Below are 57,671 nucleotides of genomic sequence, written 5' to 3'. Positions count from 1 at the left end.
AGCAGCCGCTCGTCCGGCGCGGTCCAGTCCTTCACCGCGCCCTGGAAGTAGGACAGATATTTCTGCGCCACCGCCGTCGCCTCTTCCTCGTCCTCCACGAGGATGTCGATCACGCCGTTCGGCGACTGGAACGACACCGGCCCGACCTCGGCCGGATGATAGACGCCGAGCCCGCCGCCCTCGATCATCGCGGGGCCACCCATGCCGATCGAGGCATTCTTCGTCGCGATGATGACGTCGCAGACGCCGAGCATCGCGGCGTTGCCGGCGAAGCAATAGCCCGAGACCACCCCGATGACAGGCACAAGGCCGGAGAGTTTTGCGAACTGCACGAAGGACGGACCGTCGAGGCCGGTCATGCCGAGCCGGTCGGTATCGCCAGGGCGGCCGCCGCCGCCCTCGGCATAGAACACCAGCGGAAGCCGCCACTGCTCGGTCAGCGATAGCATGCGGTCGATCTTCTTGTGGTTCATATGGCCCTGGGTGCCGGCCAGCACGGTGTAGTCATACGAGATCACCATGCAGCGCGCGCCTTCGGGACCGAAGTCTTTCGCGTTGACGGTAGCAACGCCGGAGATCAACCCATCGGCCGGCGTGTTCTTGATGAGGTCCTCGACCTTGCGGCGGCGACGCTGCGCCGCGATCGCGAGCGAGCCGTACTCGACGAACGACCCCTCATCGACCAGCTGCGCGATGTTCTCGCGCGCGGTGCGCTGGTTGGTCTTGCGGCGGCGCTCCACCGAGGTCGGACGGTTCTCGTCGAGCGTGATCGCCTTGCGCGCGATCAGCTCGGCCAGATCAGGGCGGATGTGATCGAGATCGATCGCGGCCTCTTCCGCGGCGTGATGGCCATCGACTTCGGCGGGCTCGAGAAACAGGATCGGCTCGCCATGCATCAAGGTGACGCCGGGGCCGCCTGCGATCTTCGTCACCCGGCCGCCATGGGCTGCTGTGACGAGATGCTCCATCTTCATCGATTCCAGCACCGCGATCTGCTGCCCGGGACGGACCAGATCGCCCTCGGCGACCTCGATCGCCACGATCGTGCCCTGCAGCGGCGCGGGTACCGGAAGCGAGCCCTCGGGTGCCGCCTCAGTGGCGACGGCCTTCGTTGCCGCGGCCTCGCTCACCTCGGCTAGGGGCGCGGCGAGGTCCTTGGCCGTCCCGACCAGCGCCGCCACATGGGTATCGATGAAGTTCGTGCTGATCTTGTTCCGCGCAAAACTCTGATGCGCCAGGATTGCGCCGAGGAACGGGATGTTGGTGGCGACGCCGCCAATGCGGAATTCGCGCAGAGTGCGCGACGCCTTGTGCACCACGTCGGACCATTTTGGGCTTGGCGAATGCACGATGACTTTTGCCAGCAGCGAGTCGAACGCGGCGCTGGTCCGGTAGCCGGAATAGCCGAACGTATCGACGCGGACGCCGGGGCCGGACGGCAGGTCGAACACGGCGAGTGTGCCGCCGGTCGGCTTCGTCACGCCCTTCTCGTCCATCACCTCCATGTTGACGCGGAGCTGCATGGCATAGCCGCGCGGCAGCGGCACCGCGGATTGCGCCAGCCCAAGCGAGGCCAGCGTGGCGCCGGCGGCGACCGCGAGCTGCGAACGCACGAGATCGACACCGAGCACCGCCTCGGTGACGGTATGCTCGACCTGGAGCCGCGGATTGGCCTCGATGAAGGCGAAGGCGCCCTCACCTTCGCCTTTGCTTTCCTCCGCCTCGTCATCGACCAGGAACTCGAAGGTGCCGAGATTGTCGTAGCGCGCGGCTGACGCAAGCTGCTTCGCCGCCTCGATGATGCGGGCGCGCAGGCTCTCACTTAACGATGGGCTCGGCGCCACCTCGATGAGCTTCTGGTTGCGGCGCTGAATCGTGCATTCGCGCTCCCAGAGATGGCTGATCGCGCCGTGGCGATCGCCGATGATCTGCACCTCGATGTGGCGCGCCTTGCGGATCAGCCGCTCGACATAGACCGCATCATTGCCGAATGCCGCCTTGGCTTCCGACTGGCAGCGCGCATAGGCCTCGTCGAGCTTGGCTAAGTCCTCGACCACGCGCATGCCGCGCCCGCCGCCGCCGGCGATCGCCTTGATCATCACGGCGGCGTTGGCGCCGAGCGAGGCGAAGAAGGCTTTTGCCTCGTCGAGCGAGGTCGCGCCCGAGGTGCCGGCGATGACCGGCACGCCGCATTTCTTCGCGAGGTCCCTGGCCTTGGCCTTGTCGCCGAACAGATCGAGCGCTTCCGGGGACGGACCCACGAAAATGATCTTCTCCTCGGCACAGCGCCGCGCAAGCTGCGTGTTCTCGCTGAGGAAGCCATAGCCCGGATGCAGCGCATCGCAGCCCGCAGCCATGGCCACCGCGATCACCGCCTCGATGTCCAGATAGGCGCGCGCGCCGCGGCCGGGGATCTCGCAGGCATCGTCGGCGGCGCGGACATGCAGCGAGGCCGCATCATCGGCGGGATAGATGGCGACCGTGGCAAGGCCGCTCTCGGCCGCGGCACGGGCGATGCGGATCGCGATCTCACCGCGGTTGGCAATCAGCAATTTCTTGAAGGACATGATCGATTCCAGCCTCGCGCCTCTGTTTGAACTTGAAGCCGTGCGCCGAAAGTGATGCAAGTGGAATTTTCTTCCGTTTGACGGAATTCGCGCGGCCGACCGCGCTTGCCGCGCGATGCGAAGCGAATGCTCTCAGCTTAATTGCAGGTGAGTTGTGTCTCGAACCAGTCTTGCAACGATACTGAAAGACGCGGCCATGCGCGCAGCACATGCGCGTATGTAGCGGCGCTCGCGCGGTAGAGGCCGCGCAGCTCCTGCTCGATAGCAGGAAGGTCGACACCCACGCACCGGCCATTGCTGACGATGGTGCGTCCGTCGACGACCACGTCCCGGACCAGCGACGCATTGCCGCGCGCGAATAGCAAATCCAGCGGATCGGCCGGCAAGATCTGATCGCCCTCGAGGCGGTCGAGATCGATGCCGACGAAATCGGCCGGCGCACCGACGGCAAGCTCGCCTGTCCCCGGCGCACCGGTGACGCGGCGGCCGTTGCGGATCGCGAGTGCGAAGAACTCCTGCGCCGTCCAGGTACGCTGAAAGCCGAGACCGCCATGCATCATCTGCACCAGGCGCATCTCGCGCAGCACATCGTCATCCTCATCGAGCGCCAGACCATCGACGCCGACCGCGATCGCGCAACCGCAAGCGTGGGCCGCCGCGATCGGCGCCAGCCCGGAGCGCAGATGCAAATTGGAGGAGAAATTGGTGACAATCCGCGCGCCTGACGCCGCGATCATCTCGATCTCGTCGGGCCGGGCATGGATGCAATGCGCGAGCGTCAGCCGCTCCGAGAGAAAGTCGATGTCACGGAGATAGCGGACGATGCCATCGGGAAAATGCTCATCCGCCCAGGCGCGCTGATAGATCGTCTCGAGCAGATGCATGTGGATGCGGCGGCCGGTCTGCGCGGAATTGTCCGCAACCGCCTCCAGGAGCGGCTTCGAGCACCACTGCACCCCGGCGGGCCCCAGCTGCACGTCAACCATCGGCCCGCCGATCGCCGCCGCGATGGCGTCGGTCAGCTCGATATAGGCCTTCGGCGACATCGGCGCGCGGACGAACAGCTCTTCGATCGTCTTGCGATCGTCGCTGGCAAGAGCCGACAGCACCGGCTCGCCGTCGCCATAGACGATCGGGTTCTGGTCGCGCACCGCGATCGCAAAGGCGATGCGGATGCCGACATCGCCGGCGGCGCGCGCAATCGCTCTGGTCTCGTCGAGCAGCGGCACGGTGCCGCTCGGCCGGGTGTAATGCACCATCATCGCCGCGCAGCCGGCCTGCGCCGCGCGCGCCAGCGCCGAGGCCGCGGTGAGGTAGGGATCGACCGGCGTGCCGACCACCGTGCGCAGGATCCAGCTTTCCAGCGGGATGCCGACCGCGCCGAAGGCGGACGCCCGCGGGCGGGCGTGGTCGTGGGCGTTGACGAAGGCGGGGAGGATGAGGGAGCGCGGGGCGGACTCCGGTGCCGCGGATTCCGAGATGTCGGTGATAATGCCGCCATCGTGCCGGAGCACGACATTGTCGCGGGTGCCGCGGTCAGGACCGGAGAACAGGCGGGTTGTGGTGACGTCCGTTGTCATGGTCATCTTCTCCTCCGCGGACCCGCTTCACCTCTCCCGCTTGCGGGGGAGGTCGGATCGCATCGAAGATGCGATCCGGGTGGGGGCTCTCTCCACGATGTGACTCGTGGAGAGAGCCCCCACCCCGGCCCTCCCCCGCAAGCGGGAGAGGGAGAACACCGCCGACGAGGCGACGACTTGCCCGCGTCCCGAACCTCAATTCGCCGTATAAACCAGCTCCCGCTCCGCGCGCGGCGGCAAAAATTCGCGGGAGAACACTTCCGCCGGTGTCGGCGCGCGGGCGAGCTGGTAGCCTTCGACGATGAAGCCGATGTTGCGGACCATGCGATCATCCTTGATATCACCGACGCCGATGTCCTTCATCTCGGGCGAGACGATCAGCTTCTCGAAGGAATATTGCAGCCGGCGCTTCTCGACGTCGACATTGATCAGATTGTCATAGTTCAGCGCGGCCTTCATGCCGGCGTTCTGGTCCTTGGCCACCGCGATCGCGCCCTTGTTGATGGCGCGCACCAGGCCGGCCACCGCCTTCGGGTTCGATGCGATCAACTTGCGCGACACCATCACGCCGTTGGAATAGAGATCGAGCCCGTAATCGCCGAACGAGAACCATTTGAAGTCCTTGTCGGGATCCTGGCGGTTCAACACGAGATTGAAGTAGCTCGTGATGTTGAAGACCAGCGCGGCGTCGATGTCGCCCTTGATCAGCATCGGCTCCTGCAGGTTCGGCGCCATGTTGGAGATCTTGATCTTCTCGCCGTCGAGCCCGTTCTTGTGCACGAACACCGGCAGCAGCCGCGTGGTCGGCGTGCCCTGCGCGCCGCCGAGCGTGTGGCCCTCGAAATCCTTGATCGACTTGATGCCGCTCGAATTCTTGGCGACGATCGCGAACGGCGGCTGGTTCCACATCATGTAGACCATCACAGGCGCATCCTGCGGCCTGGTCGAGGCGTTCTGGATGATGGCGTTGACGTCGCCGAAGCCGGCGTCATAGGCGCCCGACATGATGCGCGTCACGGTCGCGCCGGAGCCCTCGCCCTGGTCGATCACGACGTTGAGGCCTTCCTCCTTGAAGAAGCCGTTATCCTTGGCATAGAAGAATGCGGCGTCCGATCCTTGCGTCTTCCAGCCCAGCGTGAACTTGATCGTGGTTTCCTCGGCACGCGCGGATCCCGCGACCAGAGCCAATCCCACGAGCACAGCGCCTATTGTCTTCAGCATGACGACCTCCTCAACTCCAGTGAACGGCGATGGACGAAACAATCTTCAGGTGACGATGGCGTTGTCCTTGCGCGTCGCCCAGCCCGTGACCTGGCCCTCGATCAGCGAGAACAGGACGTAAAGCGCGACGCCGAGGCCGGCGAGCACGAACAGCCCGGCGAACACCAGCGGCACGTTGAAATTGGAGGACGCGGTCATCATCACGTTGCCGATGCCGCGGTTCGAGGCGACGGTCTCCGACAGCACCGCACCGACGAAGGCGTAGGAGACCGCGACCTTCAGCGAGGCAAAGAAGAACGGCATCGTCCGCGGCAACCCGACGTTCCAGAGGATGTCGAACTTGCTGGCGCCGAGCGCCTTCAGGACGTCCTCGAGCTCGGGCTCGGTGGTGGCAAGGCCGGTGGCGATGTTGACGACGATCGGGAAGAAGCAGATCGACAGCGAGGTCAGGACTGCCGGCACCGTGCCGGAGCCGAACCACAGCACGAAGATCGGCACCACCGCGACCTTCGGGATCGAGGAGAACCCGACCAGCAGCGGATAGCAGGTGTCGTAGGCGGTTTTTGACACCCCGATCACGGCGCCGAGCGCGACGCCAAGCGCCACGCCGAGCACGAAGCCGATCATGGTGGTGACCAATGTCTGGATGATGTGCGGCCACAGGATCGGGAATTTCTCGAACAGCGTGACGAAGATCTGCGAGGGACGCGGCAGCACCAGATCCGACATTCCCGTCATCAGGCAGAACAGCTCCCAGGCGACGAAGAACAGCACGATCAGGCCTGCGGACCAGGCCTTCTGCCTGATATCGGACACGGACATGGTCAGGCTCCCTCGCGCGCAGCAGTGCGCGCATCGACGATGAAGGCGCGGAGTTTTTGGTTGAGCGCGACGAAATCGGGCTCGAAGGTCATCGCCACGGTGCGCGGGCGGGCGAAGTCGACGCTGGAGTCGTCGAGGATGCGGCCGGGCCGCGCGCTCATTACGCAGATGCGGTTGGCCAGGAAGCCGGCCTCGCGCAGGTCATGGGTGACCAGCAGCACGGTCGGTCTGTGCGTCATCCAGAGCGCTTGCAGGATTCCCCACAGCTCCTCGCGGGTGAACTGGTCGAGCGCGCCGAACGGCTCGTCGAGCAGCAGCATGCGCGGCTCGTGGATCAGCGCGCGGCACAGATTGGCGCGCTGGAGCATGCCGCCGGAGAGCTGCCAGGGATAGCGGCCGCCAAAGCCCTTTAGCCCGACCTGCTCAAGCAGCGCATTGGCCTTGTCGCGGAACGCGGTCTTGCGCAGCCGGCGGAACTGCGAGCGGAACGGCTCGACGATCTTCAGCGGCAGCATGATGTTCTTTTCGATCGTCATCCACGGCAGCATGGTCGGGTTCTGGAACGCCATGCCGACCCGCATCGCCCGCGCCGCGACCTCGCGGCCGCCGACGATGACGACGCCGGTGGTCGGCCGCACCAGGCCCGACACCAGCCGCAGGATGGTGGACTTGCCGCAGCCGGACGGGCCGACCAGCGCGACGAACTCGCCATCGGCGATCCGCAGCGTGGTTGTCGACAGAGCCGGCACGGCGCGGGCGCCGCGGCCGAACGTCACGGAGGCTCCCGACAACTCGATCGCGGTCGGCGCGGATCCGGCGGCAACAGGCTCGCCGGCAAATTCGGAGTTTGGTTGCATGCGCATCACAAGCAAAGTGCATGCAAGCTGGATGCCAGCGGCCGGCCTCTTGAAAATCAAGGAAATCGCGCGATCCGCAAGCAAAATGCGGGATTCCTTTTAGGCAATCGGTGGCCCAAACTGCATGCAATTCAGGCGCCCGATTGTTTCGCCGGTATGATAAAGAGGCGTTCGAAGCACCTTTGAAGAGGGATTCGCGGCAATGGCGGGGCGCGCCGATAGCAGCAAAACGGCTGAATCGTCAGACAAGGTCAGCGTGATCTGCCGCGCGCTGCGGCGCGCGATCATCGAGCAGGCGCTGGAGCCCGGCGCAAAACTGCCCGAGGATTCGCTCGGCGAGCGTTTCGGCGTCAGCCGCACCATCGCACGGCACGCGCTCGGGCAATTGGCCGCGGAAGGCCTGGTCGAGCTGCGCCGCAACCGCATCGCGGTGGTGGCGACGCCGAGCTGGCAGGAGGCGCGCGATGCCTTCGACATCCGCATCGAGCTGGAGCGGCTGGTGGTGCGGCAGCTCGCGGGCAAGCTGACCAAGGCGCAGGTCGCGGAACTCACGGCTCATGTCGATGCCGAGGATCGCGCCCGCGACGGCACCGACGCGGTCTCGATCCGGCTCGCCACCGAATTCCACATCCTGCTCGCCCAGATGACCAACAGCCCGATCCTGGTGCGCTATGTCAGCGAAGTCGCCTATCGCTGCTGCCTGACGCTGTCGCTGTACAGTCGGCCGCATTCAACGGAATGCGCGATCACCGAGCACCGCGCGATCATCGCGGCCCTGGTGAAGGGCGACGTCGCCAAGGTGATGGAGCTGATGCACCACCATCTGGATTCGGTGGCCACCCGCGCGCTGGTCGCGCCGAGCCCGCAGCGCGGCCGGGATCTGCTGGATATCCTGGCGCCCTATGCGGATGAGGCGAGCGGCGATCGGGTGGTGAAGCTGCCGAAGCTGGTGCGGCGTTAGCAGCTGCCGCTACTCTATCCCCGTCATCCTGAGGTGCGAGCCCTTGCGAGCCTCGAAGGATGCACGGCCCCGCCGGTGGCCGTCGATCCTTCGAGGGCCGCTGAAGAAGCGGCCACCTCAGGATGACGGGGAGAAAGTGAGCGCCCCCTACACCTCGATCCTCGCTGTACCAAAGCCCTCGGCGCTGTCGTTCCAGACGTCCATCTTGGCGATCTGCCTGCGGCCGACATAGCGGTTGCCTTCGAGCTGCTACTTTATCACCGTCATCCTGAGGAGGCCGCAACGCGGCCGTCTCGAAGGATCGGCGGCCACCGGCGGGGCCGTTCATCCTTCGAGGCTCGCAAGAGCTCGCACCTCAGGATGACGGTGATGGAGTCCTCACCTTGAGCCGGAGGCTACCCGATCACTCGCGCAGCTTGCGGTCCAGGAAGCCGACATAGGAATTGTCCGGCTGCAGTTTGACGGCCAGGCGAAGCGCTGCACGGGCGGCGGATTTGTCGCCGTCAGCCGTGGCTCTGTGCTCATCCAGAATCGCATCGGCCACCGTGCGCGCGGTGTCGAGGCGAGCCTCCTCGATGGACCTGTCGGCAAGATAGTCTTCCACGGGCTCGCGACGGCGCTTCAATTCGTCCACGCTGATCGAACTCAGCGGATACCAGTTATAATATTCGAGGCGCGGCCGATCGTCCGTGAGGCTCGGCACATCGCCGACAAAGGCCGCGAGTTTTTCATCAGCGGCGATGAATGTCGCCAGGAAATCCTCGGGCGAGCGCAAGCCGTTTGCCGTCAGGTCTTCAGCCACCGCGGGCGCGGACATCCGCATGGCGAGCGCGCGAGAGTCGATGTTCAAGGGTTCATCGGAAGCGATCGCCACGCCTTCCATTCTGGACGGCAGCCACAGCGAGACATGCTTGAACTGGCCCATCATGGCCTTGAGGATCATCTTTGGAAGAATGCCGCGGTTGAAGTCCAGCGGCACCCATTGCGCGAGAACGCCGCCGGGGCGCATCTTCTGCTTCGCCAGCGCATAGAATTCCTCGGTGTAGAGGTTGATCACGCCGGCGTCATGCGGTGGCGGGGGCTCGAGGGTGATGACGTCAAACGTCTCCTTGGTCCCCAGCAGGAAGTGGCGTCCGTCCGCGACGATCTGATGGACTTTGGGATTTTGATAGAACTGCTTGTTGATCGGCACGAAATGCGGCGCGAATTCGAAAACCGTCGGGGCTAGGTCGACCGCGTCGATGGATTTTAGTTCCTTGTGGGTGCTGACCGCACCCACCGTGGTTCCGGTCCCGATGCAGATCACGACAGCCGTTTCAACCGGGCCAGGGTGCAGCAGAATGGGATAGTGCCCCATCGCGGCCATGTAGCGCCTGCCCTCGGGACGGTTGTTGGCATAGCTTTTCGAGTTCACCACCAATTGCTGGTAAGTCCCCGCCGCCTTCTCGCGATACTCGACCACCGCAAATGTGGCCTGCCGGGTTTCTCGTAGCTCGAGGACATCAGCGCCTTCGATCGCGGTCAGGACCCGTTCCAGATAGTGTGGCGTGAGGAGCAGCAGCGCTACGGCGATGACGCTTGCGGCGATTGCCCCTTGCCGCCACAGGCTGCCTTCTCGCAGAAGACCCGGTTGCGATAGGGTCGTCGCGGCAAACAGCAGGACGTTCAGAACAATCAGTGCGGTGAGCGCCCCCTGGCTGCCCAGATAGGGAATCAGAAGGAATCCCGCAGCCAGCGAGCCGAGGACGCCGCCGATCGTGTTCAAGGCGTAGAGCGAGCCAATTCTGCGGCCCAGCGCGCTCATCTGCATCACAGTCAGTTCGCTGGCCAGCGGAAAACTGATGCCGATCAGCGTGGTCGGCAGCAGCAAGGCAACAGCGCAGATCAGGAAAAATGAAACATCGCCTCCCAGAAGCTCCTGCACCGGGACTGGCAGCAGGCTCGATACGATGGGAGACAGCACCGCTCCCACGACACGCGCCTTGCCGAGGATTGCGACGGTCAGCGTGGCCGCAACCGCGATCAGCAGCTGCGTCACGGCGAAGTATCGCAACAATTGATCCTTGCGGGGTGCGAGCGGCCTGGCGCAGATCAGCGCGCCGATCACCAGGCCCAGCAGGTAAACGCCGAGCATGCCCGAGAAGGCGTAAACACTCGACGTGCTGACATTGGTCAGGAAGCGGAACCAGACGACCTCATAGGCGATCGACACAAAGCCGGAGCACGCGAAGATCGCGATCAGGATGGACGTCCGGCCCTGCTCCGGTGCGGCGGTTTGCACTGGTGCTGTTGCCGTGACTGGCGATAGCGGGCTTGCGCTGCGCGCAACCAGCAGGGCCACGCCGCCGACGCAGATATACAGGGCCGCCGCAACCAGGCTCGATCCTGTGATCCCCCAGAGGCCCATCAAGACAAAGCCGACAACCAGCGTGCCGATGGCGGCGCCGAGGGTGTTGAACCCGTAGAGCAGGCCGATGCGATTGGCGAGGTCGGTTTGCGTGCGGGTCAGGAATTTTACGAGGAACGGCAGCGTCGCGCCCATCAGCATCGTCGGCAGCGACAGGATGGCGAGCGACAGCGTGACCATCAGCGGCAACCGGAATGGCGACTCCAGGTCCAGCATCGGCGACAGCCAGCCCACCCATGTCGACCAGTGCGACAGGAACGCGGTGACCGCCAAGGAAACGACTGCGAGGGCGAGTTCGAGAAACCCGTAGATCTTCAGGGGGCGGCTGACGGTGTCGGCGATCCGGCCGCCGAGCGCGCTGCCCAGCGAGAGGCCGAAAAAGAAGCTCGCCACCGTGACGCTGACCGAGACGGTCGCGCTTCCCAGCACGAATTGCAGTTGCTTGAACCAGAGAACCTGAAGGATCAGGGATGCCGCGCCCGATGCCAGAAAGATCGCGGTGACCAGCACCCGGTTCTTCAGGCCTATGGTGTCTAAAACACCATCACGATTGCGCACTGGACGGCTCTCCCGCTGAACGGGAGAACAGGTAAGGCAGATGCGGTTAATATTGCCCTTATGGGGCGGTGGACGAGGCGGGTGCAGAGCGGGCGGTGAAGCTGCCGAAGGCGGGGCGATGCTGACGACAGCCGCGCTCTATCACCGTCATCCTGAGGAGGCCGCAACGCGGCCGTCTCGAAGGATCGACGGCCACCAGCCGGGCCGTGCATCCTTCGAGACGCCGCTTCGCGGCTCCTCAGGATGACGGGAAAAGTGCGCTGCCGCCTAAGCCTCGATCCCCCGCTGCACCAGGATCCGCTCAGCGCTATCGTTCCAGACGTCCATCTTGACGATCTGGCCACCCCTGACCACGAAGCGGTCGATATAGCGGTTGCCTTCGAACGGTGTGCCGTCGATCCATTCGCCGTAGAGCGTGCCGACGCTGTAGACCACGGTCTCGCCCGCGCCGGGGCAGACGTCGAAGCGGTCCATCCGCTTCTTCACCCAGCGATAGCGCTTGGCATTGAAGCCGGTCGGCCCGCGCGGATGGTCGAATTCGCGCCCGCCGGTGAAGGTGATCACCGTATCAGGCTTCATGTAGGCCGCCGCCGCATCGGGATCGGGGATCATCGACGCGGTCAGATAGGCCTCGACGATCTCGGCATCGGACAGCGGGCGGGCATCGGCTTTGGCGGTGACGGACATGGCGGGTCTCCAAGGATTATCGAAACTCTACAATCCGACCGGCAAAGTGTATGCACATTTTTTGGACAATCTGACAAGCAAACTGCACACAATCTGGTGCTGCCGCTTCCCTGCCCTTCCGCTAGGCTCCGACCAACCTGAAATCCTGCTCTCAATGATTGCGAAACCTGCCTTCGACCTGGTCTTCCGTCATGCCGTGACGCGCACCTCCGCGTCGACGGTCGATATCGGCGTCGCCGACGGCTGGATCGCCGCGATCGCGCCGCACCTCTCCTGCGAGGCCGCCGAGATCGACCTCGAGGGGCGGCTGGCGCTGCCCGGCTTCGTCGACACCCATATCCATCTCGACAAGGCCTGCCTGCTCGGCCGCTGCGGCCACGACCATGCAAGCGTCGCTGACGCCATTCGCGCGGTGGCAGCGATGAAGCGCGACTTCACGGTCGAGGACGTTTATGCGCGTGGCGCAAAAGTGATCGAGCGCGCGATCACCGCAGGCACCACGCGGATGCGGACCCATGTCGAGATCGACCCGCGGATCGGGCTGCGTGGCTTCGAAGCGGTGAAGGCGCTGAAGCGCGACTATGCCTGGGCGCTCGATCTTTCTCTTTGTGTTTTCCCGCAGGAAGGCCTGACCAACGATCCCGGCACTGATGAGCTGCTGGTCGCGGCGCTCAACGACGGCGCCGAGGCGATCGGCGGCTGTCCCTATGTCGACACCGATCCGAACGCGCAGATCGCGCGCATCTTCGATCTGGCGCAACAGTTCGACATCGATGTTGACCTGCATCTCGATTTCGACCTCGATCCGTCCTGGTGGCACATGGAGGAGGTCTGCCGGCAGACCGAGCGGCGCAACTATCAGGGACGCGTCGCGATCGGGCACGCGACAAAACTCTCCGCGTTGTCGCCCGAGCGGCTGAAGGCTGCAAGCGCGCGCCTCGCCGCAGCCGGCGTCGCGGTCACCGTGCTGCCCGCGACCGACCTCTATCTGATGGGGCGCGATGCCACTCACAACGCCCCGCGCGGCCTCACCGCGGCGCATCGGCTCGTTGCCGATGGCGTGCTGTGCTCCGTTGCCACCAACAATGTGCAGAATCCGTTCACGCCGTTCGGCGATGCATCGCTGCTGCGGATGGCCAACCTCTATGCCAATGCTGCCCATGCCGGGATCGGCGAGTTCGACACCTGCCTCGACCTCGTCACCGAGCTGCCGGCGCGGCTGATGAATCTCAGGGATTACGGCATCGCAGTCGGCAATCCCGCCGACATCATCGTGCTCGACACCGACAGCGCAACCAACGCGATCGCCGAACTGCCCGACGTGCTCTTGGGCTTCAGGCGCGGCCGCAAGACGTTCGAGCGGCAAAAGCCGACGCTGTTCCGACCTGGCACCAGTCTCTCCCCGTCATCCTGAGGAGCCGCGAAGCGGCGTCTCGAAGGATGCACGGCCCCGCCCTTTCCGTGCTGCGAAAGCCGGGCCGTCGCCCCTTCGAGACGCGCGCAAGAGCGCGCTCCTCAGGGTGACGGAACAGCAAAGCGAGCTAACACCAACGTCCGTATGTCGCAGCACCAACCTGTACGCATTGTCGCCCTGCCCTGGCGCGAATTGACCCGTCCGCCGATCCGTTGTTGGTATCCGCCCAACACCAACAACAAGCCGGGCAGGAAATCATGGCCAAGTCCACCACGATCAAAAGCATCGAAACGCTCGCCTGCGATGCCGGCTGGCGAAATTATCACTTCGTCAAGGTGACGACGTCAGACGGGCTGGTCGGTTGGAGCGAATATGACGAGGGCTTTGGCGCGCCCGGCGTGACGGCCGCGATCGAGCGGTTGTCGGCGCGGGTGATCGGCAAGAACGCCTTCGAGCATGAACGGATCTATGTCGAGCTGTTTGCCGCGACCCGCCCCGCCGCCGGCGGCGTGGTGGCGCTGGCGTTAGGTGCCATCGAGAACGCGCTGCTCGACGTCAAGGCCAAGGCGCTCGGCGTGCCCTGCTACGATCTGCTCGGCGGCAAGATCCGCGACCGCGTGCGGGTGTACTGGTCGCACTGCGCGACCTGGCGCATCAATCATCCCGACTGGTACAAGCCGGCCATCACTGACCTCGACGGCGTCAAGGCGATCGGGGCCGAGGTGCGCGAGAAGAAATTCTCGGCGATGAAGACCAACATCTTCGTCTACACGGATGGCAAACCTGTGGGCTGGCGTCCCGGCTTCGGTGCGCCGTTCCAGCCCGAGATCAATGTCGACCGCACCGTGCTGCGCAATCTCTGCATGCACTTGGAGGCGATCCGCGACGGCGCGGGGCCGGATGTCGATCTGCTGCTCGACCTCAACTTCAACGCCAAGACCGAAGGCTATCTGAAGATCCTGCGCGCCATCGAGAAGATGGACATGTTCTGGGTCGAGATCGACACCTTCAACCCGCAGGCGCTCGGCTACATCCGCCGCCAGAGCCCGCACCCGATCTCGTCATGCGAGACGCTGCTCGGCTTGCGCGAATTCCTGCCCTACTTCAACGAGCAGGCGATGGACGTCGCGATCGTCGACACGCCGTGGAACGGGGTGTGGCAGTCGATGAAGATCGCCGCGGCCGCCGAGCATTTCGAGGTCAACGTCGCGCCGCATAATTTCTACGGCCACCTCTGCACTATGATGAACGCGCATTTCTGCGCGGCGGTGCCGAACCTGCGCATTATGGAGACCGATATCGATCGCCTGGCCTGGGACCACGAACTGTTCACCCACGTGCCGGAGTTTATCGACGGCCATCTCGTGATCCCCGATCGCCCGGGCTGGGGCACCGAGCCGAACGAGGAAGGCCTCCGCGCGCATCCACCGAAGAACAAGGGCGGGCTGTTGAATTATGGATTGAAGAAATAGGCGTTCACACTGCCAAACCCGTCATCCTGAGGAGCGCGTAGCGCGTCTCGAAGGATGCACGGCCGCCAGCCGGGCCGTCGACCCTTCGAGACGGCCGCTGCGCGGCCTCCTCAGGGTGACGGTGATGGACGCGCTCCGCGTACAGCGAAGCAAAAAGCGCGCCTCAATTATCATCCCGCACCGACGTGAACGCGCTATCGACCACGTCGCCGATCGGCTGCCAGGCGTTGCCGTCGAACTGCACCAGCCGCATCTGCTTGATCGGGCGGAAATCCTTCGGCCCGGTGTTGATCACGATCCCGGGCAGCGCGATCGGGCTTTGATAATCCTTCAGCGAGGCCGCCTGCCGCATGATGTTCTCGCGCGACAAATCGTCGCCGCACTGGCGCAGCACCTGCATCAGCGTGTCGGCGGCGGCGTAGCCGAACACGGCGTAGATGTCGTCCTTGTCGCCGTCGGGATAATACTTGTCCATGAAGGCGTCCCACGCCTTGATCTGCGGATCATCCTTCCAGGAGGCATCCCCGGCGTCCTTCAGGAACGAGGTCGAGATCACGCCGAGCGAGTTCTGCAGGCCGGCCGGCCGCAAGGCGCTGGCGATCGAGGCCGACGCATTGTCGAGGATGAACACCGGATGCCAGTCGAGGTCGGCCGCGACGCGGATCGCGCGCGCCGCGATCGCCGGCGCGCCGTCGAACACCAGGATATCGGCGCCGGAGCCTTTCAGGATTCCGATCTGGTTCTGGATCGAGGTCTCCGACGCGTCGAAGGCGAGATCGGCGACGATCATGCCGGCGGTGTCGCCGAGGCCCTCCTGCAATCCCCTGAACAGATCGCGGCCGAACTGGTCGTTCTGCCACAGCACCGCGATCTTGCGCGACGGATAGGCGGCCTGGATGTAATTGGCGTAGATCCGCCCCTCGGCGCGGAAGGTCGGCTGCCAGCCCATGGTCCAGGGAAACGTCATCGGATGCGCCCACTCCTCGTCGCCGGAGGCGACGAACAGCTGCGGGACCTTCTTCTCGTTGAGGTATTTTCGCGCGGCGAGGTTGCTCGGCGTGCCGAACGAGCCGAACATCAGGAGCACGTCCTGCTTCTCAACGAGATCGCGGGTCTGCTCGATCGCGGTCTTCGGATTGGAGCTGTCATCGACCGAGATGAACTTGACCTTGCGGCCGTTGATGCCGCCATGCTCGTTAACCATGTCGAAATAGGCCGCTTCCGCCCGCCCGATGGTCGCGAACGCAGCGAGCGGCCCGGTATAGGGCATGACGTTGCCGACGCGGATCTCGCCGCCGGCCGCTTGCGGCGCCTGCTGCGCGGCGAGCGGCGCCGCCGCGAGCATCGCGGCGAGGACAAGCAATATCGAACGCGCGGTTTGTCTTTTTGTTTGCATCAACATCGCCACAAACGCCGGCCACGGCCGGCGCTCCTCCCGGGGACGCGACCTTATCGCCCAAGGCGATGCCGGGAAAATGAAATGTTGATGGCGAAGGCCGGCCTCAGCGCAATGTTATGTCGAGCCAGCCGAGCGGATTCACCGCGACGCGGTCGCCATCGCCGACCAGAACCGTGGTGGTTTCGGCCTCAGTGATCGCCGGACCGGCCAGCGAATGGCCCGGCTTGAGATCGTCGAGCGCATAGACCGGCACCTCGCGCCAGGCACTGAGCCAGGCCTGCCGCTTGCCGCGCGGCGCACAGGGCACAGCTGACGCGGCCTGGCCGACATCGCCGCCGCCGCGCGCAACCTTGCCGACCGCGGCGACACGGGCATTGACGAACACCACCTCCTGCCCGCGCGAGGCATAGGTGTAGAGCTCCTCGTGGCGGCGATGGAAGCGCTCCTCGATCTGCGCGACAAGGTCGGCGGCGCCGAGATCGAGGTCGCCGAGCGGCACGTCGATCTCGAACACCTGCTCGCCGTAGCGCATCTCGGCCGAGCGCTCGATTGCGATATCGCCCTTGAACCAGTCGCGCAGCCGGCCGGCCGCCTGCTCTTCCAGCCCGGCGAACAGCGCCCGCACCTCATCGGCGGAAATCCGACCCGCGCCGTAATGGGTGCGGCTGACCTCGTAACGCAAATCGCTGGTCAGCATGCCCCAGGCCGACAGCACGGAAGCGACCGTCGGCACGATGATGCGCTTGATCTCGAGCTCGCGCGCGACCTCGGCGGCATGCATCCCGGCGGCGCCGCCGAAGCTCAGCAGCGCGAAGCGCCTCGGATCGACGCCACGGCGCAGCGTCATCAGGCGGATGCCGTCGGCCATCTTCAGATTGATCATCTTGTAGATGCCGGCGGCAGCCTCGATCCGCGACAGCTCCAGCGCTTCGGCGATCCGATCGACGGCTGCTTCCGACGCCGCACGATCGAGCGGCCGCGCGCCGCCCATGAAGGCGGCGGCATCGAGATAGCCGAGCACGACATTGGCGTCGGTGACGGTGGCAGCTAGGCCGCCATTGCCATAGCAGGCCGGGCCCGGCACCGAGCCCGCGCTCTCCGGGCCTACGCGTAGCGTGCGGCTGCCGTCGACACCGGCGATCGAGCCGCCGCCGGCCGCGATGCTGGCGATATCCAGGCTGCGCAGCGCGATGCGCTGGCCCGCCAGCATGCCGTCGGCGGAGAGCGAGGCCTCGCCGTCGGCGATCAACGAAATGTCGGTCGAGGTGCCGCCCATGTCGAACGGCACGAGGTCGGGAATCCCAAGCATCTCCGCGCAGCGGCGGCTGCCGGAGATGCCGCCGGCCGGGCCCGACAGCACGGTGCCCGCGGCGAGCCGCGAGGCTTCCTCCACCGGCGCCATGCCGCCATGCGACAGCACCACGAACAGCGAGCCGGCAAAACCGGCTTCATGCAGGCTGCGCTCGAGATTGGTGAGATAGCGCCGCACCGTCGGCTCGACATAGGCGTTCACGATCGTGGTCGAGACGCGCTCATATTCCTTGATCTGCGGCAGCACGTCGCTGGAGCGCGACACGCTGACATCGGGCAGCTCCCTGGCGAGCCGCTCGACCGCGGCGAGTTCATGCGCCGGGTTGAGATAGGCGTGCAGGAAGCAGACCGCGACCGAGTTCGCAGCCGATCGTTTCACCTCGGCGATGACCTCGCCGAGCGCGGCGGCATCCAGCGCAACCGCGGCGCTGCCGTCGGCCTTCAGCCGCTCGCGCACGCCAAAGCGGCGCTCGCGCGGCACCAGCGGCTCGGGCGGCGGTGTACGCAGATCGTAACGATCCGGCTTCAGCCCTTCGCGCATCTCGACGACGTCGCGATGGCCCTCGGTGGTCAGCAGCGCAACCCTGGCGCCCTTGCGTTCCAAGAGCGCGTTGGTCGCAACCGTCGTGCCATGGACCAGGCGATCGGTCGCGGCAAGCATCGCCGCGCGCGTCACGCCGAGCCGACGCGCCAATTCTTCCAGTCCCGCCATGACGCCGATCGACTGATCGGCCGGCGTGGACGGCGATTTCGCGAAAACCGTGCGCCCGGTTTTGTCAGTTACAACCAGGTCGGTGTAGGTGCCGCCGACGTCAACTCCAATCGTGTACATCACTTGCCTATACCGCCTTCGAAACCAGACCTTGGGCTGCGTCGCGCTTCCGCGCCTCCGCCGATCGCTTCTCCGGCGGCCCCCAGCCGCCGCCACCGGAGGAGCGTATCTCGAGGCAGTCGCCGGGACGCAGCTCGATGCCGACCTCCTTCGTCTTCAATACGCGCGGCTCGCGGCCTTCCGACAAGAGACGATAGAGATGCGGCTCGCCGTCCTTGCCGCCGAGCATGCCGCAGGGGCCGTGACGCGCGCCGTCGCCGGCGGTGTTGCCCTTGGCGGGCTTCTGCGTCTCCAGCACCATGTCGAGCGCGACGCCGAGGCCGCCGCGATGCTGGCCGTCGCCGCCGGAATCCGGCCGGAATTCGTGCTGACGGAAATGCAGCGGGAAGCGCACCTCGGCAACCTCGATGCTGCCGAACTTCAGGCCACCGACCGAGTGCCACTCGCCGATCGAGGAATAGCCGTCGCCGCCGGGCGATGCGCCGCCGCCGGGCCGCGCCTGGAACATGTGCCAGATGAAATTGCGACCGTTGCGCGGATCCTCGCCCTGGATCGCGATGCGGAATCTCCGGCCCCAGCCGCCCATCACGCGGTCCGGACAGGACGCCGACATCGCCTTGATGATCGCTTCGACGATCTCGTTGGATGGATGGCTGGTGCACAAGGTCACGGGACGGCCGGGATCGGCCCACACGATGGTGCCCTGCTTTGCCACTACCTTCAGCGGCCGCAGCGCGCCGGTGTTCTTGGGGATGTCGGCATCGATCAGATAGGCAAAGGCCATCGCGACCGCAGCCTGCATGTTGGCGTGCGAGGAATTGACAAAACTGGTCGACTGCGGATCGGAGCCGGTGAGATCGACCTCGATGTCGCTGCCCTTCTTGGTCACCTTGGCCGCGATCTTGATGTCGGTGCGGCCGTGGCCGTCATCGTCGAGCAGCGCCTCGCCGTAAAACACGCCGTCCTTCCAGGAGGACACCACGGCGCGGGTCTGCTGCTCGGTGGCATCGAGAATGGCCTCGATCGCAGCTTCGACCGTCTCGGCGCCGAACTCGTTGAACAGCTTTGACACGCGGCGCTCGCCGAGATGCGCGGCGCCCAGCATCGCGGCGAGGTCGCCGCGGAATTCCCTGGGGTTGCGGATGTTCAGCGCCAGAAGGTCGAGCAGATCCTCGCGTGGCTTGCCGGCCTCGTAGAGCTTGATCGGCGGAATGCGGATGCCTTCCTGGTAGATCTCGGTGGCGGCCGGATTGTAGGCGCCGTGGGTGGCACCGCCGATGTCGCTCTGATGCGCGCGCACGATGGTCCAGAGCAGCCGCTTGCCGCCATCGAACACCGGCACGAAGGCGGTGAGGTCAGGCAGATGGCTGCCGCCCTGATAGGGATCGTTGAGCAGGATGACATCGCCCGGTGCGACATCCTTGAACCGTTCCTCGACCGCGAGCGTCGCCCACGGCAAGGCGCCGACATGCACCGGGATGTGATCGGCCTGTGCGATCAGCCGCCCGCCCGTGTCGCAGATCGCCAGCGAAAAATCGCGGCTGGAATTGAGGATCTGCGAATAGGAGGTGCGAAGCATGGCTTCGCCCATCTCCTTCACGATCGACGACAGGCGATGCTGGACGACGGAGCGGGTGATTGGATCGATCTTGGCGGACATCTTGGCCCTTGTTGGCGTCCGGATGGCGCGGAGAGGATCGGGGAACCGGCCCACCGGAACCGGAATTCCTTCTTATAGCCAGCGGCTTGTCGAGCGCAAACCGGCCGGCTCGGCCGCAGCGGGTCATTCCGTCGATCAGCAAGTCGTGATCGAGAAGAAACCACCGGGCGACGGAATAGAACTCACGCTGCTGCGTCCCACCCATGCAAGCCGGCCCCGAGGCCGGACCGCTCGGGCTTCCCCGACAACCCCAGGGTAAACGTAGATGCTTCCTCGATCCTTCAGATCCGCTCTCGTGCCGCTCGGCCCGTCCGTTCTGCTCGCCTTTGTCGCCGCCGCGGCGTTCGCGCAGGACGCCCATCATCCGGCCCAGACCGCGCAGTCGACTGAGGAGAGCGCCTTCCTCGCGGAAAACGATGCCGCGATGACCAAGATGATGAACGACATGGCCGCCAAGCCAAGCGGCGATATCGACCGCGACTTCGTCGCGATGATGACGCCGCATCATCAGGGCGCGATCGACATGGCCGTGATCGAGCTCCGCTACGGCAAGAACGAGCAACTGCGCCGGATCGCGCAGGAGATCATCGTCGAGCAGCAGCAGGAGATCGACGCCATGAAGCTCGCGATCGGTGATCCGGTGACGGCATCCGCGCCCGCGCCGACGCAGCCGAGCCCGGCGCCCGCCGCCGCCCACGATCACATGAACATGTCCCACGGAATGAAGAACTAGGAGTTTTCGAACGATGAACCGTCAAGTCCTGAAGTGCCTGCTGGCCACGACCGTGCTGGCGATATCGAGCTCCGCCTTCGCCGGACAGGCGCCGGGCGCGGCATCCTCGCCCGACATTGCGATCAGCCATCACGACCGCGTCTATGCCGCCGAGCAGTTCTCGAACACGGTGTCCGTCACCGACCCGGTCGACAACAAGCTGCTCGGCGTGATCCGGCTCGGCGATCCGCAGCCGGGCAATTTCAGCCCGCTCTACAAGGGACAGGTGCTGGTTCACGGCATGGGCTACTCACCCGATCATCAAACCCTTGCGGTGGTGTCGATCGGCTCCAACTCGGTGACCTTCATCGACACGGCGACAAACTCGGTCAAGCACACCACTTACGTCGGGCGCTCGCCGCACGAGGCCTTCTTCACGCCCGACGGCAAGGAAGTCTGGGTCACCGTTCGCGGCGAGAACTACATCTCGGTGATCGACGCAAAGACGTTCAAGGAAACGATGCGGATCGAGGTGCCGGCCGGACCGGGCATGCAGATATTCTCGCCGGACGGCAAGTACGGCTACATCTGCTCGTCGTTCAATCCGGAGACCGACGTGGTCTCGGTGGCCGACCATCAGATCGTGGCGAAGGTGAAGCAGGAAAGCCCGTTCTGCCCGAACATCGCGGCGACGCCCGATGGCGAGCAGGTGTGGTTCACGCTGAAGGATACCGGCAAGACGCAGGTGTTCAACGCAAAACCGCCGATCAAGACCATCGACACCGGCCCGATCACCAATCACGTCAATTTCGCCAAGACCTCCAAAGGGACCTTCGCCTATGTGACCATCGGCGGCACCAACCAGGTCAAGGTGTTTCGAACCGACGACTTCTCGGAGGTCGCGACCATTCCCGTCGGCAATCTCCCGCATGGCGTCTGGCCATCCGGCGACGGCACGCGGATCTATGTTGGTCTCGAGAATGCCGATGCGCTGGCCGCGATCGACACCGCGACCAACAAGGTGATCGCCAACATCCCGATCGGCCAGGCGCCGCAGGCGATCGCCTATGTGCCGAACGCTGCGACGAATCCGGATGATCGCCAGAACCTGCAGGCGCTTGGCGTCGCCGGCCAGGCCGCCCACCTCGCGCTCGCGCCGAAGAGCACCAAGGGTGACAAGCCGCCGACCAGCGTCTCGCTGTTCGACCAGGGGCTGATCCAGGTGCTGCAGGCATCGGTCACCGGGCTCGAACCCAAGCAGCACTACGTGCTAGGATTGGCCGAACGTGCCGATGGCACGGGATCGGTGGAGCCTCTGGCAGCCTTCATGACCAATCCCGCCGGCTCCGCCATCGTCAACGTCACTGGACCGATCCGCCAGATCGTGCAGAACTCGGCGAAGGCCGAACGGCGCTATCTCGTGATCGCTCTCGGCGACGCGGCCAAGCTCGGTCCGGTCATCCAGGTGCAAACGCCATGAACGACATGCTGCGCCTGGTCGAGCCGCTGATACCCGCCTTGCGGCGGTATGCGCGGGCCCTGGTCCGCGACCACGCGGCGGCCGACGACCTGGTGCAGGACTGCCTCGAGCGCGCCGTGATTCACTGGGAGCAGCGGCGGTCGGACAATCCGCGGCCGTGGCTGTTCGCCATCCTGCATAATCTCGCCATCAACCAGTTTCGCCGCGCAACCGGGCGCGGCGTCCATGTCGCGATCGACGAAACCAACGAGGATACATTCGGTCAGGAGGCGGAACAGGAGCATAAGGTGATGTATCGCGATGTCATGGCGAAGCTCGCGAGGCTTCCACATGACCAGCGTGCGGTGCTGCTGCTGATCGGCGTCGAGGATCTGTCCTATGCCGATGCCGCGAAGGTGCTCGGTGTGCCGATCGGCACGGTGATGTCGCGCCTGGCGCGCGCCCGCGAGCGGCTACATCACGAGCTGGAGGGGACCTCAGGCCAGCCGGATCATAATATCGTGCAATTGCGGAACAGGACATGAGCAATCGACCCATTACCGAAGACGATCTGCACGCCTATGTGGATCGCGCGCTCGAGCCGGAGCGCGAGGCGGAAGTCGGTGCCTATCTGGAGAAGCATCCTGATGTGGCCAGGCGCATAGAAGCCTACTCCGGTGAGCGTAACCTTTTGCGATCGGCACTGCTGCCGATTGCCGAGGAGCCGCTGCCGCCGCAGCTCAACCTCGCCAGGATGATCGAGAGCCCGCGCCGCCGTCCCGCGTCATGGCGCTGGGCCATCGCGGCCATGCTGATGCTCTCGATCGGCGGCCTCGGCGGCTGGGTGATCCGTGGCGCGACACTGGCGCCGGCCGGCGGGATTGCAGCGCTCGCTGAGGAAGCGAGCGATTCCTACAAGGTGTACGCCTCCGATCGCACGCGGCCGGTCGAGCTGCGCGACAGCGCCGAGCTTGTGCAATGGGTCTCCAACCGGTTGCGTCAGCCGGTCAAGCTGCCGGACCTGACGAAGTCGGGCTATCGCTTCATGGGCGGACGCGTGGTGCCGACCGCGCACGGCCCTGCGGCGATGTTCATGTACGACGACGATCGCGGCGACCGGCTTGTGGTCCTGACCCGTCCGATGACGTCAGACAAGAACGCAGCGATGGCCCCGCATTCGGGCGGTGACGTCGCCGGCCTGTCCTGGGCCGACGATGGCACCGGCTACAGCCTCGTGGGGTCACGCGGGCTCGATGCCTTGAAACCGCTTGCCGACGAAATCCGCAAGCAGGCGCAGACGATCTAAAGCGTTTTCGAGCGAAGTGGACGCCGGTTCGCGTGAAGAAAACGCGTCAAACAAAAACTGGAGCATCGGTTCTGATCCAATCAGGACCGATGCTCTAAGGTCTGGTGTAAACCAGGAACAACACGATCCCGATCACCAGCGCGCCCGCAATGAACAGCAGCACCGCCGGCAGTCCGAACAGCGCCGCGACGCCGGCGGTGCTCGATTGCAGCAACGCCGCGCCCAGGAAGAAGGCGAGATTGACCGACGACAGCGCCTTGCCGGTGTTCTGGGCGTCGACCAACTGCCGCGTCATGCCGTAGATCAGCGGCTGCGCCGAGGTCGCGAGCCCGATCAGGATCAGCAGCACCAGATCATATTGCGACGGCATCACGGCGACGCCGAGCAGGTTGGAGACCGGAAAATGCGGTGCGCCGGCCGCCATCAGCACGAGCAACAGCGCGGCGACGGCATGCGTTGATGCCACCATGGCGCGGCGGTGCCCGAACTTGCGATCGAAGGCGCCGATGCAGGCCGGGCCAACGATCATCGCCAGCGTGAACAGGCCGAGCACATTGCCGGCCTCGATGCGGCTCAACCCCTTCACATCCATCAGCCACGGCCCGCCCCACAGGCCGCGCAGCACCAGCGAGGCGCCGAGCGACACCAGCGACAGGGCGATCAAACCGCGCAGGCCGCGCGACAGGCCGAGCCGCAGCACCTCGGCCATCTGCTGCAGCGGCGAGGAATCGTCCGCATGCGCTGCCGGCTGCCGCGGCACCAGCGCGAACACCGCGATCAGCACCGCAATGCCGAAACCGGCCGAAACCCAGAAGCCGGCGCGCCAGCCGAACTGGTCGACCACGAAGGCCAGCGGGCTCGCCGACAACAGCATTCCGATATTGCCGATCGAGAGGATCAGGCCGGACCACAGGCCGAACTTCGCCGCCGACATCTGCTTGGCCGCAAGCGTCATCGGGCACATCAGCATGCCCGAGGTGGCGACGCCGAGCATGAGTTGCCCGAGCACGAAGCTGGCAGGACCCGTCGCAATCGCCGAGACCAGCGTTCCGACCACGGTACCGGCGAGCAGGCTCAGCGACACCGGCCGCACACCAAAACGGTCCATCGCGGCACCGACCGGGATTTGCGAGGCGGCAAACGAGAAATGATAGATCGAGGTGAGGCTCGCCAGCGCCTGCGGCGAGGTGCCGAAATCCTGCGCCATCAGATCGAGGCTGATCGCCGGGATCGTGCGCAGCAGCGTCGACAGCATGTGGCCAGAAGCCAACGCCAGAAGCGCAAGAACCAAAGCGCGGAAACCGATCCCCGCCTCTTCCTTCGTCACCACGCCATCCACGAATCGCCTCTTCCCCGAGCGCTTTCAGGAGGGCGTAACATTATTGGGCTGATGGTGCCAATCAGTTAGCCCTCTCCCCGTTCTTCACGGGGAGAGGGTTGGGTGAGTGGCTGTTTCCGCGAGTTCCGAGCGCGGTGAGACCTGTACCCCCCTCACCCGCCGCTTCGCGGCGACCTAAGAGCGAGCTTCGCTCGTCTCGATCCCCGCAAGCGGGGCGAGGTGACTTCACTGCTTATGGAACACCAGCGTACGCAGCTCGATGCTCTCGCGCGGCGCAGCGTCCGCCGGCGTGGTCGGATCGACAAACGCCGTATGCGGCCCAAATCGCGTGCGGCCGTCGGTCGCCGAGTCGTAGCATTTGAGCAGGATCGCCTCGTCAGGCGTCATCGCGGGAATGTAGAACCAGCGATGGTTCGGATTGTACTTCACCGAATAGGTCTCGCCGCTGCGGTTCGGATAGATCAGGTCGGAGGCGATCAGATCCTCCGGCGCCACCGTGGCGCCGTCGGCCATCGCGAGCGGTGAATCGCGAAGCGGACCGCGGATCGGACGCCACAGATTGATCACCTGGACGCGGCCCTTGACGAGTTCATTGGCTTCATTGGGCAGGTGCTCGAAGACGCGGTTGTGGCCGGAGATTGCGGTCTGGTCGACATGGACGCGGGTCGCGGGCTGGCGTGGGCCGCCGCCGCGGATATCCGCCGCCCCCTCGACGCGCTTGCGCACGGTATGGTCGAAGATGAGGACGCGGTCCGCCTTCAGCGTCGCCTTCAGGAAGGCTTCGACGGCGGGGTAGTAGACGTTGCGGACTTCGTTATCGTCGTAATAGTCCTTCACGCTGGTCGGATGCTTGACCAGCGCAAAGCCCTCGCGATCGAGCGAAAAACTGTCGGCGATCAGGCGCCCGTCAAAGATCGGAACATTGTGGGCTTCGGGCAGCGCGGTGGATTTGGGTTCGCCGGGCGGCGGATCGAAAGCGTAGGTCCGGGGCTTGCCCGGCGTCGGCGCGAGATAGTTCAGTTCAGCGGTCACAAACGGCAGCGACTCGATGCGAGTTTGTTGAAGGCCCATGGTGATCTCCCGGACTCGATTGTTGGTCCCTTTGATCTTGGCAGCGCCGGTGGATGCGGCAAGGCCGCAGCGAAAATAGCAATGTTGCGGTCTTGGAAGGCGCCGTACGGGGAAGATCCTTATCGGGCAGATGCCGCCCGACGAATGGATATTTTGGGATCACGGTTTCGTTAGCGGCGTTCGCTGCGTTTTGTGGTGAGCCAGCCCTAGCAGCGTGTCATGCCCGGGCTTGTCCCGGGCATCCACGTCTTAGATTTTGCGGCTCGAAAGACGTGGATGGCCGGGACAAGCCCGGCCATGACAGATGAGTGCTAGGCCCGGGAGCGATCCTGGTCGCGCCCGCCCTACAGCCCCGCGCCCTTCTCAACCGCCGCGGCGAAGGAGCGGTCGACGATGTCGGCGGCGTTGATCTTCTGCCGGATCAGGCCCCAGCGGTCGTAGAGATCGATGGTCTTCTGCTCGTCCGCCACCACGCCGTCGTCGATCGGCGCGATGCGGATCTTGGCCCGCGTCAGCCAGTTCAGCGGCACTGCGGGCGGAATGTTCATCAGCCTGCCCCAGGTCGCCGCGTACCCCTCGACATTGCTTTGCGACCAGGCGCGCGCGGCCGCCAGCCGGCGCACGAAATCCTCGAGCTCGGCGCGTTTGTCCTTGATCGCGTCGGGCGTGGCGACCTGGAAGCCGAGGCCGGGCGTGATGCCGTCGGCGGTGATGACGCGGCGCGACTTGAACAGCACCTCCTCCTGGCTGACATAGGGCTCCCAGGTCGACCAGGCGTCGACCGAGCCCTGCGTGTAGGCGACCTTGGCATCCGACGGCGCAAGAAACACGATCTGCACGTCGCTCGCCTGCCAGCCCTTGGATTCCAGCGCCGCCAGGATCAGCTGATGACCGATCGAGCCGCGGCCGGTTGCGATCTTCTTGCCGCGCAGATCGTCAAAACTCTTGATGGCAGAATTCTCCGGCACCACGATCGCGAGCCCATCGCGCGACTGCCTGACAGCAGCGATCGCCTTGACCGGAATTTTGGCGGCGGCGGCAAAGGTGAACGGCGCGTCGCCGACCAGGCCGGTGTCGATCGCACCCGCCCCTAGCGCCTCCAGCAGCGGCGCCGCCGCGGCGAACTCCTTCCATTCGATCCTGTAGGGAACATCCTTCAGCACGCCGGCTGCTTCCATCACGGCCTGCGAATTGCCCTTCTGGTCGCCGACGCGCAGCGTGGTCTGCGCCGCGGCGACATCGATGCCGGCGAGCGCAAGCGCCGCCGCGACAATGAGACGGATCATTCGGCGGCGATCCCCCGTTGCTGGTCACGTGCTTCGATCAGCCTGCGGGTCAGCGGGATCAGCTCACGGCCATAGTCGATGGCATCGACCAGCGGATCGAAGCCGCGGATCAGGAAGTGGCTGACGCCGAGGTCGTAATAGTCGCCAAATACCTCGGCGACCTGCTCGGGCGTGCCGACCAGCGCGGTGGTGTTGCTGTTGGCGCCGGTGAGCTTTGCGATCTCGGTCCACAGCCGCTTGTCGATGCGCGTGCCATGATCGGCGAGCGCCAGCAGCCGCTTGGCGCCATCGGTCGCGTGGTTGGGGCGGCGATAACCGGTCTGGTCCTGCAGCGCGGAGGCGCGCTCGAGGATATGCTCCGCCTTCTTCCACGCCTTCTCCTCGGTGTCGGCCAGGATCGGCCGCACCGACAGGCTGAAGCGCGGCGTCGGCCGGCCGTGCTTCGCCGCAGCCGCGCGCACCCGCGCGGTGACGTCGCGCACCTGCGCGTAGGATTCACCCCACAGCGCAAAGGTATCGGCGTGCTTGCCCGCGACCTCGACCGCGGCGTCCGAGCCGCCGCCGACAAAGGTGTAGATGCCGCCCTTCTGCAGCGGCTTCACCTGCGAGAAGCCGTTCTCGACGTTGTAGTACTTGCCGCTGTAGTTGAACGGCTTCTCGCTGGTCCATTCCAGCCGTACCACGTCGAGGAATTCGCTGGTGCGGGCGTAACGCTCGTCCTTGTCGTCGAGCGTGTTGCCGTCCTGGCGCAGCTCGATGGCATTGCCGCCGGTGATGACGTGCAGCGAGACGCGGCCGCCGTAGAACTGATCCAGCGTCGCGAGCTGGCGCGCCAAGAGCGTCGGCGCGGTAAAGCCCGGGCGCTGCGCGATCATCACCTTCAACTGCTTGGTGATGGTCAGCACATGCTGCGCGACCTGCAATGCGTCCGGGGTCGTCGAGTGGAATGCCAGCAGCGCGCGATCGAAGCCGGCGAGCTCATGGGCCTTGGCGACGGTCTCGATATAGGGCGGATCGAGCACCGGGCCGGAGCGGACGATGGTCTCGGAGGCATTGTTGTTGGTGATGAAGCCGATGAACTCGACCGGCATGACTGACAACTCCGTTCTTGTTTTGGCTATTGTTTTCAGACGCCCAGCGCGGAGCGTCCGGCGGAGACACGGGTGGCATCGTCTTGCGGGGTGTGGACGCGACCGCACAGCACGTCACGGTAATGCCGCTCCAGCGGATTGGTTCGCGACAGGCCGTGATTGCTGGTCAGCGACAAGGCATCCTCCACCACTGCTGCGGCGTTATTGGTCACCGTCAGCTTGATGATGTTAGACTCGATCGCCGAAAGCGGGAAGCCGTTATCGAAATCGGCGGCAAAGCTGTCGATCAGGCGGGCATTGACCGCAAGCCGCGCTTCAATCCCGCCGACGACCTCCTGGATGCGCGGCAATGTCGCCAGCGGCGCGCCGAGATTGGCGGGCACCCGCTCCTTCAGGAACTTGACCAGCCAGTCGCGGGCCGCCCGGGCGATGCCGTCATAGATCGCGGCCACGAAGATCGCGTGCACGGTCGCCTGAGTGACGTCAGGCACCTTCCAGTCGTCGGGCTTGCGGACGTCGATCTCGTAATCCAGCGGAAACACCACGTCGTCGAAGATCACGGTGTGGCTGCCGCTGGCGCGCAGGCCGAGATGGTCCCAGGTTTCCTCGATGCGCGTCCCGGGCAACCCGGCTGGAACCAGAAACAGTCCGACACGGGTCTCCGCCTCGTCGGTCTTCGCCCAGACCGAGTACCATTTCAGGATCGGCGCGCCGGTCGAATAGATCTTGCGGCCGGTCAGCCGCCGGCCGGTCTCGGTGCGACGCGCCGTGGTCGCCGGCAGGCCGCCGCGCGCGGGCGAGCCGAGCTCGGGCTCGACACGCAACGCGTTGATCAGCGCCACGCCTTCGACCGTCTCTTTGGCGAGCTTGCGCGACAGCCGGGTCGGCCAGCGCGTGCTGCGCGCCATCACCAGATGCTGGATGTAATGCATCGACAGCACCAGCGCGGTCGACGGATCGGCCTTGCCGATGATGCCGAGCACGCGGATGGAGTCGCGGGCACCCGCCCCGCCTCCGCCGAGCGCCGCGGGCACGGTCAGCGCCAGCAGGCCCTCGCGCGAAAGATCAACGAAATTCTCGAACGGAAAGCTGGCGTCGCGGTCGTGCGCCGGGGCACGCACGGCAAACACCTCGGCGAGCTGCAACGCGCGCGCGATATGCTCCGGCTCGTTCGCCGGCGGCAGCTCCCTCGCCGCTGTCGTCACCATGTCGCCTCCAGCCCGAGCAGGCCGAGGATCTGCTTGCGCAGCTCGGCCAGATAAGGATCGCCGCGATGCCGCGGGTACGGCCGGGCGACAGCGATATCGGCCTTGATCCGCGCTGGCCGGTCGGACAGCACGATGACGCGGTTGGCGAGCACCAGCGCCTCCTCGACATCATGGGTGACCAGCAGCGTGGTAAAGCCCTTGCGCTGCCACAGCGCCACAAGCTCGGACTGCATCGCGATCCGGGTCAGCGAGTCGAGCTTGCCGAGCGGCTCGTCGAGCACCAGAATCTTCGGATCATTGACCAGCGCGCGGGCCAGCGCCACACGTTGCGCCATGCCGCCGGAAAGCTGGTGCGGATAGGCATTGCGGAACGACGACAGGCCGACCAGCTCGATCACGGCATCGACCCGATGCCGCTGCGCCTTCAGGATGCCCTGCGCCTCCAGTCCGAGCGCCACGTTGTCCCAGACCGAGCGCCACGGAAACAGCGTCGGATCCTGGAACACGACGACGCGCGACGGATGCGGGCCGGTGATTCGAGCTTCATCCTCGCGCAACGTACCGCTGCGCGGCTTCTCCAGCCCCGCCACCAGCCGCAGCAAGGTCGACTTGCCGCAGCCCGACGGGCCGAGCAGCGCGACGAACTCGCCCGGCGCGATCGAAAGATTGACATTGTCGAGCACCGGCAGAGCAGCTCCGTCGATGTCGAAGGCATGGCTGACGCCTTCGATGTCGAGCTCGGCGCCGACCGCGGGATAGGTGATCGCCTCGGCGGCGGATTGCACTACCATTTGACGACGCCCTTCTGCCAGACCAGCAGGCGGTCGCGGGTGCGGAACAGCAGCGTGATCGCGCCGGAGCAGAGCAGCGACATCACGATCAGCGCCGCATACATGTTGGCATAGGCCGCCCAGCCTTGCGCCCATTGCAGGTACCAGCCGAGCCCGGCCTTGACGCCGATCATCTCGGCGACCACGAGCACGGCAAACGACGAGCCGAGCCCCATGAACAGGCCGACGAACACATGCGGCAACGCGGCCGGGATCGCAACCTTCAGCACCAGGAACGACGGCTTGGCGCCGAGCGTGCGCGCGACGTCGTAGTACGCGCTGCTGACGCTGGCGACACCCGACCAGGTCAAAACCGTCACCGGGAAGCCGGTGGCAAGCGCGATCAGGAAGGTCGAGGCGCTCCAGCTCGAGGGGAAGGTGAAGAAGGCGATTGGCAGCCAGGCGGTCGCCGGCAGCGGACCGATGAAGCGCAGCACCGGGTGCACCCAGTAGCCGATCCTCTCGGACCAGCCGATCGAGACGCCGGTGATGAAGCCGACGGTCGCGCCGATGATGTAGCCGCCGAGCTGCAGTTTGATCGAGGCGAACACGCTGTCGAGCAGTTTCGGCAGATCGTCGGTATAGACTTCCAGGATCGACTGCGGCGGCGGGAAGAACGGCAGCGGCAGCCAGGCGAATTTCGCGGTGGCGACTTCCCACAGCGTCACGAACGCACCGAAGGCCACCAGCCATGGCGCCCGCTTGCGCAGCGCCTGCCCGGCACCGCCGAGATAATCCGCGGCGAATGTACCGAGCAGGATGAAGGCCGCGATCACGATCGCGCCGATGCCGAGCGACGAGGTCCGCGACCAGTCGCCGACATCAGGCCAATACAGGCACGACAGGCCGAAGGCGAGCCAGACGAGACTCGCCGCGAGCCCGACGCCATAGCTGCCGGAGAGGTTCGAGAAGGTGACCGCGGCGCGCGGCGCGGCCGCGGCTGTCGTATCAGACACTGAATACGTCAACATAGATCCGCTCCGCGAATTTGGCCGTGTCGGTGCTCTGCTTGAACACCTGCACCGACTTCAGATCATCGGCGTAGCCCTTGAGCTCGCGCTTCAGCACCGCGCCGGTCGGATGATGGTGATGGGTGTGGTAGCGCGCCATCGCTTCGAGATCGGCGAGGCTCGCCGCCTTCGGCGCATAGGGCTGGAACGACTTTGCCGCCTTGTCCGGGTTCTGCGAGGTGAACATAGCGGCATCGAGCAGCGCCTGGGTGATGGCGCGCGCGACGTACGGTTCTTCCCGTACCAAACTGCCGCGCAGGCCGACGATGCAGCAGCTCTTGTCGCGGTATTCGCCGTCGAGATTGGAGGCGACCTCCTTGTATTGCGCGTCCTTCAGCCAGAGATAGGCCAGCGGATCGGACGACAGGAAGGCCTGCACCTCGCCCTTCTCGACCGCGACATGGAGCAAATTGCCGGGATAGGCGCGCCAGTCGACATCCTTCACTGGGTCGATGCCGAGCTTGGAAAGCTGGATCGAGAAGAAGTTCTTGTCGGGCCCGGCAAGATCGCCGACCGCGACGATCTTGCCCTTGAGATCGGCGAGCTTGTCGACGCCGGAGCTGGTGCGGGTCAGGACGCGCATGCAGCCGCCATGGGTGCCGGCGGCGATCTTGACGTCAAAGCCCTGCTCCAGCGGCTTCAGCCAGCGCAGCGCCATGCCGAGGCCGGCGTCGCTCTTGCCGGTGGCGATCGCCTCCAGCAGCTGGTCGGTCGAGCCGGAATAGTTGACGAGCTCGACGTCGAGGTTCTGCTTCTGGAAGAAGCCGTGGTCGATCGCGACCGGTAGCGGCGCGAGGCAGACCGCGCCGGCGTTCCAGGACAGTTTTAGCTTGCGCGGCGCGCCTGATAGCGGCGGCGCATCGGATGCGGTCTTGCAGATCGGGAATTCCGAGAAGTCGATCGCCGGCGTGATCGCCCGCGGTGCAAAGGCCTGCGCGCTATAGGCCCCGATCGGCGCCGCTAGCGCCGCGGCAGCACCTGCACGCAGCAATGTGCGGCGATCCATCACCGTCTTCTTGTTGTCGACAGACATGTTCACTCCTGCATTTCGGCAAGGCTCCGCCCCGCGCGCAAAACGTGGCCGTCTGCGCGCCCCGTCGTTCGAAGCTCATGGTTCTAGAAAAAGCGGATTTCTCCGGCGCTATTGCACTCAAGGCAACGCGCAAATGATGCGGCGCGATAAGTTCATCGTCAATGAAATGGAATTTCGAATGTTGTCGGCGCGGCAGCTGATATCTCCACGATCGCATCGCGCAACGATGAAAGGATTTTGCTGTTGTCGCGACGCGCGACGTGCGACGGCGCCACCGCGACTGCATCAAATTTGAGCGGTTTGCGGCCGCATGCGCGATGTCTTCTATGCGCAGCACGTTTGACGAGATCATCCTTGTCGCGCGGGGCGCGAATTCAGATTTCCGTTTCGTTGACGACGAACGGCTTGCTCATAGACTCGATCGAACGCTGCCGCGCGTTCCGCCGCGCAGCGAAATGAATCGGAAAGCAAAGACCTATGCGCAAACTGACCCGCTCGGGCCCTCCTTCTACCTTCACCCGCCGCGCCGCGGCCGCGCTGATCACAGCAGCGATCACGCTGTCGACATCGGCAGCGGCGTTCGCGACCGACGCGATCGTGCTGCGGGTCGGCGACCAGAAGGGCGGCAACCGCTCGCTGCTCGAGATCTCCGGCCTCGCCAAGGATCTGCCCTACAAGATCGAGTGGTCGGAATTTCCGGCCGCAGCGCCGATCCTGGAGGCGATCAATGCCGGCGCGCTCGACGTCGGCTACACCGGCGACCTGTCCTTCCTCACGGTCTATGCCTCGGGCGCGCCGATCAAGGCGATCGGCGGCACGCGGTCCGATGCGCGGACGCAGGCCATCCTGGTGCGCGGGGATTCGCCGATCAAGTCGGCGGCCGATCTCAGGGGCAAGCGGCTCGCCGGCACGCGCGGCGGCTGGGGCCAGTTCCTGATCAATGCGACGCTGGAAAAGGCCGGCAGCAAGATCGAGGACGCGACCTTCGCGCCGCTCGGCCCGGTCGATGCCAAGATCGCGCTGCTCGCCGGCTCGATCGATGCATGGGCGGTGTGGGAGCCGTACATCTCCTACGCCACGCTGAAGGACAACGCGCGGGTCGTCGCCGACGGCGAGGGACTGACGCCGACCATCACCTTCATCGTCGCCTCCGACACCGCGATCGCGACCAAGCGCGCGGCGGTGCAGGATCTGGTGCAGCGGCTCAACAAGGCCCGGCTGTGGTCGCTCGACCATGTCGCCGAATACGCCAGGAGCACGGCCGAGCTGACCAAACTGCCGGAGGACGTGCTGCTCGCCGCCTACACCGCGCAGAAAACATCGCCGATTGCGATCGACGAGGCCGTGGTGAAGGAAGTGCAGGCGGCATCCGATCGCGCCACGCGCTACGGCATCCTCGGCAAGACGCTCGATGTCAGCAAGGCCGTCGACCGCAGCTTCACGGCGGGCGCCAATTCAAACTAGTGCCTTCTTCACCTCCCCTTGAAAAGGGGAGGTCGGTTTGCGCAGCGAACCGGGTGGGGATCCTGCCTCCGCGAACACCAGTGCTCGCGGCGAGCAACCCCCACCCCGCCCTCCCCCTTTCACGGGGAGGGAGTCTAGGCGGCGGTGGTCACCTCACGGAGTGCCCCACCGCGCCCCACAACGGAGACCTCCGATGTCCGGCCCGCTCCATCTCGCACTAATCGTCACGGCACACCTGCTCTGCATGACCTTGTTGGTCGCATTGTCGGTTTGATAGCGTTGTCCCCGGGATCATGCCCAGGGAGAACAACAATGAACCTATCAATGAAAGACCGCGTCGCCGTGGTCACCGGCGGCAGCAAGGGCATCGGTATTGCAGTGGCGCGGCGGTTTGCGGAATCCGGCGCCAGGGTGGCGATCCTCGCCCGCGGCGCCGCCGACCTCGCCGCGGCGCGCGAGGCGCTTGCCAAGGATGGCCTCGTGGTACGCGATTACGTCTGCGACGTCGCGAAGGCCGCCGACATCACCAGGGCGCATGACCAGATCGTCGGTGATCTCGGCAAGATCGACGTGCTGGTCAACAACGCCGGCACGGCGCGCACGCAGGCCTTCGAGAGCATCAGCGACGAAGCCTGGCAGGACGACCTCGACCTGAAGCTGTTCGCCGCGATCCGCTTCAGCCGGCTGGTGTGGCCGGGCATGAAGCAGCGCAAATGGGGCCGCATCATCAACGTGCTCAACACCTTCGCCAAGGCGCCGGCCGGCAATTCCGCGCCGACCTCGGTGTCGCGCGCCGCCGGCATGGCGCTGACCAAGGTGATGGCCAACGAAGGCGGTGAGCACAACATCCTGGTCAATGCGCTGCTGGTCGGCCTGATCATGAGCGATCAATGGGTCAAGCGGCATGCTGCCCAGGCGCCGGACACGGATTTCGGGGAATTCGCCAAAGGCCTTGCCAAGGGCACGCCGCTCGGCCGCATCGGCACGGCGGAGGAGTTCGCCAACCTCGCCTGCTTCCTGGCCTCGGAGCAAGGCTCCTACATCACCGGTACCGCCATCAATGTCGATGGTGGCCGATCGCCGGTGGTCTAGAGCCTTTTTCCGTTCCGATGGAATCGGAACGAGGCTCTAGATTTTTTTTGACGCGTTTTCTTTACGCGAACCGAAATCCACTTCGCTCGAAAACGCTCTGGAGCTCCGGTTCAGGTTCAACCAGAACCGAAGCTCCAGATTTTGCTTTGGCGCGTTTTCTTCACGCGAACCGGTGTCCACTTCGCTCGAAAACGCAGCTGGCAACCTACGGCAGGAAGCGACGGCTCAAAAGCAAAAGGCCTCCGTCACCGGAGGCCTTTCATCTTAAACCGCGTCCTTGGCGGCCTTGACCGGCCGTGCGCGGACGATCTTCCGGGCCGGCTTGGCCTTGAACATCATCTCTTCGCCCGTGAAGGGGTTGGTGCCCTTGCGCGCCTTGGTCGCAGGCTTCTTGACGACAACGAACTTCGCGAAGCCGGGGACGAGGAATACCCCGGCCTTCTTCAGCTCCTTGTGGCCGACATCGACAAGCGAGTCCAAGACGTTCTTGACGTCGCGCTTGGAGAGTTCGGTGGTGGTCGCGATCTTCTCGATCACTTGCGACTTCGACAATTGGGTAGCCATGGTTGCTCCATTGATTCTGGAATGGGCACGATATGGCGGAAAACGCCGAGAAAAACAGTGTTTTCTGCACTCCCCACAGCAATATCGCTGTGGACAGCCCCCGAATCGGGGATTTTTCCAGTGTTTTTTCAAGTCAAGGCGCTTCCGACCCCTAAAATTACAGGGTTTGCGCGGCTTCGGGGCTCCCGAAACAGGCCCCCGAGAGAATCACCGCACACATCTTGAAGCGTCCGGGAGCGACAATGCGGCGCGGAATTCGGGTTGCGACGCGCTGCGACACTCCACTTCAGGTTTCGGAAACGATCCTCCAAAAGGGCGAGGCATTAGAAAATGACTCGGGTTCCCATTCCATCGTAACATTGTCAAAGGCCGCCACGACCGACCAGCTGGCCAGCCGATACAAGCCTTTATGTAAGTTCTGGAGACCCGCGTATGGATTTGACCCGCCTTGAGATCAACCGCCGCACGGCCCTGCTGACCTCGGCCGCGATTGCGGCCAATGTCATCAATCCGATGCGGGCATTCGCGCAGGAAACCCCGCGCAAGGGCGGCGTGTTCAACGTCCATTACGGCGCAGAGCAGCGCCAGCTCAACCCGAGCATCCAGGCCTCGACCGGCGTCTACATCATCGGCGGCAAGATTCAGGAGAATCTGGTCGACCTCGACGCCCAGGGACAGCCGGTCGGCGTGCTCGCCGAGAGCTGGGAGGCGGCGCCTGACGGCAAGACCGTCACCTTCAAGCTGCGCAAGGGCGTCACCTGGCACGACGGCAAGCCGTTCACCTCGGAGGACGTCGCCTTCACCGCGATGAACATGTGGAAGAAGATCCTCAACTACGGATCGACGCTGCAGCTTTTCCTCACCGCGGTCGACACGCCCGATCCGCAGACCGCGATCTTCCGCTACGAGCGGCCGATGCCGCTGAACCTCCTGCTTCGCGCCCTGCCCGACCTCGGCTATGTCTCGGCCAAGCATCTTTATGAGAGTGGCGACATCAGGCAGAACCCGACCAATCTGGCGCCGGTTGGCACCGGCCCGTTCAAATTCGTCAAATATGAGCGCGGGCAGTACATCATCGCTGACCGCAACCCGGACTATTGGCGGCCGAACGCGCCCTATCTCGACCGCATCGTCTGGAAGGTGATCACCGACCGCGCCGCCGCGGCCGCGCAGATGGAGGCCGGCGAGTTGCACTACAGCCCGTTCTCGGGGCTGACCATCTCGGACATGGCGCGGCTCGGCAAGGACAAGCGCTTCATCGTCGCGACCAAGGGCAATGAGGGCAACGCCCGCACCAACACCATCGAGTTCAACTTCCGCCGCAAGGAGCTGTCCGACATCCGCGTCCGCCGCGCCATCGCACACGCGATCAACGTGCCGTTCTTCATCGACAATTTCCTTGGCGATTTCGCCAAGCTCGGCACCGGGCCGATTCCCTCGACCTCGACCGACTTCTATCCCGGGCCGAACACGCCGCAATACGCTTACGACAAGGCCAAGGCGATCGCGCTGCTCGACGAGGCCGGCTTCAAGGCCTCCGGCGGCAACCGTTTCTCGCTCAAACTGCTGCCGGCGCCGTGGGGCGAGGACATCTCGCTGTGGTCGACCTTCATCCAGCAGTCGCTGGGAGAAGTCGGCATCCAGGTCGACATCGTGCGCAACGACGGCGGCGGCTTCCTCAAGCAGGTCTATGACGAGCACGCCTTCGATCTCGCGACCGGCTGGCACCAATACCGCAACGACCCCGCGGTCTCGACCACGGTGTGGTACCGCTCCGGCCAGCCCAAGGGCGCGCCGTGGACCAACCAGTGGGGCTGGGAGGACAAGACCGTCGACAAGACCATCGACGATGCCGCGACCGAAGTCGATCCGACCAAGCGCAAGGCGCTCTATGCCGACTTCGTCAAGGAGGTGAACACCGAGCTGCCGGTCTGGATGCCGATCGAGCAGATCTTCGTCACCGTGATCACGGCAAAGGCGCGCAACCACTCCAACACCCCGCGCTGGGGCTCGGCGAGCTGGCACGATCTTTGGCTTTCGGCCTGAGGCCGCTTCTCCCTCGCCCGGCTCTTGCGGGGAGAGGGTCGGGGTGAGGGGCTCCATCCGCGAGATTAGTCTATCGATAGACCTGTACCCCCTCACCCGGATCGCATCTATCGATGCGATCCGACCTCTCCCCGCAAGCGGGGCGAGGTGACTTTGAGGCCAACGCCAGCTCCCTGACGCGCACCAGTGTCGCCATCGTTCGAAAGCGCTATAGATAGCCGATGCGTATCCTGAGCCTTGCGGGGCGGCGGCTTGCCGCCTCGATCCCGACCCTATTCCTGATCCTGATCGGTGTGTTCCTGCTGTTGCAGCTCGCGCCGGGCGACACCGTCGATGCGCTGATGGCGCAGATGGGCGGCGGCGATGCCGCGACCGCAAAGGAATTGCGCAAGTTCTACGGGCTCGACCTCTCGGTGCCGGCGCAGCTCGCCAATTATCTGTGGCGGCTGGTGCGGCTCGATCTCGGCTTCTCCTCGATCTACGGCAAGCCGGTGGCGACCGTGATCCTGGAACGGTTGCCGCCGACCATCCTGCTGATGACCGCGTCGCTGTCCTTCGCGTTCTTCTTCGGCCTGCTGTTCGGCGTGATCGCCGCGCGCGGCGTCAACCGCTGGCCGGACACGATGATCTCCACCCTCGGCCTGATCTTCTACGCCACTCCCTCGTTCTGGTTCGGGCTGATGGCGATCGTCGTGTTCTCGGTCTATCTGCAATGGCTGCCATCCGGCGGCTTCCAGGATATCGGGACGGTGCAGACCGGAATCCGGGGCGTGCTCGATATCGCCGCCCATCTGGTGCTCCCGACCCTGACGCTCGGGCTGATCTTCCTTGCGATCTATCTGCGCATCATGCGCGCCTCGATGCTCGAGGTCTTGAATCTCGATTTCGTCCGCACCGCCCGCGCCAAGGGGCTCGATGAAACCCATGTCATCACCCGCCATGTGTTGCGCAACGCGCTGCTGCCGATGGTGACACTGATCGGATTGCAGGCCGGCACCATGCTCGGCGGCTCGGTCGTGGTCGAGAGCGTGTTCTCCCTGCCCGGCCTCGGCCGGCTTGCCTATGAGTCGGTGGTGCAGCGCGACCTCAACACCCTCCTCGGCATCGTCTTCGTGTCCGCACTGCTCGTCATCGTCGTGAATTTCGTCGTCGACCTGCTCTACGCGCGCCTCGATCCGCGCATCGCGGCGGAGGGCTGACGATGGACGCGGTGAAACGCTACTTCCGCAGCCCGGCCGCGGTGATCGGCCTGATCCTCCTGCTGCTGGTGATCGCGATGGCGATCAGCGCCGGCTTGCTCTATCCGCGCGATCCCCTCGCTTTGGCGGGCCGGCCGCTGATTTGGCCGTTCTCCAACCCGCGCTTCCTGCTCGGCACCGACAATTCCGGCCGCGACATCGCCGCGCAGATCTTTTACGGCGCGCGCATCTCGCTCCTGATCGGCGGCGTCGCCACCATGATCGCGATCCTGATCGGCATCCTGGTCGGCGCCTTCGCCGGCTATTATGGCGGCTGGGTCGACAATGTCTTGATGCGGATCACCGAAGCGTTCCAGACCCTGCCGAACTTCGTGCTGCTGCTGGTGCTGGTCGCAGTGTTCGGCTCGACCCTGACCACGGTGACCATTGCGGTCGGCGTGGTGTCGTGGCCGGCGCCGGCGCGGCTGACCCGCGCCGAGTTCCTGTCGCTGCGCAACCGCGAATTCGTGCAGGCGGGCAAGACGCTCGGCATGAAGGACGTCCAGCTGATCCTCGGCGAGATCCTGCCCAACGCACTGCCGCCCGTGATCGTCTATGCCAGCGTGGTGATGGCGGTCGCGATCCTCTTGGAAAGCGCGCTGGCGTTCCTGCGGCTGTCCGATCCCAACGTCGCCTCCTGGGGCAATCTGATCGGGCTCGGCCGCGACGTGCTCCGCGTGCAATGGTACGTCTCGGCAATCCCCGGCATCGCGATCCTGGTCACCGTGCTCGCGGTGTCGCTGGTCGGCCAGGGCCTCAACGATGCGCTCAATCCGAGGCTGAAGAGCCGATGAGCGAGACGGTCCTTTCGCTCAACGGACTGACGGTGCGCCTGCCCAAAGGCGCCGACCGGCCGCACGCGCTTTCCGACGTCTCGCTGTCAGTTGCCTCCAACGAGATCCTCTGCGTGGTCGGCGAATCCGGCTCCGGCAAATCGATGATGGCGAACGCCATCATGCGGCTGCTGCCGAATGAGGTGACCATCGAACAGGGCCGGATGATGTTCGACGGCCGCGACCTCTGTGCCGCCGATAGCGCCGAAATGCGCGAGGTGCGCGGCGCCGGGATCGCGATGATCTTCCAGGAGCCGATGACGGCGCTCAATCCGCTGCGCACCATCGGCGACCAGATCGGCGAGATGTTCTCGATTCACACCGGCCTGTCGAAGGCCGAGATCGCTGCGCGGGTGCAAGCGCTGCTCGAGGACGTGCGCATCCCCGACCCCAAGGCTGCCGCCAAGGCCTATCCGCACGAGCTCTCCGGCGGCCAGCGCCAGCGCGCCATGATCGCGATGGCGCTGGCGCTCGACCCCAAGCTTTTGATCGCGGACGAGCCGACCACTGCGCTCGACGTCACGACGCAGGCGCAGATCCTGAAGCTGATCCGCGATCTGCAGCAGCGCAAGAAGACGGCGGTGCTGTTCATCACCCATGATTTCGGCGTGGTCGCCGAGATCGCCGACCGCGTCGTGGTGATGCAGCATGGCGCGATCGTCGAGCAAGGCGCGGCCGAGACGGTGCTGAATGACCCGCAGCATGCCTACACCAGGCAGCTGATGTCAGCTGTTCCGCCGCTCACGGCGCCGCCGCCGCGCATTCTCTCCGGCAAGGACATCCTGACCATCGACGGCGTCTCCAAAACCTACCGCACCGGCGGCTTCCTCGGCCGCGGTGCGCGGGTCACGGAGGCAGTCAAGAACGTCTCGCTGCACCTGCCGCGCGGCGCGACGCTCGGCATCGTCGGCGAATCCGGTTCGGGCAAATCGACGCTCGCCCGCTGCATCGTGCGGCTGATCGATCCGGACGCCGGATCGATCGTGCTCGACGGCAAGGACTGGGCGAAGCTGACGCGCGAGGAGGTGCGCCGCGAGACCCGCCACATCCAGATGGTGTTCCAGGATCCCTTCGCCTCGCTCAACCCGCGCCGCAAGGCGGCCGAGCTAGTCGCGCAGGGACCGATCGTGCATGGCACCGACCGCACCACGGCGATCGCGGAGGCGCGAAAGCTGTTCGAACTGGTCGGCCTTGACCCCTCCGCCGGCGACCGCTTCCCGCACGAATTCTCCGGCGGGCAGCGGCAACGCATCGGGCTCGCGCGGGCGCTGGCGCTGAAGCCGGACGTGCTGGTCGCCGACGAGCCGGTCTCGGCGCTCGACGTCTCGGTGCAGGCGCAAGTGCTGAAGCTGCTGGCCGGGCTGCGCCAGCAGCTTGGCCTCTCCATCATCTTCATCACCCACGATCTGCGGGTCGCCGCGCAGATCTGCGATCTGGTCGCTGTCATGAAGGACGGCGCGGTGGTCGAGCAAGGGCTGACCGCCGACGTGTTCGGCAAGCCGCAGCATCCCTATACGCAGGCGCTGCTCGCGGCGATCCCCGGCGGCGCGTTCGCGCGCGAGCACGACACCGCAACCGTGTAGCCGGGCACGCGCGGCCCTACTCCGCCGCTTGTGGCTCGGACTCCTCGCGCAGCCGGAAGCGCTTCAGCAATCCGGATACCGTGTCGCGGAAGCCGCCATATTCCAGCTCAGAATAGGGTAGCATCGCGGCACCGGACCAGCCCTGGCTGCGCATCTCGATCGCCTTGCGCTGGGCGCGCTGGCGGACCTCGTCCCACGCAAGGTTGTCAAAGAAATCGGCATAGGACTCCGAAAACTTCCCGTCCCGGTCGATCGAGAAGCCGACACAGGAAACGATCGGCAGGCAGTACATCCCCGTCACCGGGGTGTTGAGCGGCACCGGCATGAGCGGCATCACATGCGAGCCGCGCGCATCGCCACCCACGAAGTGCGCCTTGACGAATGGCGAGATGATTTCTTCGGGCGCCGCGAAAATGCCCTGGTTCCTGACGATCGCGACCGGATCATCCTTGCCGGTGTACTTGCCTGCGATAGAGTGAAGGCGCTGCGCCGAAACGGCGACGGCGACCTCGTCATAGGTTTTCGAGACGATGCGATCAATGCCGAAGCGCTCGTTGTCGCGAAGCAGCGCCGCAATATGGTAGCCGTCCGCCGGCGCATCGAGTTCGATCACGCTGTCGCCGGCCGTGTTGTCCATATCGATGATATGGAAACGGAAGCCCTTGATCATCGGGGGCAGCATCAGCCCGGCGCAATACATCGGATCGGCAAAGGCCAGATAGAGCGGCAGGTTGTAGGCGCCGGGGCCGCATTTGTCGGCGGCGAACACCATGAAGGATTCCGCCGGTCTCGCGCCCGAGAGGCTGTGGTCGAAGCTGAGTTCGGCGACGCCCGGACCCGCGCCGCGAACGTTTCCGGAAGGGGCGTCGACGAGAAGATCCTGGCCGGCGCCGTAGAGCCCGGAGGTCTTCGCAACCGCAGTGGCCGCGAGAAACGTCTTCCAGGCGAATTGATGGACTTCGGAGCTCCCTTCGCCCCGCGTGTGCGTCATGATGATCGCAATATCGTCGCCGGTATGGCGGACGAAACCGTCGATCAGGAGACCGTTGTCGATCGCTTTCGCGACCTCCCCTTCGACAGCCGCCATCATGCGCGCAGATGGTTTCGTATGGCCCCCAACGGAGCCAATGTCAGCCTTGATGACCGAAATTGTGAGTTTCATAGCATCCCTCCGACCGCAGCTCAGCGCCTTCGCCTCGGCGCTCGCTGCGCCGAGGGCGACGGCGCGCTGATTCACAAAAAGAACGTTGTGTGGTGCGACGGGTTCCCTGTGCAGGATCCACACGGAATTATGGCCCCGCTGCCGGCTTGTGTCGATACGCGCCAACGACACATTCGGAATGGCCAGCCATGCTCGATGGGGTTACCACCTCCCGCGCTAGAAAGCGCGGTTGAGAAAGATCGGCAAGCCCCGCTTGTTGGAATAGAGAGGACGGTAGCGCTCGGTGTTGTACGCGCTCGCGACGTCCAATTTGCGCGGTCCGAGCTTGGCGTCGGGGATTGGCACGAGGTCGTAGCGGCCCTCGACCAGCGCCGACATGAGGCCGGTCTTGCCTTCCAGGATTGCATCGTAGGCCAAGTTGCCGAACGTCAGCGCCACAAGCTTGTCGATGAAGTCCGGATCGCCTGACCGCAGGTCGTAGGTGAGGTCAGAGACGATGGTCTCCTCGCCGGTGCGCCGCTTAATCTCGTCCGCGAACGCTTCGGCCACGCTCGCCTTCCTGCGGTGACCGTAGGCGTCAGGCTCGCCGAATTCCTGCACCTTGTAGCCCTCCCACTCGGCACCCTCGCTGAGCACGATCAGCGCGTAGTTGCTTGGGTTGCCGTGCTTATCATCGAGGAGAAGCTGGGTCAGCTTGTCGAGATTGACCTTGTACTCCGGTATGGCGCATCGGATCGAGGTTGCGTATGCGGTATACAGCGCCGTAAAGCCGGCATCGCGACCAAAGACGCGGAAAATGCCAATTCGCTCGTGCGAGCCGACGGTGGTGCGCTGGCGCTGGATGGCATCGCTGGCACGGGTGATCGCTGTCGAGAAGCCGATGCAGTATTCGGTGTTGCGAACGTCGTTGTCCATCGTCTTCGGGATGGCAATGATCTTGACGCCTTGCCTGTTGAGCTTGTCCGCGTAGCTGAGAGTATCGTCGCCGCCGATGGCGATCAGATGTTCGATACCGAGCCCCGCGAGGTTCGCCAGCACCTCGCTGGTGAGGTCCCACGTCGTGGTTGCGATGCCGCCTTTGGTGCTCTGGGAAACCGGAAAGTCGTGGCCCGCGAGATGATCGGGCAACTTCTTCATTTTGGAGGGATTGGTGCGGCTCGAGTGCAGCACGGTGCCGCCGCGCCGGTCGATGACGCGCGTGTTTTCGCGGTTCAGCGGGATGATGTAGTGGGACTTGCTGGCCGGGTCGTCGAGGTTCAGGTGTGTGAGGGCCTCCCAGCCGCGGCGGAGACCGACAACCTCGATGTCGTCCTCGCTGCCGCGATAGGTCACACTCTTGATCACCGCGTTAAGGCCGGGGACGTCACCGCCGCCCGTGAGAATACCAATGCGCTTCCTCGCCATACCCACCTCCCAGGAATCGGTATCTGGCAATAATGCCTGCGTCGCGTCGGGGTTTCCACAATATCTCGCGCGCGTGGCGCGACGTCGGTCCGCATTTACGGTGAGCGGCGCGAGGCGAGCAAATACTCCGCCCAGCGCAACAGCTCGAAGCGATCGCCCTTGACCAGCTCCTGTGCATCGCGACGCCGGTAGAGCACCAGCATCCAGGGCGCGAGCTTGCGCAACAATCCGTGCGCCATGTACTGCACCGGCTCGGTGAACGGCAGCGCCAGCTCGCTTTCCGGCACGCCCTGGACCGCTCTGGCCAATTCGCGGCCGAGCGGAATCGTCAGCGCGACGGCGCGGCCGTTGCAGCCGGTCCAGCCATAGGCGTTCGGTCCCAGCCGGTGCATGCGCGGCAGGAAATCCGCCGTCATCCCGACATAGCCGTTCCAGACATAGTCGAAGGAGACGTCGCCGATCTGCGGCCATATCAGCTGCAACCGCTCGGTTACCCGCGCCTTCAGCCGCCCGGTCTTGTCGCCCGGGCCGAGCACGGCGCCGCCGGTGACCAGACGATTGCGAGCATCGTAGCGCGCGAAATACAGCTCACCATGGGTGTCCGACATCGCCTGCCGGCCGGGGATGATGGTCTTGCGGACATTGTCCGACAGCGGCTGCGTCGCCATCTGCCAGGACAGCACCGGCATCACCTCGGTTGCGATCTCCGGCACCAGCGATTTTGTGAACTCGCCGCTATAGGCATTGGTCGCGACCACCAGCGCGCGGCCGGAGATTTCGCCCTGCTCGGTCTTCACCACCCAGCGGTCGCCGCGGCGCTCGAAACTCGTCGCGGGCGAACGGGCATAGATCCGCGCACCGAGGCCGAGCACGGTGCGCGCAAGGCCCCGCGCCAGCGCCAGCGGATTGACGTGCCCGCCGGTCCTGTTCCAGAAGCCGCCATACCACGAATCCGAGCCGAGCATGTCTCGGGTCTGATCGCGCGACAGCAGTTCGACCGGCGCGCCGAATTTCGACCATTGCTGCACCCGCCGCTCCGCGATCTTGATGCGGCCCGGCGAATGCACCGGCTGCACCCAACCGGCCTGCTCCTGCTCGGCCTCAATGCTGTAGCGCTTGACGACGTCGAACAGCATGGACGCGCTGTCGCGCAGCATCGCGACGAAGCGCTCGCCGGCCGCACCGTGCCGCGCAATGATGTCCTCGGGATCAGGCCGCGACAGCGTCGGGATTACCTGGCCGTTGTTGCGGCCCGAGGCGCCCCAGCCCGGCTCGGCGGCCTCGACGATCGCGACGTCGACATTGGCCTCGCGCAGATGCAGCGCGGTCGATAGACCAGTGAAACCGCCGCCGATGATGACGACATCGGCCTGCTGCGCACCGGTCAGTTCGGGGCAATCGGGGCCCGGCGGCGTCACTGCTGCCCAGAGCGAATTGGGCCAGCGCACGGCATTACTGTTCATCATGATCCTTTCTTGCGGGCGCCTGGTCATTCTGGTTAGCTTTACTCTACTCTCTTATTCCAGCCGGGAAGACAACAAGTGGCACTCAAGAACGTCATCGGAATCGATCACGCCGTGGTCATGGTGAAAGACCTCGACAAGGCCGCCGAGAATTACAAGCGGCTCGGCTTCACCGTGTCACCGCGCGGTACCCACAGCGCGCATATGGGATCGGGCAACTACACCATCATGTTCGATCCCGATTACATGGAATTGCTTGGCGTGCTGACGCCGACAGAACATAATGCGCCGGCGCGCGCCTTCCTCGAGAAGCGCGGTGAAGGCATCGAACGGATCGCATTCACCGCGGTGGATTCGGCAGCCGGTGCCGAGGAGATTCGCGCGCGCGGCTACACGCCGATCGGGCCGACCGATTTCGAACGCCCGGTGACGCTGCCGAACGGCACGGTCTCCGCGGCGAAATTCCGCACCTTCCAGTGGCCGACCGCCGAAGCACCCGGCGGCGTCCGCATCTTCGCCTGCCAGCACAAGACACGCGAGACGGTGTGGATTCCCGAATTGATGACGCACGCCAATGGGGCAAAACGCCTCAAGCAGGTGTTGATCGTCTCGCCGGATCCTGCGACCGATGCCGCGCATCTCTCCAGGATGATCGATATCGCCGTCAGGAACGACGCCGACGGTGCGATTGCGGCGCCGTCCGGCGGCGATCGTGCCGACTTCGTGTTCCTGACGAAAGACCAGCTCGGCAAGCGCTATCCCGGCGTGTCGCTGGATGGCCTGTCTGATCGCGGCGGCGCCGGTCTCGTGATCGCGGCCGACCTTGCCGCAACCGAGAAGGCGCTTGGCACAACCGGCGTGAAGAGCGGCAGCAGCATCTGCGTCCCGCCGGCTGCCGGCAACGGCACCCTGCTCGCCTTCGTCAAGGCATAGCTGCCATTACACGCGCGGCGCTGCGTTATGCAGCGGCGCCGCGCATGTGGGACTAGGCAGATCGAGTTGAGACGCTAGTATCCCTCCCAAACAAGAACGGTCCTGGGAGAGAAACATGTCGCATCACCTGATCTCGCGCCGGCAGATGCTGGCCGGCACGGCCGCCGCCGGCGCGGTTGGATTGACCGGACTTCCGGCCCGCGCCGAGGTGAACTGGAAGAAATATTCCGGCACCACGCTCGAGGTCATCCTCGCCAAGGGGCCGCGCGGCGACAATCTGCAGAAGTACATCAAGGAATTCACCGAGCTCACCGGCATCAAGGTCGAGTCGGAGCAGATTCCCGAGCAGCAGCAGCGCCAGAAATGCGTGATCGAGCTGTCCTCGGGCAAGCCGAGCTTCGACGTCGTTCACCTGAGCTATCACGTGCAGAAGCGGCAGTTCGAGAAGGGCGGCTGGCTCGCCGACATGAGCGGCTATCTCAAGGACCCGAGCCTCACGCCGCCTGATCTCGTCGAAAGCGATTTCTCCGCGGCCGGCCTGCAATACGCGCGCAACGACAAGGGCCAGATGTTCTCGCTGCCATGGTCGGTCGACTATTTCATCCTCTATTACAACAAGGAGTTGTTCCAGAAGAAGGGCGTCGAGGTCCCGAAGACGCTGGAGGAGATGGCGGTCGCCGCCGAAAAGCTGACCGATCCGAAGGAAGGCATCTACGGCTTCGTCGGCCGCGGCCTGCGCAATGCCAACATGGCGATGTGGACCAACTTCTACCTGAACTTTGGCGGCGAATTTCTCGATGCCAAGGGCAACATTTTGACCGATGGCCCCGAGGCGGTCGAGGCCACAAAACTCTATCAGCGGCTGCTGACGAAAAGCGCGCCGCCCGGCGTCGCCGGCTTCAACTGGATGGAGTCGATGGCCTCCTTCACGCAGGGCCGCTCGGCGATGTGGATCGACGCCGACGGCTGGGCGCCGCCGCTGGAGGATCCCGCCGCCTCGCGCGTCGTCGGCAAGGTCGGCTACACGCTGGTGCCCGCCGGACCCAAGGGCAAGTTCTCCTCAACCTATGGCGACGGCATCGGCATCGCCGCAGCGAGCAAGAACAAGGAAGCGGCCTATCTGCTCTGCCAATGGGTGGTCTCGCGGGGACAGGGCGCCCGCCTGCTGCAGGCCGGCGGCGGCGTGCCGTTCCGCAACTCCATCGTCGACGATGCCGAGGTCGCCAAGGGCGTGAAGACCAAGGAATGGCTGCAGTCGGTGATCGACTCCGCCAAGATCTCGAAGCTCGGCCTGCCCGCCATCATCCCGGTCGCCGAATTCCGCGACATCGTCGGTGCGGCGCTGACCGCGACGCTGTCGGGCGCCGATCCCGCCACCGAGCTGAAGAAGGCGCACGAGCAATTCCGGCCGATCCTGGAGCGTAGCGAAAAAGCGTGAGCGTGGTGACACAGGCTGAGTCGGCGGCGGACGGCAAAGCGTTTTCAAGCGAAGTGGGTACCGGTTCGCGTGAAGAAAACGCGTCAAAGCAAGACTCCAGAGCCGGAGGCTCTGGGGACGCCGCGACGGCGCGTGAATGGCGTCCGCCGTCCTATTGGCCGTTCGTGATCCCGGCGCTCGTCGTGGTGCTGGCGGTGATCATCTTTCCTTGGGTGTTCACGATCTGGATGAGCCTGCAGGAATGGAAGGTCGGCTCGCCCACCACCTTCGTCGGGCTGGCCAATTACCTGCGGCTGCCGACCGATCCGCGCTTCGTCGAGGCGGTCGGCCACACGCTGTCCTACACCGCGCTCTCGGTGCTGCTGCCGCTGGTGTTTGGCACGCTGGCGGCGGTGGTGTTTCACCAGAAATTCGCCGCGCGCGGCTTCTGGCGCGGCATCTTCATCATGCCGATGATGGCCACTCCCGTGGCGATCGCGCTGGTGTGGACCATGATGTTCCACCCGCAGCTCGGCGTGCTGAACTACCTGCTGTCGCTGGTCGGCCTGCCGCCGCAGCTCTGGGTGTTCAACCCGGCAACGGTGATCCCGTCGCTGGTGCTGGTCGAGACCTGGCAATGGACGCCGCTGGTGATGCTGATCGTGCTCGGCGGCCTCGCCGCGATCCCGACCGAACCCTATGAGAGCGCGCAGATCGACGGCGCCAATTTCTGGCAGGTGTTCCGCTTCATCACGCTGCCTTTGATCATGCCGTTCCTGTTCATCGCGGGCATGATCCGCATGATCGACGCGGTGAAAAGCTTCGACATCATCTTCGCGATCACGCAAGGAGGGCCGGGCTCGGCGTCGGAAACCATCAACGTCTATCTCTACAGCGTCGCCTTCGTCTATTACGACCTCGGCTACGGCTCGGCGATCGCGGTGGTGTTCTTCCTGCTGATCGTGGCGCTGGCAGCGCTGCTGCTTTACTTGCGCAAGCGCATGCTGTGGACATCAGAGCTCGGAGACGGCGCATGAACCCGCGTCAGGTTCTCGGCCGGATCGGGCTGTGGCTGTCGGTGTTCGTCATCGTCTCGCCGGCGATCCTGTTCTTCCTCTGGATGGCCTCGCTGTCGCTGAAGTTCGAGATCGACAACGCCTCCTATCCGCCGGTGTTCATCCCGGAGCATTTCGCGTGGAAGAACTATGCCGACGTGTTCGCCTCCAACCGCTTCCTGACCTATTTCACCAACAGCCTGATCGTGACCGGCTGCGCCACGGGCCTCGCGATGCTGGTCGGCGTGCCCGCCGGCTACGGCATTGCGCGGATGGCGGCGCATAAGTCGGCGATCGTGATCCTGATCGCGCGCATCACGCCGGGCCTGTCGTACCTGATCCCGCTGTTCCTGCTGTTCCAGTGGCTCGGCCTGCTCGGCACGCTGGTGCCGCAGATCATCATCCATCTCGTGGTCACGGTGCCGATCGTGATCTGGATCATGATCGGCTATTTCGAAACCACGCCGCTGGAGCTGGAGGAAGCCGCATTGATCGACGGCGCCACCCGCTGGCAGGTGTTCCGCCATGTCGCGCTGCCGATCGCCAGGCCCGGGCTCGCGGTCGCCTTCATCCTCGCGGTGATCTTCTCCTGGAACAATTTCGTGTTCGGCATCGTGCTGGCCGGGCGCGAGACGCGCACGCTGCCGGTCGCGGTCTACAACATGATCTCGTTCGACCAGCTGAGCTGGGGCCCGCTCGCCGCCGCCGCGCTGATCGTGACCGCGCCGGTGCTGCTGCTCACCGTGCTGGCGCAACGGCAGATCGTCGCCGGGCTCACCGCGGGCGCTGTGAAAGGCGGTTAGAGCGATACGAAGTCATGCGGCCGTCACAGGGGGCGCTGCCAAAATATCGAAAACAACCCCATGCAAAGTAGCCGGCGGCGTCCGGCGTTCGACCAAGCAACTTGACAGGTCGGGCAACTCAGGGGCATTCTTCTAATATTCCGAAATTGCGCAAACGTCCCGTCGCCCCAAGGCTATCGCATATGGCATTTGGGGGCTTCTGCAACTGACGCTTCCACGCCGCAGGCGGGAGAGGGAACGCGCCTTATTTGCGGCCGCAGCCCAGGTCGTGTACCCATAAAATGGGAAGCCGAGAAAGGCGCAGTGTGATGTCCGCTCATCCTCCAACAGCTGCCCAAAGGCGCACATCGCGGAAGGTCCGAGCCGGGCCAAAACCCGAAGTGGCCATTGCGAGCTGGCTTTCGGACATCAACTTCTGAGCCGGATCGGGGCTCTTTCAGTTCGTAGCCGCTTCGAGATTATCTGACGACTCGACATCAGTTGCGCCCAGGGCGTATGAGCGAGCCTACGCGGCTCAACAATGGCATTCGGAGTATTTCCGATCGTGGGCACCAACGGTTTGATGTCGGTCGATCTAGGGTTACGGGGCGCCGTCGTCGCACTGTGTCTGCTGATCGCAGCCCTGGCGCTGCGCGATCGCCGTGACAGCACTGCCGCGTTGCTGGGAGCCGCGCTCGCGATCGGCGCCGCGGCTTCGATGATCTGCTCGACGCCGACATTCCCGCGGCCGTTTGCGTGGTGGGGCCTATTGCTACTGGCGTTGTCTAGCGCGAACTGTGTTGTGTTCTGGCTATGGGCGCGTGCTGCCTTCGACGATGATTTCGTCCCGCGGTTCTGGCATGGCGTCTTGTGGGCAGCCGTCGTCGTCGCGCAATGGCTGGACGCCAGCGGCATCACACGATCGGCCGCGCTCGAGCTTGCGATCGAACGCACGCTGTCGTTCACCTCTCTCGGCCTAACGTTGTTGGCGGTAGCGCAGGCGCTTGTCACCTGGCCGGCGGACCTGATGCAGGGCCGGCGTGGGCTCCGGCTGGTCGTATTGATAGGGGCGTCGGCCCAAATCGTTCTCAACTCTTACTTGAGCTTCTTGCAGCAGCCCTCGAATCCCACTTTTTCCATGACTAGCGTCGCCAACGTTCTCGCTCTGTTCGTGTTGGTCGGCTTGAGCGCATGGAATCTGCTAGAAGCGGGGACGCGAGGAGGTTCAATCCTGCTGCCCGCGACAAATGTCCGCTTCGGCGCGCCAGCCAAGGCGTCTGACGATCAGAGCAAGCCTGCCACGATTGAACCGGCTCTCTTGCGCCGGTTGGAACAGCTGATGACCGTCGAGCGTATCTACCGGCGTGAGCGATTGACGATTGGATTGCTATCCGCCGAGTTGGGCGTGCCGGACTACCGGTTGCGGCAGCTCATCAATGAGGGCCTCGGCTACCGCAATTTCAATGCGTTTCTCAATCATTACCGGATCGGGGAAGCTAAGGCGGCGCTGGTCGACCCCGAACAAGTAGAAGTCCCGGTGCTGACAATTGCCATGGACACAGGTTTCCAGTCGATCGGGCCGTTCAACCGCGCCTTCAAGGCCGCGACAAATTTAACCCCAACTGAATTTCGCCGCCTCGCCATGGCGTGAAATGCGGCCCCGGTAAACGATCGATTGAAGATCGGCCAGTCGAGTTGAGGAATCGGCCAGCCGGTTTGCGGGATTCGGCGAGAAGGAATCGAAAACATTCGACAGACTGATGGCGATCCTTCCTCGCAGTAGTTGCGCCAACGGGGCTCCCCATGCGAAATCAGCGGTTTGTCGTTCTATTGGCCGCGCTGGCGGCGCTTACACTCTGTCCGGCAGGGGCGGCGCTTGCCGACGATTTGCAGACTGTCGGCGACCCGGGCGCGCTCGGCTTTTCGGCGCGGCGATTGGCGCGCATGACCTCCTGGTTCGAAGCGCAGAGCGAAAAAGGCGATCCTTCCGGTTTTGTCGTGGGGATCGCTCGGGGCGGCAAGCTCGCCTATTTGCAAGCCACCGGCTTCGAGGACCACGACAAGAAAATGCCGATGCGGCCGGATTCGATCTTTCGCATCGGATCGATGTCCAAGCAAATCACCAGCGTCGCCACCATGATACTGGTCGATGAAGGCAAGCTCGACCTTGATGCTCCCGTGGCCCAGTATCTGCCGGAGCTCAGGGATATGCAGGTCGTCAAAAAGGATCCGGTCACCGGGGATCCGATCCTCTCGGATGTTGCGCGGAATATTTTTGAACCGGCGAAGCGTGCGATGACGATCCGGGACCTGCTGCGCAATACGTCCGGCCTCGTTTATGCTTCGCCGGACTACGCCGATCCCGGATTTGAGAATGCCGCGATTCACGTACTGTACGGCGCCAGGGCGCCGTTCCGGCGCGACAAGCCTATCGCGGACTTCGTCGCGAGCCTCGGCGCCCTGCCGCTTCTGCACCAGCCGGGCGAAGTCTGGGAATATGCCATCGGCTACGACGTGCTCGGCCGCGTCATTGAAGTCGTGTCGGGACAGCCCTTCGATCAGTTTCTGCAAAGCCGCCTCTTCGCGCCGCTGCATATGGTCGATAGCAGCTTCTCGGTACCGCAGGACAAGCTTGCCCGTCTCGTCGCCGTGCCGGGGCCGCAGCCCCAACCCCCTTTCGCGAATAGCGACGTCGGCAAGCCGCAGACGTTCTTCTCGGGCGGCGGAGGCATCGTCTCCACGGTTCCTGATTTTCTGCGCTTCTGCCAGATGCTGCTCAACGGCGGCGAGCTTGACGGCGTGCGTATCTTGAAGCCCGAAACGGTCAGGCTGATGACGACAAACTCGCTGCCGCCCGAAATGCACATCGCTGGGCATGAAGTCGGCCCGGCTTTCGGCACGGGCTGGGGGCTCGGTTTCGCAGTCCGCACCAGCCCCGATTTCAGCTACATTCCGGGCGCAGTCGGAAGCTTCAACTGGCAGGGAAGCTGGGGCACGTTCTTCTCGATCGATCCGGCACAGAAGCTGATCCTGATCATGATGATGCAGCGGAGCGAGCACAGTGAGAACGGCTTCTATTTCGACGCCATCCGTCGCCTACCCTATGCGGCGCTGAATGTACCTGAAGCGCCGGCGCCGGTTGCCTCCGGGCAAGGAAATGCCGGCGCGCTCGCCGAATATGTCGGACGTTACGTTTTCGGCGGGTCTGCAAGTTCGCTGGACAGGCAGACCTCGGTCGCCGACGGCAATGGTTGGACCGGTCTTGAGTCCGTTATCGCGGGCACCGATGGCCTCAGGGTGATCAAATTGGCCGACACCGGCCCTGCCGCGAAAGCAGGCGTCATGGCGGGAGATCTCATCACAGCGATCGACGACAAGTCGATCAAGGGCCTGACCTTGGAAGCGGCCTTTCGTCGGATTTCAGGTCCGGTCAACGCCGCTATCAAGCTCAAGATCATCCGCGCAACGCAGAGCGATCCGCTCGTCGTCGCCTTTGCTCGGGAGGCGGTTCCTGCGCACAGTGTCACGCTTCAAGTCCGTGTCGCGGACGGCAAGCCTGTCGTTGAAGCCACGGGCGGTTGGTCGATCCTTGATTTCGACAAGGGCAAGCCGATGCCCGTGTCGTTCCTTTCGAAGGATGAATTCTATGTCGAGAGCGGCGATCATACGCGGATCGCCTTCGTCAGAGACGCCGTCGGCAAGGTCAACGGCGCGGTTCTCAATCCGGGACCATGGGAGCAACGCGGCGTACTCGCACAATAAGGCACACTGACAGCTGATGAAATTGGCGGGAGCTTGCGTTGCTCGAACATCAGGTGTCCGGCGGCCCGAGATGATGGCGGTCCCGACTTCCGCTCAGGGTCAAAAGCCGCCGATAGCGACCGAACCTAGGGACTTCCGGTTCTCTTCGGAGAGCCGACGTTCTCAGGGGTCATCCAGACCGTCATCTATGGGGCCATGAGCGTACATCTTGGCCAAGGTCATTCGGCAACTTCTGCTTCCTGAACGTCCCCTTGCCTTCCTCCGCCGTCAGATCGTCGAGCCGCTCGGTACCGGCCAGGCGATAGGCCGTGATGCCGGTGGAACAGCTTCGAAAACGCCGCCGCTGTCTCGTAACCGACCCGGCTCGCAATTCGTGCGATCGGCTCGTCGCTGGTTTCGAGCAGGAACGCCGCTTCTGCCATCCGGCGTTCGATGACATAACGATGCATGGACTGGCCGACGAGCCTGGTGAAACGGGCCGAAAATGCCGAACGGCCGAGCCCCACGCGGTGGCCGAGGTCGCTCAGGGCCCAGGGCCGCTCCGGGTTTTCGTGGATCAGCTTGAGTGCGGGCCCGATGTGCGGGTCCGATATCGCCCCGAGCCACCCGCCTTCACCGGGACCGAGAGACTTGATCCAGTTTCGCAATACCTCGACAAAGAGCACTTCCGTCAGTCGTGAGAGCGCGACGCGTTGGCCGGGACGCTCGAGCGCGGACTCGCTGACCATGCGACGCAGGATCGCTTCAAGCCACTCACCGTCCGCCGTTGGCTTCAGCAGGAGCACGGGCGGAAGTAGCTCCAGCACGCTACCGAACAGCGGCCGCGAGACGGTGAAATTGCCGCAGATCATGGTCGAGAGCGGCTTTGCACGACTGCCGTGACGAACGACGCCAAGACGCGGCGACGATCGATCGATATCAATAATCTGCAAAGGCCTGGCCCGGCGATCCGAATAGAACACATGGGGCTCGCCGCGCGTGATGACGACAAAATCGCCCTCCGTCATCTGGATTTCTTGTCCCTGTCCGAGCGCAAGCGTCGCCGAGCCCCGGCTGAGATAGTGAAACAGGGCGTAGGGGCGCGCCGGCAACTCCAGCTTCCAGGGATGGCCGAGCTCGAAGTGAAAGAGCAGCGTCCCGCCGAGACGAACGCGATCGAGCACTTGGGCGAGTATATCCATGCCGCCGAGATTAGACTGGCGGACGATCGGACACAACATACGGACGATTGATCCCTATCGTCCGAAAGGCCGGCGGAATAGGTCACGTCGCGGCGGGCCGACGTCACGTGCGGCAACCATTTCGCCAACGGCAGATGGAAAAACCGCGACCTTGCTGGAAACGCCTGTCCATTCCCCCGGACTGTGTTCGTCCGACATGCCAACAGGAACAATCAATGCGAAATATCTTCCTCTCAGCCGCCACCGTACTCCTGGCCGGAACGACATTGGTCGGCTCCGTTCACTCCGCCGAACTGCCCAAGGGAGCAGCCCACAACATCGTGCTCGTGCACGGCGCTTTCGTGGACCAGACGAGCTGGCAGCCCGTTGCCGATATTCTCACGAAGAAAGGCTACAACGTCACGCTCGTCGAAAATCCGCTCACCTCCCTTGCCGCCGACGTCGATGCCACCAAACAGGCGCTTGCGAAGCAGAACGGCAGGACCATCCTCGTCGGCCATTCCTGGGGTGGCGTGGTCATCACGCAAGCCGGTAACGATCCCAAGGTTTCGGCGCTGGTCTATGTTTCCGCCTTCGCGCCGGAGGTAGGCGAATCCCTGGCGTCGCTGGCAAAGGCCGGCCCGCCCACCGAAGGCGGCAACGCGATTCATCCCGACGCGAAGGGCAATTTGTACATCGACCCCAAGGTGTTTCCGTCAGCCGTCGCGGCTGACCTTCCTCCGGAAATCGCTGAGCACCTCGCCAACTCGCAGCTTCCGCTGAATCACGTTGCGTTTGAAGCTCCAGTCACCGTTGCGGCCTGGCATGACAAGCCGACGTTCTATGTCATCAGCACAAAGGACAAAGTCCTCGCGCCCGAGGCCCAGAAGTCATTTGCAGCCCGGATCAAGGCTCAGACGACGGAAGTCGCCGGCAGCCATGCGTCGCTCGTGGTCCATGCGAAGCAAGTCGCTGAGGTCATCGAAAAGGCAACACTCGCGAAGTGACGGTACCGCTCCCGGCGCTTTCGCGCCGGGAGCGCCCACGCTCGCTCAGAGAATGCAGAACGCATCGGAACCGCGATGGCGCAAACCAGCCAAAGCCGCGGAACGTTGCCCGAAATCTCGATGCGGAAATCACAGCCTTGCTACGCGAATGTGCAAGCTAAAACGTCCTGATGAAGTCTTCCGCCGATGGAAGTCGTAACTCATACCAATCGCGGAACGCAACGGGTGTTGTCATGACGCGAGCCAGACGTTCGAAGGGAAATTCCTGCATGTACAAGACACTTCTTGTCACTCTCGCCGCCTCGACTCTTGCCACCGGGGCTGTCGCATCTACTCCCGCCACCGGGAAAGAGCCGCTGGATGCTGCTACCCTCAGCGCGATAAAATCGAAGTTCGGCAAGCTGATGGAATTGGCCAACAACCACGATTTCAAGGCGCTGCATGGGATGTTCTGGCAATCGCCCTCGACCCTGTTGGTGGCCAAGAGCGCGATCCAGTCCGAGGGGAACTGGGCCGGCTTTTGGGGCAACGAGGCGGTTGATCAAAAGCTGCATGATATCGGTAGCTCCGGTCCGGTCGTGCTCGAGCCGGATTATTCGAAGCTCAAGGTTGTCGGCCTGACGCGCGACGTCGCCGAGTCCTACGTCCCGATGAACATCACGGTCTCTTATGCAGGGCAGGATGGAACAGCCAGGCCGTTTCTAATGATCATCAATTGGCTTCGCGTCGGGAAGGACTGGAAGGTCGCTTCCGAAATCATTCTGCCGGTGCCGCCCGTACCCGCCGCGAAGGGCTAGGTACGAGGCCTCAACTGTTCGGCACGACGCGTCGCATTCTTCCGCACTGAACGCAACGACCGCGCGGCGTGACGGCCAACTACCTCGCCTTCATCCAGCTTGCATCGATCTGGCAATGGCAGCGCGTTAATGAGTCCGCGTCCCAATCTCATCTTGCTCTAGGCAGCGAGCGCCTCCAGCACCGCGGCGGAATCGGTGACCCAACCAAAAATGCCGCCCTGGGCCTTGATCATCTTCAGGCCCATCTCGTGGAATTCCGGGAAGTAGGACGCGCAGCCGTCGGAGATCACGACGCAGCGGTAGCCGCGATCGTTGGCCTCGCGCACCGTGGTGTTGACGCAGACTTCGGTGGTGACGCCGCACACCAGCAGATTCTCGACGCCGTATTTCTGCAGGATGTTGCCGAATTCGGTGGCGTAGAACGCGCCCTTGCCGGGCTTGTCGATCACGATCTCGCTGTCGAGCGGATAGAGCTCCGGGATGATGTCGTGGCCGGCTTCGCCGCGGATCAGGATTCTCCCCATTGGTCCGGGATCGCCTATCCGGAGCGACGGCGCGCCGCGCTCGAGCTTTGCGGGCGGCGCGTCCGAGAGATCGGGCAGATGTCCCTCGCGGGTATGGACCACGAGCAGCCCGGCGTCGCGCACCGCGGCGAGGACGGCGGCGATCGGCTTCACGGCGCGGGCGAGTTGGCCGACATCGTTGCCGAGCGTCTCGCCGAAGCCGCCGGGCTCCATGAAATCGCGCTGCATGTCGATGATGACGAGCGCGGTCTTGCTCCAGTCGAGCGTGATCGGCTCCGGCTCCGCCGCGATTGTCCCGCTTGAATTCGCCATGACGCATGCCTCGAATGCGAAAAGACCCGCACCTGATTAAGCAAACCGCATGCCATCATGCAACAATGATGCTGGCATGATCGTTGCTAGCTGAGAGCCGGATCGAACGACGTCGATCGTTCGCGCAAGGACCCAAGCGTCTCAAACAAGCGGGAGGACAGGCATGAATGGACTTGGCGGTCTCAACAAATCACCCAACGGCGTGGTGATCGGACTGGTGCAGCTGCAACTGCCCGTGGTGGCGACCAAGGCCGATCTGGCGCGGCAGACCGAACGCATCGTCTGGATGGTCGGCAAGGCGCGGCGCAATCTCGGCACCATGGACCTTGTCGTGTTCCCCGAATACGCGCTGCACGGCCTGTCGATGGATACCAATCCGGAGATCATGTGCCGGCTCGACGGGCCTGAAGTCGCGGCCTTCAAGAAGGCCTGCATCGACAACAAGATCTGGGGCTGCTTCTCCATCATGGAGTTCAACCCGCACGGCAATCCCTACAATTCAGGGCTGATCATCGACGATCACGGCGAGATCAAGCTCTATTACCGAAAATTCCATCCCTGGATTCCGGTCGAGCCGTGGGAGCCGGGCGACATCGGCATTCCCGTGATCGACGGGCCGAAAGGCGTCAAGATCGCGCTGATCATCTGTCACGACGGCATGTTCCCGGAAATGGCGCGCGAATGCGCCTACAAGGGCGCGGAGATCATGATCCGCACCGCGGGCTACACTGCGCCGATCCGCGACAGCTGGCGCTTCACCAACCAGGCCAACGCGTTCCAGAACCTGATGGTGACGGCCAATGTCTGCATGTGCGGCTCGGACGGGTCGTTCGACTCGATGGGCGAAGGCATGATCGTCAATTTCGACGGCAGCATCATCGCGCACGGCACCACGGGACGGGCCGACGAGATCATCACCGCCGAGGTGCGGCCCGACCTCGTGCGCGAGGCGCGGATCAACTGGGGCGTCGAGAACAACA

General features: G+C 64.4%; 46 protein-coding genes (2 of these 46 cut by a window edge). 22 read left to right on the top strand and 24 right to left on the bottom strand.

What is annotated here, in order from left to right; genetic code table 11:
- The 5 genes from HAP48_RS29520 to HAP48_RS29500 all read right to left on the bottom strand — a co-directional run.
- A protein-coding gene (locus HAP48_RS29520; RefSeq protein WP_166203274.1) for a carboxyl transferase domain-containing protein crosses the window boundary here: on the bottom strand, positions 1–2,567 show its 5' portion. The gene continues 748 nt to the left of window position 1, outside the view; only the first 2,567 of its 3,315 coding nucleotides appear in the window; its start codon is at positions 2,565–2,567; its stop codon lies beyond the left edge, outside the window.
- Between the two features lie 137 nt (positions 2,568–2,704).
- The gene (locus HAP48_RS29515) at positions 2,705–4,153 is read right to left on the bottom strand and encodes an amidohydrolase family protein (RefSeq protein ID WP_224496668.1); all 1,449 of its coding nucleotides are present in this window, start codon (positions 4,151–4,153) and stop codon (positions 2,705–2,707) included.
- 189 nt (positions 4,154–4,342) lie between these two features.
- On the bottom strand, positions 4,343–5,368 hold the full coding sequence (locus tag HAP48_RS29510; RefSeq protein ID WP_166203272.1) for an ABC transporter substrate-binding protein: 1,026 nt from the start codon (positions 5,366–5,368) through the stop codon (positions 4,343–4,345).
- A gap of 45 nt (positions 5,369–5,413) precedes the next feature.
- Entirely contained in the window at positions 5,414–6,190 is a 777-nt protein-coding gene (locus tag HAP48_RS29505; RefSeq protein WP_166203270.1) for an ABC transporter permease, read from the bottom strand.
- 2 nt (positions 6,191–6,192) lie between these two features.
- The gene (locus HAP48_RS29500; RefSeq protein WP_224496667.1) at positions 6,193–7,047 is read right to left on the bottom strand and encodes an ABC transporter ATP-binding protein; all 855 of its coding nucleotides are present in this window, start codon (positions 7,045–7,047) and stop codon (positions 6,193–6,195) included.
- A gap of 202 nt (positions 7,048–7,249) precedes the next feature.
- Here HAP48_RS29500 and HAP48_RS29495 point away from each other — a divergent pair, with 202 nt between their 5' ends.
- Positions 7,250–8,008 (top strand): GntR family transcriptional regulator, encoded by a 759-nt coding sequence (locus HAP48_RS29495; RefSeq protein WP_166203265.1) that lies wholly within the window; start codon positions 7,250–7,252, stop codon positions 8,006–8,008.
- A gap of 403 nt (positions 8,009–8,411) precedes the next feature.
- On the opposite strand, the gene HAP48_RS29490 is transcribed toward HAP48_RS29495, so the two are convergent.
- Entirely contained in the window at positions 8,412–10,973 is a 2,562-nt protein-coding gene (locus HAP48_RS29490) for a fused MFS/spermidine synthase (RefSeq protein WP_166203263.1), read from the bottom strand.
- A gap of 267 nt (positions 10,974–11,240) precedes the next feature.
- On the bottom strand, positions 11,241–11,660 hold the full coding sequence (locus tag HAP48_RS29485) for a nuclear transport factor 2 family protein (protein ID WP_166203261.1): 420 nt from the start codon (positions 11,658–11,660) through the stop codon (positions 11,241–11,243).
- Between the two features lie 154 nt (positions 11,661–11,814).
- Here HAP48_RS29485 and HAP48_RS29480 point away from each other — a divergent pair, with 154 nt between their 5' ends.
- On the top strand, positions 11,815–13,074 hold the full coding sequence (locus HAP48_RS29480; RefSeq protein ID WP_166203259.1) for an amidohydrolase family protein: 1,260 nt from the start codon (positions 11,815–11,817) through the stop codon (positions 13,072–13,074).
- A gap of 257 nt (positions 13,075–13,331) precedes the next feature.
- Positions 13,332–14,546, top strand: a complete 1,215-nt coding sequence (locus HAP48_RS29475; protein ID WP_166203257.1) for a mandelate racemase/muconate lactonizing enzyme family protein — start codon at positions 13,332–13,334, stop codon at positions 14,544–14,546.
- Positions 14,547–14,709: 163 nt separating this feature from the next.
- Here HAP48_RS29475 and HAP48_RS29470 read toward each other — a convergent pair whose 3' ends face one another.
- The 3 genes from HAP48_RS29470 to HAP48_RS29460 form a co-directional block, all read right to left on the bottom strand.
- Entirely contained in the window at positions 14,710–15,942 is a 1,233-nt protein-coding gene (locus HAP48_RS29470) for an ABC transporter substrate-binding protein (protein WP_166203255.1), read from the bottom strand.
- Positions 15,943–16,048: 106 nt separating this feature from the next.
- Complete coding sequence (locus HAP48_RS29465) at positions 16,049–18,088, bottom strand: hydantoinase/oxoprolinase family protein (protein ID WP_166203253.1); 2,040 nt, start codon at positions 18,086–18,088, stop codon at positions 16,049–16,051.
- Positions 18,089–18,095: 7 nt separating this feature from the next.
- Positions 18,096–19,748, bottom strand: a complete 1,653-nt coding sequence (locus HAP48_RS29460; RefSeq protein WP_166203251.1) for a hydantoinase B/oxoprolinase family protein — start codon at positions 19,746–19,748, stop codon at positions 18,096–18,098.
- Between the two features lie 265 nt (positions 19,749–20,013).
- Between HAP48_RS29460 and HAP48_RS29455 the strand changes: the two genes are divergently transcribed.
- The 4 genes from HAP48_RS29455 to HAP48_RS29440 are packed head-to-tail and all read left to right on the top strand — an operon-like array spanning position 20,014 to position 23,225.
- Positions 20,014–20,481 carry a DUF305 domain-containing protein gene (locus tag HAP48_RS29455; RefSeq protein ID WP_166203249.1) on the top strand — a complete coding sequence of 156 codons (468 nt, stop codon included), beginning with the start codon at positions 20,014–20,016 and terminating at the stop codon, positions 20,479–20,481.
- A gap of 13 nt (positions 20,482–20,494) precedes the next feature.
- Positions 20,495–21,940, top strand: coding sequence for a YncE family protein (locus HAP48_RS29450; RefSeq protein ID WP_166203247.1), 1,446 nt, complete (start codon positions 20,495–20,497; stop codon positions 21,938–21,940).
- Entirely contained in the window at positions 21,937–22,464 is a 528-nt protein-coding gene (locus HAP48_RS29445) for an RNA polymerase sigma factor (protein WP_166203245.1), read from the top strand. The genes HAP48_RS29450 and HAP48_RS29445 overlap by 4 nt, the downstream gene beginning before the upstream one ends.
- Entirely contained in the window at positions 22,461–23,225 is a 765-nt protein-coding gene (locus HAP48_RS29440) for an anti-sigma factor family protein (RefSeq protein WP_166203243.1), read from the top strand. The genes HAP48_RS29445 and HAP48_RS29440 overlap by 4 nt, the downstream gene beginning before the upstream one ends.
- 94 nt (positions 23,226–23,319) lie before the next feature.
- On the opposite strand, the gene HAP48_RS29435 is transcribed toward HAP48_RS29440, so the two are convergent.
- The 8 genes from HAP48_RS29435 to HAP48_RS29400 form a co-directional block, all read right to left on the bottom strand.
- Entirely contained in the window at positions 23,320–24,555 is a 1,236-nt protein-coding gene (locus HAP48_RS29435; protein ID WP_166215251.1) for an MFS transporter, read from the bottom strand.
- Positions 24,556–24,789: 234 nt separating this feature from the next.
- Complete coding sequence (locus tag HAP48_RS29430; protein WP_166203240.1) at positions 24,790–25,635, bottom strand: CmcJ/NvfI family oxidoreductase; 846 nt, start codon at positions 25,633–25,635, stop codon at positions 24,790–24,792.
- 344 nt (positions 25,636–25,979) lie between these two features.
- The gene (locus HAP48_RS29425) at positions 25,980–26,921 is read right to left on the bottom strand and encodes an ABC transporter substrate-binding protein (protein WP_166203238.1); all 942 of its coding nucleotides are present in this window, start codon (positions 26,919–26,921) and stop codon (positions 25,980–25,982) included.
- The gene (locus HAP48_RS29420) at positions 26,918–28,012 is read right to left on the bottom strand and encodes an LLM class flavin-dependent oxidoreductase (RefSeq protein ID WP_166203236.1); all 1,095 of its coding nucleotides are present in this window, start codon (positions 28,010–28,012) and stop codon (positions 26,918–26,920) included. The genes HAP48_RS29425 and HAP48_RS29420 overlap by 4 nt, the downstream gene beginning before the upstream one ends.
- 35 nt (positions 28,013–28,047) lie before the next feature.
- Positions 28,048–29,220, bottom strand: coding sequence for an acyl-CoA dehydrogenase family protein (locus HAP48_RS29415; protein WP_166203234.1), 1,173 nt, complete (start codon positions 29,218–29,220; stop codon positions 28,048–28,050).
- Positions 29,214–30,011 carry an ABC transporter ATP-binding protein gene (locus HAP48_RS29410; RefSeq protein WP_166203232.1) on the bottom strand — a complete coding sequence of 266 codons (798 nt, stop codon included), beginning with the start codon at positions 30,009–30,011 and terminating at the stop codon, positions 29,214–29,216. Before HAP48_RS29410 ends, HAP48_RS29415 begins: the two co-directional genes overlap by 7 nt.
- Positions 30,005–31,021 carry an ABC transporter permease gene (locus tag HAP48_RS29405; protein WP_166203230.1) on the bottom strand — a complete coding sequence of 339 codons (1,017 nt, stop codon included), beginning with the start codon at positions 31,019–31,021 and terminating at the stop codon, positions 30,005–30,007. Before HAP48_RS29405 ends, HAP48_RS29410 begins: the two co-directional genes overlap by 7 nt.
- Entirely contained in the window at positions 30,999–32,093 is a 1,095-nt protein-coding gene (locus tag HAP48_RS29400) for an ABC transporter substrate-binding protein (RefSeq protein ID WP_166203228.1), read from the bottom strand. The genes HAP48_RS29405 and HAP48_RS29400 overlap by 23 nt, the downstream gene beginning before the upstream one ends.
- A 477-nt stretch (positions 32,094–32,570) precedes the next feature.
- On the opposite strand from HAP48_RS29400, the gene HAP48_RS29395 reads away from it, so the two are divergent.
- Both HAP48_RS29395 and HAP48_RS29390 read left to right on the top strand, forming a co-directional pair.
- Positions 32,571–33,557, top strand: coding sequence for an ABC transporter substrate-binding protein (locus HAP48_RS29395; RefSeq protein WP_166203226.1), 987 nt, complete (start codon positions 32,571–32,573; stop codon positions 33,555–33,557).
- Between the two features lie 312 nt (positions 33,558–33,869).
- Positions 33,870–34,649, top strand: a complete 780-nt coding sequence (locus HAP48_RS29390; RefSeq protein WP_166203224.1) for an SDR family oxidoreductase — start codon at positions 33,870–33,872, stop codon at positions 34,647–34,649.
- A 264-nt stretch (positions 34,650–34,913) separates the two neighbouring features.
- Here the strand turns inward: HAP48_RS29390 and HAP48_RS29385 are convergent, their stop codons facing one another.
- Entirely contained in the window at positions 34,914–35,213 is a 300-nt protein-coding gene (locus HAP48_RS29385) for an HU family DNA-binding protein (protein ID WP_021077434.1), read from the bottom strand.
- A gap of 432 nt (positions 35,214–35,645) precedes the next feature.
- Here HAP48_RS29385 and HAP48_RS29380 point away from each other — a divergent pair, with 432 nt between their 5' ends.
- The 4 genes from HAP48_RS29380 (at position 35,646) to HAP48_RS29365 (ending at position 40,913) form a co-directional block, all read left to right on the top strand.
- Positions 35,646–37,259: an ABC transporter substrate-binding protein gene (locus tag HAP48_RS29380; protein WP_166203222.1), complete on the top strand. Its 1,614-nt coding sequence runs from the start codon at positions 35,646–35,648 to the stop codon at positions 37,257–37,259.
- 221 nt (positions 37,260–37,480) lie between these two features.
- Entirely contained in the window at positions 37,481–38,458 is a 978-nt protein-coding gene (locus HAP48_RS29375; RefSeq protein ID WP_166203220.1) for an ABC transporter permease, read from the top strand.
- Between the two features lie 2 nt (positions 38,459–38,460).
- A complete protein-coding gene (locus HAP48_RS29370; protein WP_166203218.1) occupies positions 38,461–39,291 on the top strand; it encodes an ABC transporter permease in 831 nt (276 codons plus the stop codon).
- Positions 39,288–40,913: an ABC transporter ATP-binding protein gene (locus HAP48_RS29365; protein WP_166203216.1), complete on the top strand. Its 1,626-nt coding sequence runs from the start codon at positions 39,288–39,290 to the stop codon at positions 40,911–40,913. Before HAP48_RS29370 ends, HAP48_RS29365 begins: the two co-directional genes overlap by 4 nt.
- Positions 40,914–40,929: 16 nt before the next feature.
- Here HAP48_RS29365 and HAP48_RS29360 read toward each other — a convergent pair whose 3' ends face one another.
- The 3 genes from HAP48_RS29360 to HAP48_RS29350 form a co-directional block, all read right to left on the bottom strand.
- A complete protein-coding gene (locus HAP48_RS29360; protein WP_275949191.1) occupies positions 40,930–42,240 on the bottom strand; it encodes a fructose-1,6-bisphosphatase in 1,311 nt (436 codons plus the stop codon).
- Positions 42,241–42,291: 51 nt separating this feature from the next.
- Positions 42,292–43,479, bottom strand: a complete 1,188-nt coding sequence (locus HAP48_RS29355; RefSeq protein WP_166215247.1) for a 6-phosphofructokinase — start codon at positions 43,477–43,479, stop codon at positions 42,292–42,294.
- A gap of 95 nt (positions 43,480–43,574) precedes the next feature.
- Positions 43,575–44,942 (bottom strand): NAD(P)/FAD-dependent oxidoreductase, encoded by a 1,368-nt coding sequence (locus HAP48_RS29350; protein WP_166215245.1) that lies wholly within the window; start codon positions 44,940–44,942, stop codon positions 43,575–43,577.
- Positions 44,943–45,020: 78 nt separating this feature from the next.
- Here HAP48_RS29350 and HAP48_RS29345 point away from each other — a divergent pair, with 78 nt between their 5' ends.
- The 6 genes from HAP48_RS29345 to HAP48_RS29320 all read left to right on the top strand — a co-directional run bounded on the left by HAP48_RS29345 (position 45,021) and on the right by HAP48_RS29320 (position 52,891).
- Positions 45,021–45,875: a VOC family protein gene (locus HAP48_RS29345; RefSeq protein ID WP_166203214.1), complete on the top strand. Its 855-nt coding sequence runs from the start codon at positions 45,021–45,023 to the stop codon at positions 45,873–45,875.
- A 115-nt stretch (positions 45,876–45,990) separates the two neighbouring features.
- The gene (locus HAP48_RS29340) at positions 45,991–47,313 is read left to right on the top strand and encodes an ABC transporter substrate-binding protein (protein WP_166203212.1); all 1,323 of its coding nucleotides are present in this window, start codon (positions 45,991–45,993) and stop codon (positions 47,311–47,313) included.
- A 164-nt stretch (positions 47,314–47,477) separates the two neighbouring features.
- Positions 47,478–48,329: a carbohydrate ABC transporter permease gene (locus HAP48_RS29335; RefSeq protein ID WP_224496664.1), complete on the top strand. Its 852-nt coding sequence runs from the start codon at positions 47,478–47,480 to the stop codon at positions 48,327–48,329.
- A complete protein-coding gene (locus HAP48_RS29330; RefSeq protein WP_166203208.1) occupies positions 48,326–49,150 on the top strand; it encodes a carbohydrate ABC transporter permease in 825 nt (274 codons plus the stop codon). Before HAP48_RS29335 ends, HAP48_RS29330 begins: the two co-directional genes overlap by 4 nt.
- A gap of 544 nt (positions 49,151–49,694) precedes the next feature.
- Complete coding sequence (locus HAP48_RS29325; RefSeq protein ID WP_166203206.1) at positions 49,695–50,780, top strand: helix-turn-helix domain-containing protein; 1,086 nt, start codon at positions 49,695–49,697, stop codon at positions 50,778–50,780.
- Positions 50,781–50,932: 152 nt separating this feature from the next.
- On the top strand, positions 50,933–52,891 hold the full coding sequence (locus tag HAP48_RS29320) for a serine hydrolase domain-containing protein (RefSeq protein WP_166203204.1): 1,959 nt from the start codon (positions 50,933–50,935) through the stop codon (positions 52,889–52,891).
- Between the two features lie 218 nt (positions 52,892–53,109).
- Here HAP48_RS29320 and HAP48_RS29315 read toward each other — a convergent pair whose 3' ends face one another.
- A complete protein-coding gene (locus HAP48_RS29315) occupies positions 53,110–54,072 on the bottom strand; it encodes an AraC family transcriptional regulator (RefSeq protein WP_166203202.1) in 963 nt (320 codons plus the stop codon).
- A gap of 215 nt (positions 54,073–54,287) precedes the next feature.
- Between HAP48_RS29315 and HAP48_RS29310 the strand changes: the two genes are divergently transcribed.
- Both HAP48_RS29310 and HAP48_RS29305 read left to right on the top strand, forming a co-directional pair.
- Positions 54,288–55,058: an alpha/beta fold hydrolase gene (locus HAP48_RS29310; RefSeq protein WP_166203200.1), complete on the top strand. Its 771-nt coding sequence runs from the start codon at positions 54,288–54,290 to the stop codon at positions 55,056–55,058.
- Between the two features lie 269 nt (positions 55,059–55,327).
- Positions 55,328–55,855 carry a hypothetical protein gene (locus HAP48_RS29305; protein ID WP_166203198.1) on the top strand — a complete coding sequence of 176 codons (528 nt, stop codon included), beginning with the start codon at positions 55,328–55,330 and terminating at the stop codon, positions 55,853–55,855.
- A 158-nt stretch (positions 55,856–56,013) separates the two neighbouring features.
- Here HAP48_RS29305 and HAP48_RS29300 read toward each other — a convergent pair whose 3' ends face one another.
- A complete protein-coding gene (locus HAP48_RS29300; protein WP_166203196.1) occupies positions 56,014–56,691 on the bottom strand; it encodes a cysteine hydrolase family protein in 678 nt (225 codons plus the stop codon).
- 163 nt (positions 56,692–56,854) lie between these two features.
- On the opposite strand from HAP48_RS29300, the gene HAP48_RS29295 reads away from it, so the two are divergent.
- A protein-coding gene (locus tag HAP48_RS29295) for a formamidase (protein WP_166203194.1) crosses the window boundary here: on the top strand, positions 56,855–57,671 show its 5' portion. The gene runs 197 nt beyond the window's last position; only the first 817 of its 1,014 coding nucleotides appear in the window; it begins with the start codon at positions 56,855–56,857; the stop codon falls past the right edge of the window.

The organism is Bradyrhizobium septentrionale, assembly GCF_011516645.4.
GTDB classification, from domain to species: domain Bacteria; phylum Pseudomonadota; class Alphaproteobacteria; order Rhizobiales; family Xanthobacteraceae; genus Bradyrhizobium; species Bradyrhizobium septentrionale.
Note: the sequence above shows the minus strand (reverse complement) of the source record. Positions and strands in the feature narration are given on the sequence as shown.

Excerpts from the sequence above, each read along its gene's own strand:
- HAP48_RS29515 (WP_224496668.1), bottom strand. The coding sequence starts at position 4,153 with ATGACCATGACAACGGACGTCACCACAACCCGCCTGTTCTCCGGTCCT.
- HAP48_RS29510 (WP_166203272.1), bottom strand. The coding sequence starts at position 5,368 with ATGCTGAAGACAATAGGCGCTGTGCTCGTGGGATTGGCTCTGGTCGCG.
- HAP48_RS29505 (WP_166203270.1), bottom strand. The coding sequence starts at position 6,190 with ATGTCCGTGTCCGATATCAGGCAGAAGGCCTGGTCCGCAGGCCTGATC.
- HAP48_RS29500 (WP_224496667.1), bottom strand. The coding sequence starts at position 7,047 with ATGCAACCAAACTCCGAATTTGCCGGCGAGCCTGTTGCCGCCGGATCC.
- HAP48_RS29495 (WP_166203265.1), top strand. The coding sequence starts at position 7,250 with ATGGCGGGGCGCGCCGATAGCAGCAAAACGGCTGAATCGTCAGACAAG.
- HAP48_RS29485 (WP_166203261.1), bottom strand. The coding sequence starts at position 11,660 with ATGTCCGTCACCGCCAAAGCCGATGCCCGCCCGCTGTCCGATGCCGAG.
- HAP48_RS29480 (WP_166203259.1), top strand. The coding sequence starts at position 11,815 with ATGATTGCGAAACCTGCCTTCGACCTGGTCTTCCGTCATGCCGTGACG.
- HAP48_RS29475 (WP_166203257.1), top strand. The coding sequence starts at position 13,332 with ATGGCCAAGTCCACCACGATCAAAAGCATCGAAACGCTCGCCTGCGAT.
- HAP48_RS29470 (WP_166203255.1), bottom strand. The coding sequence starts at position 15,942 with ATGCAAACAAAAAGACAAACCGCGCGTTCGATATTGCTTGTCCTCGCC.
- HAP48_RS29465 (WP_166203253.1), bottom strand. The coding sequence starts at position 18,088 with ATGTACACGATTGGAGTTGACGTCGGCGGCACCTACACCGACCTGGTT.
- HAP48_RS29460 (WP_166203251.1), bottom strand. The coding sequence starts at position 19,748 with ATGTCCGCCAAGATCGATCCAATCACCCGCTCCGTCGTCCAGCATCGC.
- HAP48_RS29455 (WP_166203249.1), top strand. The coding sequence starts at position 20,014 with ATGCTTCCTCGATCCTTCAGATCCGCTCTCGTGCCGCTCGGCCCGTCC.
- HAP48_RS29450 (WP_166203247.1), top strand. The coding sequence starts at position 20,495 with ATGAACCGTCAAGTCCTGAAGTGCCTGCTGGCCACGACCGTGCTGGCG.
- HAP48_RS29445 (WP_166203245.1), top strand. The coding sequence starts at position 21,937 with ATGAACGACATGCTGCGCCTGGTCGAGCCGCTGATACCCGCCTTGCGG.
- HAP48_RS29440 (WP_166203243.1), top strand. The coding sequence starts at position 22,461 with ATGAGCAATCGACCCATTACCGAAGACGATCTGCACGCCTATGTGGAT.
- HAP48_RS29430 (WP_166203240.1), bottom strand. The coding sequence starts at position 25,635 with ATGGGCCTTCAACAAACTCGCATCGAGTCGCTGCCGTTTGTGACCGCT.
- HAP48_RS29425 (WP_166203238.1), bottom strand. The coding sequence starts at position 26,921 with ATGATCCGTCTCATTGTCGCGGCGGCGCTTGCGCTCGCCGGCATCGAT.
- HAP48_RS29420 (WP_166203236.1), bottom strand. The coding sequence starts at position 28,012 with ATGCCGGTCGAGTTCATCGGCTTCATCACCAACAACAATGCCTCCGAG.
- HAP48_RS29415 (WP_166203234.1), bottom strand. The coding sequence starts at position 29,220 with ATGGTGACGACAGCGGCGAGGGAGCTGCCGCCGGCGAACGAGCCGGAG.
- HAP48_RS29410 (WP_166203232.1), bottom strand. The coding sequence starts at position 30,011 with ATGGTAGTGCAATCCGCCGCCGAGGCGATCACCTATCCCGCGGTCGGC.
- HAP48_RS29405 (WP_166203230.1), bottom strand. The coding sequence starts at position 31,021 with ATGTTGACGTATTCAGTGTCTGATACGACAGCCGCGGCCGCGCCGCGC.
- HAP48_RS29400 (WP_166203228.1), bottom strand. The coding sequence starts at position 32,093 with ATGTCTGTCGACAACAAGAAGACGGTGATGGATCGCCGCACATTGCTG.
- HAP48_RS29395 (WP_166203226.1), top strand. The coding sequence starts at position 32,571 with ATGCGCAAACTGACCCGCTCGGGCCCTCCTTCTACCTTCACCCGCCGC.
- HAP48_RS29390 (WP_166203224.1), top strand. The coding sequence starts at position 33,870 with ATGAACCTATCAATGAAAGACCGCGTCGCCGTGGTCACCGGCGGCAGC.
- HAP48_RS29385 (WP_021077434.1), bottom strand. The coding sequence starts at position 35,213 with ATGGCTACCCAATTGTCGAAGTCGCAAGTGATCGAGAAGATCGCGACC.
- HAP48_RS29380 (WP_166203222.1), top strand. The coding sequence starts at position 35,646 with ATGGATTTGACCCGCCTTGAGATCAACCGCCGCACGGCCCTGCTGACC.
- HAP48_RS29375 (WP_166203220.1), top strand. The coding sequence starts at position 37,481 with ATGCGTATCCTGAGCCTTGCGGGGCGGCGGCTTGCCGCCTCGATCCCG.
- HAP48_RS29370 (WP_166203218.1), top strand. The coding sequence starts at position 38,461 with ATGGACGCGGTGAAACGCTACTTCCGCAGCCCGGCCGCGGTGATCGGC.
- HAP48_RS29365 (WP_166203216.1), top strand. The coding sequence starts at position 39,288 with ATGAGCGAGACGGTCCTTTCGCTCAACGGACTGACGGTGCGCCTGCCC.
- HAP48_RS29355 (WP_166215247.1), bottom strand. The coding sequence starts at position 43,479 with ATGGCGAGGAAGCGCATTGGTATTCTCACGGGCGGCGGTGACGTCCCC.
- HAP48_RS29350 (WP_166215245.1), bottom strand. The coding sequence starts at position 44,942 with ATGAACAGTAATGCCGTGCGCTGGCCCAATTCGCTCTGGGCAGCAGTG.
- HAP48_RS29340 (WP_166203212.1), top strand. The coding sequence starts at position 45,991 with ATGTCGCATCACCTGATCTCGCGCCGGCAGATGCTGGCCGGCACGGCC.
- HAP48_RS29330 (WP_166203208.1), top strand. The coding sequence starts at position 48,326 with ATGAACCCGCGTCAGGTTCTCGGCCGGATCGGGCTGTGGCTGTCGGTG.
- HAP48_RS29320 (WP_166203204.1), top strand. The coding sequence starts at position 50,933 with ATGCGAAATCAGCGGTTTGTCGTTCTATTGGCCGCGCTGGCGGCGCTT.
- HAP48_RS29315 (WP_166203202.1), bottom strand. The coding sequence starts at position 54,072 with ATGGATATACTCGCCCAAGTGCTCGATCGCGTTCGTCTCGGCGGGACG.
- HAP48_RS29310 (WP_166203200.1), top strand. The coding sequence starts at position 54,288 with ATGCGAAATATCTTCCTCTCAGCCGCCACCGTACTCCTGGCCGGAACG.
- HAP48_RS29305 (WP_166203198.1), top strand. The coding sequence starts at position 55,328 with ATGTACAAGACACTTCTTGTCACTCTCGCCGCCTCGACTCTTGCCACC.
- HAP48_RS29300 (WP_166203196.1), bottom strand. The coding sequence starts at position 56,691 with ATGGCGAATTCAAGCGGGACAATCGCGGCGGAGCCGGAGCCGATCACG.